50 protein-coding genes are annotated in these 57,333 nt (G+C 71.8%); 24 read left to right on the forward strand and 26 right to left on the reverse strand.

The annotated features are described in order from the left end of the window. A partial coding sequence (locus tag BLP29_RS16375; protein ID WP_243469575.1) for a cbb3-type cytochrome c oxidase subunit I occupies positions 1–252 on the reverse strand: 252 nt, incomplete at its 3' end. A 207-nt stretch (positions 253–459) separates the two neighbouring features. On the opposite strand from BLP29_RS16375, the gene BLP29_RS16380 reads away from it, so the two are divergent. The 7 genes from BLP29_RS16380 to BLP29_RS16410 all read left to right on the forward strand — a co-directional run bounded on the left by BLP29_RS16380 (position 460) and on the right by BLP29_RS16410 (position 8,114). Next, positions 460–1,776, forward strand: a complete 1,317-nt coding sequence (locus BLP29_RS16380; RefSeq protein ID WP_133379207.1) for a cytochrome P450 — start codon at positions 460–462, stop codon at positions 1,774–1,776. An 18-nt stretch (positions 1,777–1,794) separates the two neighbouring features. Further along, on the forward strand, positions 1,795–2,946 hold the full coding sequence (locus BLP29_RS16385) for an acyl-CoA dehydrogenase family protein (protein ID WP_092806520.1): 1,152 nt from the start codon (positions 1,795–1,797) through the stop codon (positions 2,944–2,946). Next, a complete protein-coding gene (locus BLP29_RS16390) occupies positions 2,943–3,965 on the forward strand; it encodes an acyl-CoA dehydrogenase family protein (RefSeq protein WP_092806522.1) in 1,023 nt (340 codons plus the stop codon). Before BLP29_RS16385 ends, BLP29_RS16390 begins: the two co-directional genes overlap by 4 nt. Before the next feature lie 212 nt (positions 3,966–4,177). Beyond that, positions 4,178–4,819, forward strand: a complete 642-nt coding sequence (locus tag BLP29_RS16395) for an Ltp family lipoprotein (RefSeq protein ID WP_092806524.1) — start codon at positions 4,178–4,180, stop codon at positions 4,817–4,819. Positions 4,820–4,929: 110 nt separating this feature from the next. After that, a complete protein-coding gene (locus BLP29_RS16400) occupies positions 4,930–6,174 on the forward strand; it encodes an alpha-amylase family glycosyl hydrolase (RefSeq protein ID WP_092806526.1) in 1,245 nt (414 codons plus the stop codon). Positions 6,175–6,189: 15 nt separating this feature from the next. Further along, entirely contained in the window at positions 6,190–7,677 is a 1,488-nt protein-coding gene (locus BLP29_RS16405; RefSeq protein WP_243470036.1) for a class I adenylate-forming enzyme family protein, read from the forward strand. A gap of 50 nt (positions 7,678–7,727) precedes the next feature. Beyond that, a complete protein-coding gene (locus BLP29_RS16410) occupies positions 7,728–8,114 on the forward strand; it encodes a VOC family protein (protein ID WP_207798556.1) in 387 nt (128 codons plus the stop codon). Between the two features lie 232 nt (positions 8,115–8,346). Here the strand turns inward: BLP29_RS16410 and BLP29_RS16415 are convergent, their stop codons facing one another. From BLP29_RS16415 to BLP29_RS16425, 3 genes are all read right to left on the reverse strand, one after another. Then, a complete protein-coding gene (locus BLP29_RS16415) occupies positions 8,347–8,772 on the reverse strand; it encodes a hypothetical protein (RefSeq protein WP_092806532.1) in 426 nt (141 codons plus the stop codon). A gap of 307 nt (positions 8,773–9,079) precedes the next feature. Beyond that, complete coding sequence (locus tag BLP29_RS16420) at positions 9,080–9,862, reverse strand: thioesterase family protein (protein ID WP_092806534.1); 783 nt, start codon at positions 9,860–9,862, stop codon at positions 9,080–9,082. A 24-nt stretch (positions 9,863–9,886) separates the two neighbouring features. Beyond that, entirely contained in the window at positions 9,887–10,378 is a 492-nt protein-coding gene (locus BLP29_RS16425) for an acyl-CoA thioesterase (protein WP_243470037.1), read from the reverse strand. 71 nt (positions 10,379–10,449) lie between these two features. Here BLP29_RS16425 and BLP29_RS16430 point away from each other — a divergent pair, with 71 nt between their 5' ends. Genes BLP29_RS16430 through BLP29_RS16445 form a run of 4 tightly spaced genes read left to right on the forward strand, consistent with a single transcriptional unit; the run spans position 10,450 to position 13,720 of the window. Next, positions 10,450–11,364: an HNH endonuclease family protein gene (locus tag BLP29_RS16430; protein WP_092806536.1), complete on the forward strand. Its 915-nt coding sequence runs from the start codon at positions 10,450–10,452 to the stop codon at positions 11,362–11,364. Between the two features lie 9 nt (positions 11,365–11,373). Then, positions 11,374–11,907: an NUDIX hydrolase family protein gene (locus BLP29_RS16435; protein WP_092806538.1), complete on the forward strand. Its 534-nt coding sequence runs from the start codon at positions 11,374–11,376 to the stop codon at positions 11,905–11,907. A gap of 51 nt (positions 11,908–11,958) precedes the next feature. Beyond that, entirely contained in the window at positions 11,959–12,882 is a 924-nt protein-coding gene (locus tag BLP29_RS16440; RefSeq protein WP_092806540.1) for a zinc metalloprotease, read from the forward strand. Between the two features lie 37 nt (positions 12,883–12,919). After that, positions 12,920–13,720: an alpha/beta fold hydrolase gene (locus BLP29_RS16445; protein ID WP_092806542.1), complete on the forward strand. Its 801-nt coding sequence runs from the start codon at positions 12,920–12,922 to the stop codon at positions 13,718–13,720. Between the two features lie 3 nt (positions 13,721–13,723). Here BLP29_RS16445 and BLP29_RS16450 read toward each other — a convergent pair whose 3' ends face one another. The 9 genes from BLP29_RS16450 to BLP29_RS21310 form a co-directional block, all read right to left on the reverse strand. Further along, on the reverse strand, positions 13,724–17,185 hold the full coding sequence (locus tag BLP29_RS16450) for an ATP-binding protein (protein WP_243470038.1): 3,462 nt from the start codon (positions 17,183–17,185) through the stop codon (positions 13,724–13,726). Continuing rightward, entirely contained in the window at positions 17,182–17,859 is a 678-nt protein-coding gene (locus tag BLP29_RS16455) for a DUF4194 domain-containing protein (RefSeq protein ID WP_092806544.1), read from the reverse strand. The genes BLP29_RS16450 and BLP29_RS16455 overlap by 4 nt, the downstream gene beginning before the upstream one ends. Continuing rightward, a complete protein-coding gene (locus BLP29_RS16460) occupies positions 17,856–19,340 on the reverse strand; it encodes a DUF3375 family protein (RefSeq protein WP_243470039.1) in 1,485 nt (494 codons plus the stop codon). Before BLP29_RS16460 ends, BLP29_RS16455 begins: the two co-directional genes overlap by 4 nt. A 93-nt stretch (positions 19,341–19,433) precedes the next feature. Beyond that, a complete protein-coding gene (locus BLP29_RS16465; RefSeq protein WP_133379209.1) occupies positions 19,434–21,605 on the reverse strand; it encodes a putative bifunctional diguanylate cyclase/phosphodiesterase in 2,172 nt (723 codons plus the stop codon). Positions 21,606–21,637: 32 nt separating this feature from the next. Then, positions 21,638–23,830: a putative bifunctional diguanylate cyclase/phosphodiesterase gene (locus BLP29_RS16470; protein WP_133379211.1), complete on the reverse strand. Its 2,193-nt coding sequence runs from the start codon at positions 23,828–23,830 to the stop codon at positions 21,638–21,640. A gap of 89 nt (positions 23,831–23,919) precedes the next feature. Then, positions 23,920–24,780 (reverse strand): hypothetical protein, encoded by an 861-nt coding sequence (locus BLP29_RS16475; protein ID WP_092806550.1) that lies wholly within the window; start codon positions 24,778–24,780, stop codon positions 23,920–23,922. Positions 24,781–24,930: 150 nt separating this feature from the next. Continuing rightward, positions 24,931–26,115, reverse strand: coding sequence for an FAD-dependent monooxygenase (locus tag BLP29_RS16480; protein WP_092806552.1), 1,185 nt, complete (start codon positions 26,113–26,115; stop codon positions 24,931–24,933). 49 nt (positions 26,116–26,164) lie between these two features. Then, positions 26,165–26,677, reverse strand: coding sequence for a hypothetical protein (locus BLP29_RS16485; RefSeq protein WP_092806554.1), 513 nt, complete (start codon positions 26,675–26,677; stop codon positions 26,165–26,167). Next, positions 26,674–27,168: a PASTA domain-containing protein gene (locus tag BLP29_RS21310; RefSeq protein ID WP_092806556.1), complete on the reverse strand. Its 495-nt coding sequence runs from the start codon at positions 27,166–27,168 to the stop codon at positions 26,674–26,676. Before BLP29_RS21310 ends, BLP29_RS16485 begins: the two co-directional genes overlap by 4 nt. 295 nt (positions 27,169–27,463) lie before the next feature. Here BLP29_RS21310 and BLP29_RS21830 point away from each other — a divergent pair, with 295 nt between their 5' ends. Then, positions 27,464–27,589, forward strand: coding sequence for a hypothetical protein (locus tag BLP29_RS21830; RefSeq protein WP_279385457.1), 126 nt, complete (start codon positions 27,464–27,466; stop codon positions 27,587–27,589). A 9-nt stretch (positions 27,590–27,598) separates the two neighbouring features. Here BLP29_RS21830 and BLP29_RS16495 read toward each other — a convergent pair whose 3' ends face one another. Next, the gene (locus BLP29_RS16495) at positions 27,599–28,153 is read right to left on the reverse strand and encodes a cupin domain-containing protein (RefSeq protein ID WP_092806558.1); all 555 of its coding nucleotides are present in this window, start codon (positions 28,151–28,153) and stop codon (positions 27,599–27,601) included. A 145-nt stretch (positions 28,154–28,298) separates the two neighbouring features. Between BLP29_RS16495 and BLP29_RS16500 the strand changes: the two genes are divergently transcribed. Together BLP29_RS16500 and BLP29_RS16505 are read left to right on the forward strand one after the other, a co-directional pair. Beyond that, complete coding sequence (locus BLP29_RS16500) at positions 28,299–28,706, forward strand: YciI family protein (RefSeq protein ID WP_092806560.1); 408 nt, start codon at positions 28,299–28,301, stop codon at positions 28,704–28,706. Further along, entirely contained in the window at positions 28,703–29,824 is a 1,122-nt protein-coding gene (locus BLP29_RS16505; protein WP_092806562.1) for an RNA polymerase sigma factor, read from the forward strand. Before BLP29_RS16500 ends, BLP29_RS16505 begins: the two co-directional genes overlap by 4 nt. Positions 29,825–29,902: 78 nt before the next feature. On the opposite strand, the gene BLP29_RS16510 is transcribed toward BLP29_RS16505, so the two are convergent. Next, positions 29,903–30,184 (reverse strand): hypothetical protein, encoded by a 282-nt coding sequence (locus BLP29_RS16510; RefSeq protein ID WP_133379213.1) that lies wholly within the window; start codon positions 30,182–30,184, stop codon positions 29,903–29,905. Positions 30,185–30,255: 71 nt separating this feature from the next. Between BLP29_RS16510 and BLP29_RS16515 the strand changes: the two genes are divergently transcribed. Then, the gene (locus tag BLP29_RS16515) at positions 30,256–30,801 is read left to right on the forward strand and encodes a GIY-YIG nuclease family protein (RefSeq protein WP_092806566.1); all 546 of its coding nucleotides are present in this window, start codon (positions 30,256–30,258) and stop codon (positions 30,799–30,801) included. Here BLP29_RS16515 and BLP29_RS16520 read toward each other — a convergent pair. Beyond that, positions 30,798–32,006 (reverse strand): hypothetical protein, encoded by a 1,209-nt coding sequence (locus BLP29_RS16520; protein ID WP_133379216.1) that lies wholly within the window; start codon positions 32,004–32,006, stop codon positions 30,798–30,800. The two genes, BLP29_RS16515 and BLP29_RS16520, sit on opposite strands and share 4 nt — an antisense overlap. A 144-nt stretch (positions 32,007–32,150) precedes the next feature. Here BLP29_RS16520 and BLP29_RS16525 point away from each other — a divergent pair, with 144 nt between their 5' ends. Beyond that, positions 32,151–32,822, forward strand: a complete 672-nt coding sequence (locus BLP29_RS16525; protein WP_092806570.1) for a hypothetical protein — start codon at positions 32,151–32,153, stop codon at positions 32,820–32,822. A gap of 4 nt (positions 32,823–32,826) precedes the next feature. Here the strand turns inward: BLP29_RS16525 and BLP29_RS16530 are convergent, their stop codons facing one another. Genes BLP29_RS16530 through BLP29_RS16540 form a run of 3 tightly spaced genes read right to left on the reverse strand, consistent with a single transcriptional unit; the run spans position 32,827 to position 34,631 of the window. Then, positions 32,827–33,687 carry a hypothetical protein gene (locus BLP29_RS16530; protein ID WP_092806572.1) on the reverse strand — a complete coding sequence of 287 codons (861 nt, stop codon included), beginning with the start codon at positions 33,685–33,687 and terminating at the stop codon, positions 32,827–32,829. After that, positions 33,684–34,322, reverse strand: a complete 639-nt coding sequence (locus BLP29_RS16535) for a MerR family transcriptional regulator (RefSeq protein WP_092806574.1) — start codon at positions 34,320–34,322, stop codon at positions 33,684–33,686. The genes BLP29_RS16530 and BLP29_RS16535 overlap by 4 nt, the downstream gene beginning before the upstream one ends. A 42-nt stretch (positions 34,323–34,364) precedes the next feature. Continuing rightward, positions 34,365–34,631: a hypothetical protein gene (locus BLP29_RS16540; protein ID WP_092806576.1), complete on the reverse strand. Its 267-nt coding sequence runs from the start codon at positions 34,629–34,631 to the stop codon at positions 34,365–34,367. Between the two features lie 234 nt (positions 34,632–34,865). On the opposite strand from BLP29_RS16540, the gene BLP29_RS16545 reads away from it, so the two are divergent. The 7 genes from BLP29_RS16545 to BLP29_RS16575 all read left to right on the forward strand — a co-directional run bounded on the left by BLP29_RS16545 (position 34,866) and on the right by BLP29_RS16575 (position 43,476). Next, on the forward strand, positions 34,866–35,903 hold the full coding sequence (locus BLP29_RS16545; RefSeq protein ID WP_092806578.1) for an aldo/keto reductase: 1,038 nt from the start codon (positions 34,866–34,868) through the stop codon (positions 35,901–35,903). A 33-nt stretch (positions 35,904–35,936) separates the two neighbouring features. After that, complete coding sequence (locus tag BLP29_RS16550; RefSeq protein WP_092806580.1) at positions 35,937–37,166, forward strand: Tm-1-like ATP-binding domain-containing protein; 1,230 nt, start codon at positions 35,937–35,939, stop codon at positions 37,164–37,166. Continuing rightward, positions 37,166–38,002 (forward strand): phosphoenolpyruvate hydrolase family protein, encoded by an 837-nt coding sequence (locus tag BLP29_RS16555; RefSeq protein ID WP_092806582.1) that lies wholly within the window; start codon positions 37,166–37,168, stop codon positions 38,000–38,002. The genes BLP29_RS16550 and BLP29_RS16555 overlap by 1 nt, the downstream gene beginning before the upstream one ends. Before the next feature lie 335 nt (positions 38,003–38,337). Further along, positions 38,338–38,508, forward strand: a complete 171-nt coding sequence (locus BLP29_RS21315; protein ID WP_207798557.1) for a hypothetical protein — start codon at positions 38,338–38,340, stop codon at positions 38,506–38,508. Between the two features lie 642 nt (positions 38,509–39,150). Next, positions 39,151–41,040 (forward strand): DUF262 domain-containing protein, encoded by a 1,890-nt coding sequence (locus tag BLP29_RS16565; protein ID WP_092806584.1) that lies wholly within the window; start codon positions 39,151–39,153, stop codon positions 41,038–41,040. After that, positions 41,030–42,259, forward strand: a complete 1,230-nt coding sequence (locus BLP29_RS16570) for a hypothetical protein (RefSeq protein WP_133379218.1) — start codon at positions 41,030–41,032, stop codon at positions 42,257–42,259. The genes BLP29_RS16565 and BLP29_RS16570 overlap by 11 nt, the downstream gene beginning before the upstream one ends. Positions 42,260–42,738: 479 nt before the next feature. Continuing rightward, complete coding sequence (locus BLP29_RS16575; protein ID WP_092806588.1) at positions 42,739–43,476, forward strand: NgoMIV family type II restriction endonuclease; 738 nt, start codon at positions 42,739–42,741, stop codon at positions 43,474–43,476. Positions 43,477–43,493: 17 nt separating this feature from the next. On the opposite strand, the gene BLP29_RS16580 is transcribed toward BLP29_RS16575, so the two are convergent. The 6 genes from BLP29_RS16580 to BLP29_RS21835 all read right to left on the reverse strand — a co-directional run bounded on the left by BLP29_RS16580 (position 43,494) and on the right by BLP29_RS21835 (position 54,903). Then, positions 43,494–44,507, reverse strand: coding sequence for a NaeI family type II restriction endonuclease (locus BLP29_RS16580; protein ID WP_092806964.1), 1,014 nt, complete (start codon positions 44,505–44,507; stop codon positions 43,494–43,496). Between the two features lie 11 nt (positions 44,508–44,518). Further along, a complete protein-coding gene (locus BLP29_RS16585; protein WP_092806590.1) occupies positions 44,519–45,541 on the reverse strand; it encodes a PD-(D/E)XK nuclease family protein in 1,023 nt (340 codons plus the stop codon). Continuing rightward, the gene (locus BLP29_RS16590; protein WP_092806592.1) at positions 45,538–51,021 is read right to left on the reverse strand and encodes a DEAD/DEAH box helicase; all 5,484 of its coding nucleotides are present in this window, start codon (positions 51,019–51,021) and stop codon (positions 45,538–45,540) included. Before BLP29_RS16590 ends, BLP29_RS16585 begins: the two co-directional genes overlap by 4 nt. Before the next feature lie 9 nt (positions 51,022–51,030). Beyond that, entirely contained in the window at positions 51,031–51,945 is a 915-nt protein-coding gene (locus tag BLP29_RS16595; RefSeq protein WP_092806594.1) for a hypothetical protein, read from the reverse strand. Beyond that, positions 51,935–54,034: a hypothetical protein gene (locus tag BLP29_RS16600; protein WP_092806596.1), complete on the reverse strand. Its 2,100-nt coding sequence runs from the start codon at positions 54,032–54,034 to the stop codon at positions 51,935–51,937. The genes BLP29_RS16595 and BLP29_RS16600 overlap by 11 nt, the downstream gene beginning before the upstream one ends. Before the next feature lie 125 nt (positions 54,035–54,159). Further along, positions 54,160–54,903 (reverse strand): very short patch repair endonuclease, encoded by a 744-nt coding sequence (locus BLP29_RS21835; RefSeq protein WP_279385458.1) that lies wholly within the window; start codon positions 54,901–54,903, stop codon positions 54,160–54,162. Between BLP29_RS21835 and BLP29_RS16610 the strand changes: the two genes are divergently transcribed. After that, a complete protein-coding gene (locus BLP29_RS16610; protein WP_092806966.1) occupies positions 54,797–56,092 on the forward strand; it encodes a DNA cytosine methyltransferase in 1,296 nt (431 codons plus the stop codon). The genes BLP29_RS21835 and BLP29_RS16610 overlap by 107 nt on opposite strands. A 150-nt stretch (positions 56,093–56,242) precedes the next feature. Here BLP29_RS16610 and BLP29_RS20725 read toward each other — a convergent pair whose 3' ends face one another. After that, the gene (locus tag BLP29_RS20725) at positions 56,243–57,097 is read right to left on the reverse strand and encodes a hypothetical protein (RefSeq protein ID WP_133379220.1); all 855 of its coding nucleotides are present in this window, start codon (positions 57,095–57,097) and stop codon (positions 56,243–56,245) included. Positions 57,098–57,333 lie beyond the last annotated feature (236 nt).

Here is a 57,333-nt window from a genome sequence, read left to right on the forward strand (position 1 = left end):
GTTCGCGAACGCGAAGAACAACGGCGTCGCGAAGAACAGCAGCATCACCGTGCCGTGCATGGTGAACAACTGGTTGTACTGCTCGTTGGACAAGAACTGCAGACCCGGACGAGCCAGCTCACCACGCATGAGCATGGCCATCAGGCCACCGATCATGAACCAGGAGAACGACGTGGCCAGGTACATCAAGCCGATGGTCTTGTGGTCCGTGGTCCGCAGCATCATCGAGAGCCGCGAACCCTTCTCGGCCACGTGAACCGGGGAAGGCCGGCTCACGATCGGAGCGGGGGCGATCGTCACAGGGGAGCATCCTCGCGTGGGCAGAGCGTGGGCGGACGGGCGTACCGCCAGAGTAGGCGGGTGCACCGACAGCAACTCGTCGGTCCTCCGGGTGCCCCGCGCCTCGGGGAGTGACCTGGGCCACGTCGGTGGCTAAGGTCCCCGGCGGAGGTGGTCGACGTGGCCCACGACCCGCTCGCGCACGTGCCCGGTGACCGGGGGTGGCCGCTCGTCGGGCACACCCTGATGTTCCTGCGCGACGCCCGGGGGCTGACCGAGCGCAACCGGCAGCGCTACGGCGACGTCTACCGCAGCCGGGTGCTCGGCCGCGACGGCGTCACCTTCCTCACCCCGCAGGCCACCCGCGAGGTGTTCCTCGACCCGGGCAAGGTGCTGTCCAGCCAGGGCGGGTGGTCCAACACCATCGGCGACCTGTTCCGCAACGGGTTGATGCTGCGCGACTTCGACGACCACCACCGGCACCGCCGGGTGATGCAGCAGGCGTTCAGCCGGGCCGCGCTGACCGGGTACGTCGAGGCCATCCACGACGTGACCGACCGGCACCTGCGCGACCTGCCCGACGGCGACGTCGACGTCTACGTGCTCATGAAGCGGCTGACGCTCGACATCGCCGCCGAGGTGTTCGTCGGGGTGTCGCTGGGGGCTGCCTCCGAGCGCGTCAACCGGGCCTTCCAGGACTCCGTCGCCGCCTCCATCACCCCGCTGCGGGTGGCGTTGCCGGGAACGCCGTGGCGGCGTGGGCTGCAGGGGCGGGCCGAGCTGGTTCGGGTCTTCGGCGATCTGGTGGCCGCCCGGCGACGCGAGGCGGAGCCGCGCACGGACCTGCTCTCGCGGCTCGCGCACGCCACCACCGACGACGGCGAGCTGCTCCCGGCCGACGACGTCGTCGACCACATGATCTTCCTGATGCTCGCCGCGCACGACACCACGACCTCCACGTTGGCGGTGCTGCTCTGGCAGCTGGCGCTGCACCCGGCCGAGCAGGACCGGGTGGCGGCCGAGGTGCGGGCGCTGGACGACGCCCCCGTCACCCCGGCAGACCACGGCGACCTGGTGCACACCACCCGGGCGATGCAGGAGGCGCTGCGGCTGAGCCCGCCGGTGCCGTTCTCGCCGCGGCGGGCGCTGGCCGACGTGGAGATCACCGGGGTGCGCGTGCCGGCCGGCACCGGGGTCAGCGTCTCGAGCCTGGCGCTGCACCGGCACCCCGACTGGTGGACCCGCCCCGACGCGTTCGACCCCGACCGGTTCGCCCCCGGCCGCGAGGAGCACAAGCAGCACAGCCACCTGTTCGTGCCCTTCGGCGGCGGCGCGCACCTGTGCATCGGCAACCACGTCGCCGAGGTGATGGTGAAGGCGATCGTGGCCCGCCTGCTGGCCACCCGACGGGTCACCGCCGACCCGAGGGCCGGCGTCGTCATCTCCCCGATCCCCATCCCCAAGCCCAAGGGGCCGATGCTGCTGACGGTGCGCTGAGCTGGTTCCATCGCGGGCATGCCGTCGACGCTGACGCTCGCCCCCGCACCGCCGTCCGAGGCCGCCGAACGCGTACGCCTGGAGGTCCGGGAGTTCCTGGCCGCCGAGCTGGCGGCGGGCTCGTTCGAGACCCACGTGGACACCTGGCTGTCCGGTGTCGACCCCGCCTTCTCCCGCAAGCTCGGTGAGCGCGGCTGGCTGGGCATGACCTGGCCCAAGCAGTACGGCGGGCACGAGCGCACCGCGATGGAGCGCTACGCCGTCACCGAGGAGCTGCTCGCCGCCGGCGCCCCGGTCGCCGCGCACTGGATCGCCGACCGGCAGTCCGGGCCCAACCTGCTGCGCTACGGCACCGAGGCCCAGCGGCGCGAGATCCTGCCGCGCATCGCCGCGGGCGAGTGCTACTTCGTGATCGGCATGAGCGAGCCCGACTCGGGCTCGGACCTCGCCTCGATCCGCACCAGGGCGGTGCGCAACGGCGACGGCGACTGGGTGGTCGACGGCGCCAAGGTCTGGACGTCGAACGCCCACCACAGCCACTACGCCATCGTGCTCGTGCGCACCGCCCCGGCCGACCCCACCGCCCGGCACGCCGGCATGAGCCAGCTGCTGGTCGACCTGTCGCTGCCGGGCATCACGATCAACCCGATCCGCATCCTCGACGGCGGCCACCACTTCAACGAGGTGGTCTTCGACTCCGTGGTGGTGCCCGGCGACATGCTGCTGGGGGAGGAGGGCGCGGGCTGGCACCAGGTCACCGCCGAGCTGGCCTTCGAGCGCAGCGGCCCCGAGCGGATCCTGTCCACGTTCCCGCTGCTGGCCGCGTTCGCCCGCCGGGCGTCGTCGGAGGCCGAGCTCGCGACCCTGGGCCGGCTCTCCGCCCGGCTGCTGGCGCTGCGCCAGCTGTCGATCCGCATCGCCGCCGCGCTCGACCGGGGCGAGCTGCCCGACATCCCCGCAGCCCTGGTCAAGGACGTGGGGACGACGTTCGAGGCCGACGTCGCGGAGGAGATCCGTCGCGTGGTCGACGTCCCGGCGTCCCTGGACTCGCCCGACCCGCTGGGGAGGGCGTTGGCCGAGGCGCAGCTGCACCAACCGGGCTACACGCTGCGCGGGGGCACGAACGAGATCCTGCGGGGGATCGTGGCGCGTGGGTTGGGTCTGCGATGAGCGGCGGCGCGGACGACACCGACCTGGTCGTCGAGACCGTGCGGGACGTCCTGGCCGGGCACGAGCGGTCGACGCTGACCCCCGAGCGCCGGTGGGACGCCGAGCTGTGGGCGGAGCTGGCCCAGGCCGGGCTGACCGGGGTGGGGCTGCCCGAGGAGGCGGGTGGGTCCGGCGGCGAGCTGGCCGACGCCGTCGCCGTCGTCGGCACCCTGGCCGCGGGGGCCGGAGCCGTGCCGGTGGCCGAGCAGCTGCTGGTCGCCGGGCCCGCCGTCCTCGCCGCCGGGCTGACCCTGCCGCCGGTCGACCAGCCGCTGTCGGTCGGGGTGTCCGGAGCGCTGCGGGTCGAGGACGGTCGGCTGTCCGGCACCGCGACCGACGTCGCGTGGGCCGGGGTGGTGCGGCACCTGGTCGTGCCCGCCGCGGGCCCGGACGGCGAGGTGCTCGCGCTGGTCGACCTCGGCGACCTGGCGGCGTCCGACGCCGCCAACCTGGCCGGGGAGCCGCGCGGGTCCTACGTCCTCGACGGGGTCCCGGCGCAGGTCGGACCGGTCGGCGAGCTGCGGGCGCGGTACGCGCTGGCCCGGGCCGTGCAGCTGAGCGCGGCGGCCGAGACGGTGCTGGCCTGGACCGTGCAGTACGCCGGCGAGCGGGTGCAGTTCGGCCGGCCGCTGGCCAAGTTCCAGGGCATCCAGGTGCAGCTGGCCCAGATGGCCGGTGAGGTCACCGCGGTGTCGGCCCTGGTCGACGCCGCGGTGCAGCGGCTCGAGCGCGGGGAGCCGGTGGAGCTGGCGGCCGCCGCGGCCAAGGTGCGGGCCGGTGCCGCCGTCGACGTCGTCGCGCGGCTGGCCCACCAGGTGCACGGGGCGATCGGCTTCACCCAGGAGCACCGGCTGCACCACCTGACCACCCGCATGTGGTCCTGGCGCGACGAGGCCGGCAACGAGACCACGTGGGCACGGGTGCTCGGCGCCGCAGTGGCCGGTGACGACCCGTGGCCGGCGCTCGTGGGGATCGTGTGACCTGAGGGTCGGACGGGTCCTGGTTCGGCAGATTGCGCCAGCGACGGGCCTTCGGTTCGACGACGTCCGAGACGTGGCGTTCCGGAGATGAACCGTACGGTTTCGGAGCTGGCGATGGTCGTCGGCGCCACCACGGGGAGATTCAAGTGACCCAGCCGCCCTTCCACCCGCCAGCCGGTCAGCCGGACCCGCGAACTCCGTGGGGTCCCCCGATGCAGCCGCCGACCGGTCAGTGGGACCAGACCCAGCAGATCCCGCACCACGTCGCGCAGCCGTCCCCGACCGGTTCCACCGCACCATCCGCGCGCCCCTGGTTCAAGCGCAAGCGGATCGTCATCCCAGCGGCGGTCCTCGCCGTCGGCATCATCGGTTCGGCTGCCGGCGGAGGCGCCTCATCGGACCGGGCGACGTCCGCCGCGGGGTCGTCCACCAGCTCGTCGGCCCCGATCTCGTCCGTGGTCCCGCCGCCGGTCGTCGCCGACGTCGTGGACGAAGCGGCCACCCCCGCTCCGACGACGCCGGCCCCCGTGGTGACGACGCAGGCCCCGGCGCCGACCCCGGAGCTGACGGCGGGTCAGCAGAACGCTCAGCGGAAGGCTCAGGACTACCTGTCCTTCACGGCCTTCTCGAGGTCCAGCCTGATCGACCAGCTGGAGTACGAGGGCTTCTCCGTCGAGGACGCCACCTTCGCCGTCGACACCATCACCGTCGACTGGAACCAGCAGGCCGCGGAGAAGGCGGAGGAGTACCTCTCCTTCACGTCGTTCTCCCGGTCCGGGCTCGTCGACCAGCTGGTCTTCGAGGGGTTCACCGCGGAGCAGGCAGAGTTCGGGGTCAGTCAGACCGGCCTCTGAGCGAGGAGGTCCGTCGTCCTCGACCATGGGGGTCGTCGCCGGTGCGTCCGCACACCGCTGCGGATGCACCGGCGACGACTCCGTGACCGACGAGACGAGGTGGGCCGACCGTGCCGGACTGGGTGCAGGACGCGATCTGGTGGCAGGTGCACCCGCTGGGGTTCGTCGGCGCCGAGGCCGAGGCGGTCCAGACCGTCACGCACCGGTTGCCGCGGATCACCGGCTGGCTGGACCACCTGGTGGCGCTGGGCTGCAACGGTCTGGCGCTGGGGCCGGTGTTCGCCTCCAGCACGCACGGCTACGACACCGTCGACCACCGGCGCATCGACCCCCGCCTGGGTGACGACCAGGACTTCGACGGGCTGGTCGCCGCGGCCCGCGAGCGGGGGGTCCGGGTGCTGCTGGACGGCGTGTTCAACCACGTCGGCCGCCAGCACCCCGCGGTCTCCGACCCCGACCGCCGGCACTGGATCCGCTGGGAGGGCGACCGGCCCGGCACCTTCGAGGGCCACGACCTGCTGGTCGAGCTGGACCACACCCAGGACGACGTCGTGGCGCTGGTCGTCGACGTCATGTGCCACTGGCTCGGGCGCGGGGTGGACGGGTGGCGGCTGGACGCGGCCTACGCCGTCCCGCCGGCGTTCTGGGCGCGGGTGCTGCCCGCCGTCCGGGAGCGGTTCCCCGACGTCTACGTCGTCGGGGAGGTGATCCACGGCGACTACGCCGGGGTCGTCGCCGAGTCGGGCATGGACGCCGTGACCCAGTACGAGCTGTGGCAGGGCGTCTGGCACGGCCTGGCCGAGGGCAACCTGTTCGAGACCGCGCACGCGCTGCAGCGGCACGACGGGTTCCTCGACGCGTTCGTGCCGTGGACCTTCGTCGGCAACCACGACGTGACCCGCATCGTCGACCAGGTGGGGGAGGCGCTGCTGCCGCACGCGCTGGTGCTGCTGCTGACCACGGGCGGGACGCCCGCGGTGTGGTCGGGCGACGAGTTCGGCTGGCACGGCATCAAGGAGCAGCGCGCCGGCGGGGACGACGCGATCCGGCCCGAGTTCCCGGCTGACCCGCTCGCCGTGGAGGGCGGTGCGACCTTCGCGCTGCACCAGGAGCTGATCGGGCTGCGCCGCCGGCACCGGTGGTTGCACCGCGCCCGCACCGAGCAGCTGCACCTCACCAACGAGCAGCTGGTGTACCGGGTCGCTGCCGACCAGGACGCGCTCGTGGTGGCCCTCAACGTCGCCGGGGCGCCCGCCGTGGTCCCGGCACCGGGCGCGGTGCTGGCCGGCTCGGCCCGGTCGGTGGGTGGTGGGCTCGAGCTGCCGGCCCACGGGTGGGTCGTCCTCAGCTCCTAGGTGCAGGATGCAACGGTGGTCTTCGAGAACAGCGGGATCCAGCGGGACGACGACGGCGTCGCCCGGTACACCGACCTGCAGCCGAACGTCGTGCGCGGGTTGGCGGCCACCGTCCAGGCGCACCCCGACCGCACCGCGGTGGTCGAGCTGGGTGGGCCCAGCGCGACGTACCGCGAGCTCTGGGACGCCGCCCGCCGGGTGGCCGGGGGGTTGCGTGACGCCGGGGTCGCGCCCGGCGACCGGGTGGCGGTCAACCTGCCGAACGGGCTGGCGTGGATGCAGGCGTTCTGGGGGGCCCAGCTCGCCGGCGCTGTCGTCGTCCCGCTGAACACCCGGCTCGCGCCCGCCGAGGTGGCGTTCATCGTGGCCGACAGCGGGGCCGGGGTCGTGGTCGACTCGGTCGACCTGCCCGACGGCGACCCGGTCGACCCGGTGGATCCCGCCCCCGCCGACGTGGCCGCGCTGTTCTACACCTCGGGCACCACCGGTCGGCCCAAGGGCGCGATGCTCACCCAGGAGTGCCTGGTCAGCTCGGCGGAGAACGTGCAGCGCTGCCGCGAGCTCGACCCGGGCCAGAGCAACGTCTCGCTCATCTCCGTGCCGCTGTTCCACGTCACCGGCTGCTGCTCGCAGATGGTCACCCAGGTGCTCATGGCCGGCACCACGGTGCTGATGCCGAGGTTCTCACCCGCCGCGTTCCTGGCCGCCGTCGCGGAGCACCGGGTCACGCTGCTCACCAGCGTGCCGACCATCTACGAGCTGGTGCTGCGCCACCCGGACCTCGCCAGCACCGACGTCTCCAGCGTGCGGGCGCTCTCCTACGGCGGTGCGCCGATGGCGCCCGAGCTGGTGCACCGGCTGCGTCGGGCCTTCCCGACCGCCCGGCTCGGCAACGGGTTCGGCATGAGCGAGACCAGCGCGCTGGCGACCTTCCTGCCCGACGCGTGGACCGACGAGCACGCCGACTCCGTGGGGTTCCCGGCGCCGGTGATCGACGTCCGCATCGACCGGCCCGACCCCGACACGGGGGTGGGGGAGCTGCTGGTGCGCGGCCAGAACGTCGCCGTGGGCTACTGGGGCGACCCGGCCCGGACGGCGGAGACCTTCCGCGACGGCTGGCTGCACACCGGCGACCTGGCCACGATCGACGCCGAGGGCCTGGTGCGGATCGTCGACCGGGCCAAGGACATGATCAACCGGGGCGGGGAGAACGTGTACTCCGTCGAGGTCGAGAACGCGCTGGCCGAGCACCCCGGCGTGCTCGAGGTCGCGGTGGTCGGCGTCCCCGACGACGTGATGGGGGAGAAGGTCGGCGCGGTGCTGCTGGTGCGCGAGCCGCTCGACCTGGGCGAGTTCGCCGCCTTCGCGCGGGAGCGGCTGGCCGACTACAAGGTGCCGCAATTCGTGCGCGTGCTCGACGGGCCGCTGCCGCGCAACGCCGGCGGCAAGGTGCTCAAGGGCCCGCTGCGGACGGCGGAGGGCTGGACGCCGGTCCCGCGATGAGTTCCGGGTCGCTGCCCGGTCCTGCCCGGTACGCCGACCGAGGAGGAACCGTGCCGTTGCGCAACCTGCAGACCATCACCCTGTTCGTGGAGGACCTGGGCGCCGCCCGGCAGTTCTACGGCGCCGTGTTCGACGGCCGGGAGCTCTTCTCCGACGACGTGTCCACCGCGCTGTCGATCGGCAACGTGGTCGTCAACCTGCTGCAGGCCGACCAGGCGGGAGAACTCGTCGAGCCCGGGGTCGTCGGTGCACCCGGGCCGGCCCGGTGCCTGCTCACGGTCGAGGTGCAGGACGTGGACGCGGTCTGCGCCGACCTCGCCGACCTGGGTGTGCCGTTGCGCAACGGTCCCCAGGACCGCCCGTGGGGCGTGCGGACGGCGGCCTTCGCCGACCCGGCCGGCCACCTGTGGGAGATCGCCGCGCCGTTGCCCGGCTGAGCCGCCCACCTCCTTCCCCGCCCACGTCGTGCTCTGCTGCCCCCAGCGGGCGCAGACCGTTCTGCGTGCCTCAAGTGAGCAGACAGTTCTGCGTACTCCAGGTGAGCAGAACGGTCTGCGTACTCCGGGTGCGCAGAGCACGAGCTGGGGCGGGAACACCATCGAGTGGTCCGGGACGGTGGGCGCGGGCCGGCGCAGCGCGCCGACGACGCCGGACCGGTCAGCGGCAGCCTCAGTCGACGTCGCCGGGCACGTGCGGTGCGTCGTCGGACTGCGGGGCCACCGCCAGCTGGGCCAGCACCGACGCCACCGCGATCCCGCCGCTCACCGCGGCCGCCTGCCGGTAGCGCGGCCAGATCAGCCACGCCGGCAGCATGCTCGCCGCGTGCAGGGCGTCGACTGCGGCCCCGGCCTGCACGGCCGGGCGGGTGGGCGATGCGAGCAGCAGCGCGCTCTGCACGACGGTGCGGGCTCCGAGCACCCGTACCAGCCAGTTCTTCGGGGCGCCGGGACCGGGAGCCAGGTGCGCCACCACCCACCGCGGCGCCGCCACCATCGCGACCCCGCCGAGGCCGAGCACGGCCGACACCGCCCGGGTGCGGGCACGGCGCTGACTGCGGGCGGGCAGGCCGCTGCGGACCGGGCTGATCGACGTCATGGTCGGCCGGTACCCCCGGCGCCCCGTCGGAACCGGCGATCTGCCGACCGTCAGCGGCCGAGCAGCTCGGCCTTGCCCGAGTTGGACTCGCTCTCCGTGAGGACGCCCTGGTCCCGGAGCTCTGCGAGGCGGGTCGGTCGACCGACGAGGTCGTCGTCGCCGAGTCCAGGAGCACCGACGGGGTCGGCTTGCTGAACTCGATGGCGACCACGGACGCCCACGGGACGTGGCGCGCCAGGTCGCGCATCCCGGGACGGTGCCACGCGGGGCGCGGTCGGCGGCCGGGACGTGCGCTGGTGGATGGCGCTCAGCGACCCCGCACCAGGAGGGGCTGGGCCACCTGACCCAGCACGCCGGCGGCGTCGGAGATGGTCCCGGTGCACAGCCCGAGGCCGTTGTCGGCGATCGACGTGCGGCAGGCCAGGTGCACCCACTCACCCTCGGCCTCCCGCACCAGGTGGGTGGTCATGCCCGGCGGGATGGACAGCCACGACTCGATGGGCAGCTCCACCGAGATGCCGTTGGCGGCGTCCGCGGCGACGAGGACCCGGTCGGTGCCGGTCAGCTCGGTCCCGGCGACCAACGGGATGCGCACGCGGGTCCACACGTCGGCCGGGCCCGGCTGCTCGGGCGAGCCTGCGGTGTACCGCCAGTCGAGCGCGTACTGGTAACCGAAGTCGGGCAGGTGCGGGAACACCACGGTGCTCTGCTCGGGCACCGGCGGCGGCAGCACGGCCGGGGCCACGACCGGCGGGGTCGGGCCCGGGGCCAGCGACCACACCCGGGCCGCCGCCACCGTGCGCCCGTCGACGGTCATCACCGCCTCGGTCAGGTCGATCCGCCGCCCGGGCCGCACGGGCGAGACCTCGACGGTCAGCTCGCGCCGGGGGAGGGCGCCGAAGAAGTCCACCGAGACCCGCACCTGCTGCTGCCCCGAGGACCCCGCGGCGCCCGCGGCCAACCGGGCCAGCAGCGCCGACGGCGGCCCGCCGTGCTGGGCCTCGCCCTCCCACGGGCTCTCCGTGGCGCGGGTCGGGGCGAACCGACCGTCCCCCAACGGCAGGTAGAAGGCCTCGGCGATCTCGTCCACGACGCGGACGCTAACCCCGCGCCGTCAGGGGGTCGTCGTCCGGATCGCCTCGGAACGGGCGGCGAACTCCCGGCGCAGCTCCCGGCGGGCCACCGCGGCGGCGTGCCGACGCTGCTGGTCCCCGGTCACCAGCTCCAACGGCGGGACGGCGACCGGGCGGCGGTCGGCACCCAGGGCCACCATCGTGAAGTAGCAGCTGTTGGTGTGCCGCACCACGCCCGCGCGCAGGTCCTCGGTCGTGACCCGGATGCCGATCTCCATCGACGTGCGGCCGGTGTAGTTCACGCTCGCCTGGAAGGTCACCAGCTCGCCGACGTGGATCGCCTCGCGGAACACCACCTGGTCGACGCTCAGGGTCACCGCGTAGGTGCGGCTGTACCGCGAGGCGCACGTGTAGGCCACCTGGTCCAGCAGCTTGAGCAGCTGCCCGCCGTGCACGTTGCCCGAGAAGTTGCTCATGTCCGGCGTCATCAGCACGGTCATGGACAGCCGGTGCAGTTCCTCGTCGCCGGTCACGGCGGGTGATCCAACCAGAGCAGCGTGTCGGACGGGAACCCCGAGCGCACGGGCCCGCACCCTGGACGGCGATGACCCGCGAACCGTTGCACCTGACCGCCACCCGGCTGCCCGGGGCCCGCACCGGCCCCTCCCGCCGTGGCCGTCGCGCCCTGCTGGCCACGGTGGCGGCGCTCGCCGTGCTGCTCGGCGCCGGGTTCGGGGTGCTGGGCGGTGAGGACCCGGCACCGGTGCCCACCGCCGGGGCCGCCGTCACCGGTCCCGCTCCGGGCCCCACCACGGGTCCGGTCCCCGCTCCGCCGACGGCACCGTCCCCGAGCCCGTCGGTCCCGGGCCCCACGACGCCGTCGGCACCTCCCGCCGACCCGGCCACGCAGCCCCCCGGCCCCGTCGTCGCACCCACGGGTTCGGCGCTCGCGGCGCTGGCGGAGCTGCAGGTGCAGGGACGTGCCCCGAAGACCGGGTACGACCGCGACCAGTACGGCAACGGGTGGGTCGACACCGACCGCAACGGCTGCGACACCCGCAACGACGTGCTCGCCCGCGACCTCACCGCCGAGCAGTTCCGCCCCGGCACGAACGACTGCGTGGTGACCAGCGGCGTGCTGCTGGACCCCTACTCCGGCGCCACCATCCTGTTCCAGCGCGGCCAGGGGACCAGCGAGCTCGTGCAGATCGACCACGTCGTCGCGCTGTCCAACAGCTGGCAGACCGGCGCCCAGGGCTGGGACGCCGAGCGCCGCGAGCAGTTCGCCAACGACCCGCTGAACCTGCTCGCCGTCGACGGGGCGCTCAACAACCAGAAGCGCGACGGCGACACCGCCACCTGGCTGCCGCCCGACCGCGGCTACCGCTGCGCCTACGTGGCCCGGCAGGTCGCGGTCAAGGTGTCCTACGGCCTCTGGACGACGCAGGCCGAGCACGACGCCATGACCACCGTCCTGGCCACCTGCCCCGACCAACCGCTGCCGAGCGCCGTCGGCTAGACAGTGCACATGACCGAGGCGACCACCCTGTCCGACTCCGGCTGGCTCTCCCGCGAGGAGATGGACTCCGCCCGCGAGCGGCTGCCGATCCTCTACGTCGACGCACTGCCGGTGCGGGTCGACGACCACGGCGCGGTCACCAAGGTGGGCCTGCTGCTGCGGGTGGGCAGCGACGGCCAGATCAAGCGGGCGCTGGTCTCGGGGCGCGTGCTGTACCACGAGCGGGTGCGGGCGGCGCTGCTGCGGCACCTGGAGAAGGACCTCGGCCCGCTGGCCCTGCCGCGGGTGCCCCCGGCGCCGCAGCCGTTCACCATCGCCGAGTACTTCCCGACCCCCGGCGTCACCCCGTTCCACGACCCCCGCCAGCACGCCGTGTCGCTGGCCTACGTCGTCCCCGTCGAGGGTGACTGCGAGCCCCAGCAGGACGCCCTCGAGCTGACCTGGTTCAGCCCCGACGAGGCCCGCGACCCCGGGGTGCTCGCCGAGCTCGCCAACGGGCAGAGCGCGCTGGTGGTGCAGGCCCTCGCCCATCTGGGGGTCTGAGCACGGCGGGGCGTCGCCCCCGCTCGCCCGCGCACCGGACACTGGACGGCGATGGACCACGACCAGCAACCGGCCCCCGGGGTGCCCGCGTACCCCTACGCGCCCCCGGCCTGGCCCCCACCCCAGCCCCCGCTCCAGCAGTACCCACCGGTGCCCCCGCGGCGGCGGCACCGGGTGCTGCGCAGCCTGCTCGTGCTGGTCGCCGTCGTCGGCCTGGTCGCCGCCGGGTGGTGGCTGCGCAGCGGTGAGCCACCGGCGCTGCCGCTGGTCACCCAGCCCACCACGGCCCCGGTCGAGGCGCCGCGCACCGTGCCCACGCCGGGGTTCCAGGAGTCCGACGAGCCGCTGGGCACCCCGCCGCCGGCTCCGGACAGCGACTCCTTCGCGTTCATCGCCCGCCAGGACGACGACACCACCCCGGTCGCCTACGACCCGTGCCGGCCGGTCGACGTCGTGCTGTCCACCGACGGCGCACCCGAGGGCGCCGAGGCGATGCTCACCGACGCGCTGACCCGCATGACCGAGGTGACCGGCCTGCAGTTCCGCTACGCCGGCCCCACCGACGAGGCGCCCGGCGGCGGCCGCGCGGCCTACCAGCCCGACCGCTACGGCGACCGCTGGGCGCCGGTGCTGGTCGGCTGGCGCACCCCCGAGCAGGAGCCGGGCCTGGCCGGCGACGTCGCCGGGTTGGGCGGCAGCGCCTCGGCCGGGCCGCAGGGCGGTCCGCTGGTCTACGTGACCGGCAGCGTGACCCTCGACGGCCCGGAGTACGCCACCCTGCTCGTGGACGGCGACGCCGAGCTGGCCCGCGCGATCCTGCTGCACGAGCTCGGCCACGTCGTCGGCCTCGCCCACGTCTGGGACGACACCCAGCTCATGGCCTCCACCACCAGCGGCGGCGTGCTGGACTTCGCCGACGGCGACCTCGCCGGGCTGGCCCGCCTGGGCGCGGGGGAGTGCGTCCCCGAGCTCTGAACCGATGAGTGCGGCGCGCGGTGGCAGTCTCCCCGGCATGACCACGCACACCCTCGACGCCCCGGGCGCCGTGCTGTCCTACGAGGTGCTCGGCAGCGGCCCGGTGCTGGCGCTCATCGGGCACCCCATGCCCGCCGGCGGCTTCCGGGCGCTGGCCGACCAGCTCACCGACCGGTTCACCGTCGTGCTGCACGACCCCCGCGGCACCGGCGCCAGCACCCTGACCGACCCGGGCGAGCTGCCCGACGCCGGCGTGCTCGCCGACGACCTGTCGCGGGTGCTGGCCGCGGTGACCGACGTCCCGGCCGACGTGTTCGGCTCGAGCGGCGGCGGGATCACCGCCCTCGAGCTCGCCGCGACCCACCCCGGTCAGGTGCGCACCGTCGTCGCCCACGAGCCGCCGCTGGTCGAGTACCTCGAGCCCGAGGACGCCGCCGTGCAGCGGGCCAACGCCGACCAGGTGCAGCGGACCCACCGCGAGCACGGGCTGCTGGCCGCCATGGGCCTGTTCGCCCAGCAGAACGGCTTCGCCCCGCCGCCCGGCGCGCCCTCGCCGCCGCCGCCGTCGGAGGACGACCTGCGCTCGATGTCCCGCATGGTGCTCGGCCTGGGCACGCTGATCGTCCACCGGGTCGGCGCGCTGCCGGCCGGGCAGGTCGTGGTCGGGGTCGGGGCCTGGTCGGCAGGCGCGATGACCGGCCGGACGGCGGCCGCCGTCGCCGCCGCGCACGACCTGCCGCTGGTCACGTTCCCCGGCGGGCACGGCGGGTTCCACCCGGGCCAGGGCGGCGACCCGGTCGCCTTCGCCGTCGCCCTGGAGCAGACCCTCAGGCGGTGACCCTCAGGCGGTGACCGACCGGGCCAGGGCGCGCCGGGTGCGGTAGTCCTCGACGGTCAGGCACTGCAGCCGCGACTCGTCGCCCTGCTGGTTGTCCACGTAGGCCAGCGAGGCCACGAACGGCTCGATGACGTGGATCTTCTGCAGCGGGGTGACCACGAGCAGCTGCAGGCCCAGCCGGCCGAAGAGGTCCAGGGCGAACCGGGTCGAGTCGTCGGAGCTGCGCCCGAAGGCCTCGTCGACGACCACGAACCGGAAGTCGCGGGCCAGCGGGGCCGCCGGGTCGATGCCGAACTGGTAGGCCAGCGACGCCGCCAGCACCGTGTAGGCCAGCTTCTCCCGCTGCCCGCCGGACTTGCCGCCGGCGTCGGTGTGCGTCTCGTGCTCGGCGTCGTCGTGCCGCCACCGCTCGGTGGCGGTGAACACGAACCAGTTGCGGACGTCGGTCACCAGCCGGGCCCAGCGGCGGTCCTCGGCGACGTGGCCGGACCGGCCGCGCAGCCGGTGCACCACGCGGGCGACGCGGGCGAAGCGCTCCTCGGGGTCGGTGCCGTCGGCCTCGGCGCAGGCGCGCAGGTCGGCGCGGAAGTCCTCGATCTCCGGGGCGTCGGCGCGCCGGGCGTCCAGGGCCAGGTACCGGCCGGGGTGGTAGTCGATGTCGTGCAGCGAGCCGTTGATCAGCTCGACCCGCTCGGTCACCTGCGCGGCCCGCCGCTCGAGCTCGGCCAGGAACCCGGCGATGTCGCGCACGGTGTCCTGCTCCAGCAGGGCGGTGAAGGTGGCCTCGGCCTGCGGCAGCCGGGCGGTGCGCAGGTGCTCGTGCAGTTCGCGGAAGGCGTCGGTGGCCGTGCGCGAGGCGTCGAGGGACGCCGCGACCGAGGGGTGCGCGGCCCGGAAGGCGGCCATCGCGCGGACCATGCGGGCCTCGACCTCGGCGCGCACCGAGGTCTGGGTGGTGCGCTCGCGCTCGAGCACCGCACGCATGTTCCGCTCGCGCTCGTCGACGTCGTCCAGGTCGGTCAGCGGCACCGAGGCCACCAGCGCCCGGCGGTCCAGCCGCTCGGGGGCGGTCAGCGAGCGGTCGATGCGCAGGGCGCGGGCCACCGCCGAGCCGTCGTCCACGGCGACGCGGGCGGCCACCGGGTCGATCCGGTCGTCCTGGTCGATGCCCGCGGCCAGGCGGCCGCGCACGCCCTCCAGCACCCGGAACGTCTCGCCGAGCGCGTGCGCGGCCGCACCGCGGCGCTGCTGCAGCGTCGCCTGGGCGGTGGCCAGCCCGACGATGTCTCGGCGGAGGTCCTCCATCGCGCCGTCGAGGCCGAACAGCACGCCGGAGGCGGCGACCAGCAGGTCGCGCTCGCGGCCGAGCTCGGCGATCTGCCGGATGGCGCCCTGCCAGTCCAGGGCCCGCCAGCTGTCGTGCGCCGACAGGGTGGCCAGGTCACGGCCGCGGGCCACGGTGCGGGCCCGCTCGGCCCGGACGGCGTCGCGGGCGGCGGTGAGCTCGGTCAGCTGCGGGAGCAGGGCGCTCTCCGCAGCCGTCAGCGCGCGCACCTTGCCGGCGTTGTCCCAGCCGAGCACCTGGTGCAGCGGGTCGCCGACGGGGAACCGGTCGTCGAGCACGTGCCGGCCGGTGCGGTCCTTGACCTGCCCGCAGCGGGTGACCGCGACCGGGGTGCGGCGGAACTCCTCGACGTCGTCGACCCGCAGGTGCGCCGCGCGCTGCGCCAGCTGGGTCTCCAGCCAAGCGGCGAGGGGGGTGGACCGCACCTCCAGGGTGGCGGCCAGCGACTGCGGGGCCGGCATGGGCGAGGCGGCGGGCAGCGTGGCCGGCAGCGGCAGGTAGGCCAGCTGCTCACCGCCCGCGCGCTCCTCGACCCAGGCACTCACGGCGGCGTAGTGCTCGTGCGGCACGAGCACGGTGAGCGCGAAGTCGCGCAGCACCCGCTCGGCGGCACCGGACCACTCGGCGTGCACGGGGGAGACCCGCACGAGCTCGCCGGCGAAGGGCAGCGTCGTCGGATCGACGCCCAGTGCCGCGGCCAGCCGGTCGCGCAGCCGCACCGAGGCCCGCGGGACGACGCCCGTGCGCCCGCGCAGCCCGGTGAGCTCGTGGCCGATCTCGGCCGCCCGCGAGCGCAGCCCGGCCAGGGCGACCTCGACCTCGGCGAGCCGCTCGTCGACCTCGCCCTCGCCCTCCACCGCACGGGCCAGCGCCTCGGCGACCTCGGTCCGCCGGACGACGAAGTCCTCGCCGTCGGCCACCGGGTCCATGCCGGTGGCCTCCAGCAGCGCGGCGAACGTGCCGGCCCGGGTGCGCCGCTCGCGGCGGGCCTCCTCGAGCTCGAGCAGCTGCTCGTCGATGTAGCGCAGCCGCTCGCCGCCGTTGCCGGTGCGCTGCATGGTCAGCGAGAGCTCGCGGGCGCGGGCCAGGTCCAGGCTGGTGATGCCCTGGGTCAGCGCGCGGTCGGCGGCGGCGACCTCGGCCCGCTGGGTGGTCGCACGGGCCGAGAGCAGCTTCTCCCGCAGCTCGTCGGCCCAGCGGGGCAGGGCGGCGAGGTCGGCGTCGACGGTGGCGATCTGCTCGGTGAGCACGGCGTGCCGGTCGGCGTCGGCCAGCACCGGGGCCAGCTCGGCCAGCTGCTGGCGGCCGGTGACGACCGCGTCGTGGGCGTCGGTGAGCTGGTCGACGTGGCCCAGCAGGCGGTCGACCCAGCGCTGCGGATCGGCGGGTTCGAGCAGGTGGCTGCGCACGAAGGCGTTGAGGTCGCCGACGCTCTTCATCGAGACGGTCTGGTGGAACAGGTCCATCGCCTGCTCGTTCGCGATGCCCAGCCGGTTGCGGAAGACCCGGCCGTACTCGGTGAAGGTGCTGAACACCTCGACGTCGGGGCGGGCGGCCAGTCGGCGGCGCAGCGCGGCGGGGTCGCTGCCGAACTCGGCGAGGTCGCCGGCGATCGACAGGTCGCGGTCGGCGACGAGGTGGAAGCGGTCGGGCTGGCCGACCTCACCGGCGCGCAGCCAGAACACCTGGCCGAGGGTGACGGTCTCGCCCAGGCCCTCGTTGCGGAAGACGGCCAGCAGCGCGGTCCACGTGCTGCCCGGGCGCAGCCCGACCTGACGGGTGCCGCCGGTGCTGCCGCTGCGCTCGGCCCGCCAGTGGCCCTGCACGTAGGAGCGCAGGTCGCGCTCGCGGGTGGGCGCGCCGGCGGCCTCGTTGAACGACACCCGGGACGCCGGCAGCAGCAGGGTGCTCAGGGCGTCGACGATGGTGGACTTGCCCGAGCCGATGTCGCCGGTGAGCAGGGTGTTCTGGCCGTCGGCGCGCAGGGTCCACACCCGGCGGTCGAAGGTGCCCCAGTTGAGCAGCTCGAGCCGGTCCAGCCGGAACCCCGCGGCGGGGGTGGGGCCCCCGTCGTCCTCGGTGGTGAGCAGCAGGTGCGGCACGGGCGGGGCGCTGGTCACGGGAGGTCCTCCACGGCGGGCTGGGTCTGCTGGGTGGCGGCGTACTCGGCGAGCTTGGTGTCGAAGTCGGCCAGCCACTGGGCGTCGACGAAGGCCTTGAGCACGCGGCGCACCTCGAACCGGCCGTCGGACCCGCCGGCACCGCCGGGCATGCGGCGCAGGAAGCCGAGCTCGACGACCTTGGCGATGTGCCCGTCGACCTGCTCCAGCAGCCGGTTGCGCCGGCCGGGGTCGGGCAGCAGGTCGGCGACGAGGTCGACGATCTCCAGCCGGCTGAGCACCAGCCGGCCGCCGGTGTCCCCGGTGTCGGCGACCGCGAGGCGGCGGCGCAGCAGCGCCAGCAGCAGGCTGACCGGGTAGGACAGCGACCGGCGGGCCACCAGCCGCGGAATGGCCGGGCCGCCCTCGGCCGGCTCCTCGGGGCGCTGGCGCAGGAAGGCGTAGCCCTCGGCCTCGTCGACCACCGCGACCAGGCCCATCGTGGCGACGTGGTCGCGCAGGTCGGGCTGCAGGGCGACCAGGTGGCGCCACACCTCCGGCGCGGCCTCGCGGTAGACCACGCCGCGCATGAGCGAGGTGACCACCAGGGGGAGGCTGAGCTCGGCGCGCGGCGAGGTGGGCGACGTGGTGGACGACGAGGTGGACGACGTGGCCTCGGGCAGGAGCGCGGTCATCGGGGGGTGTCCTCTGCGGTGTCTGCGGCGGCGGTGTCGTCGACGGCGGCGGCGGTGGGTCGGGCGCGGCGGCCGGCGGGGTGGGTGCTGCCGGCGCGGGGCCCGGCGTCCCGGCGGGCGAAGACCACCCGGGGCAGGGTCGCCGAGCGGGTGCGGCCGTCGGGGTCGGTCCAGCAGACGGTGTCGTCGTCCGCGGGGTGGTGGTCCTCGGGGTGGTCGTCGGCCGGCGGCGGGAAGACGACGTCGAAGGCGTCGTCCCGCAGCGAGAGGTAGGCCATGAGCTCGGCCAGGCCGTGCTCGAGCGGGTGCTGCTCGAGCACGGTGACCAGCTCGACGCGCGGGCGCTGGAGCAGGGCGCGGCGCACGTGGGCGGTCAGCGGCACCGGGTCCACCTGCACCTGGTCGAACAGGGCGGCCGCGGCGAAGTCCTCGTCACCGGCCTCGGGCCGGGCGCTGTCGACGGTGGCCCGCCGCGGCGGGGCGTAGAGGTGGCGCTCCATCGGCAGCACGACCGTGGGGGCCAGGTCGTCGAGCTCGACGGCGAAGCCGTCCAGGTCGGCCAGACCCGCGGCCAGCCGGGCGGCGCGCGCCTCGATGCCGTCCAGCAGCTCGAGCACCCGCCGGTTCTCCCGCACCACGCGGTCGTCCAGGCCGGTGCGCAGGGCGTCGGCGAGCCCGCGCAGCACCTGCCGGGTGTGCTCGACCGCGGTGACCAGGTCGTGCTGCAGGCGCGGCAACCGGGGGTCGGTGCAGGTGCGCACCGCGGGCAGGGCGTGCACCCGGGCGAGGAGGTCGGCCAGCTCCTCCTGCAGGCGGGGGGAGAGCAGCCGGTCGTAGCAGGCGTGGAAGCTGCGGCCCTGGTCGGAGTCGGCGATGCCGCGGCGCCCGGCGGCGACGTCGCGGGCCAGTGCCTGGTCCCCGCCGGCGATGCGGTCGCGCAGCTCGCGGTCGCGCCGGCGGAACACCGCCTCCACCGCGCGCAGGTCGGCGAGCAGCCCGCGGGCGGTGCGCGCCAGGTGCAGGTAGCGGTCGCGCTGCAGCGCGGGCTCGGCCGGCGGCTCGGTGGCCAGGGCGCGCAGCAGGTCCACGACGGAGTCCAGCCGGGCCGAGGTGTCGACGAACGGGCGGGGGGCCAGGCCCGCGACCCAGGCGATGGCCAGCTCGGCGGCGGGCGTGGCGTCCATGAGCGGCTCGTCGGCACCCGGCGGGTACCAGGCGCGCAGCCAGCCGCCGTCCGGGCCGGCCCAGCCGTCGAGGTAGCCGCGCGCGTCGACCGGGGCGCGGGTGGTGCCGTCGAGCTCGGCCAGCAGGTCGCCGAGCCGGTCGGCCAGCTCGCCGGCGGGCAGCCCGTGCGCGCCGCCGGTGACGAACACGCGCGACAGGAAGCTGAGCACCAGCGGGGCGTCGTCGGCCCGCAGCAGCCGCCAGGCGGCGTGCTGCTGGAGGGCGACGACGTCGTCGACGGGCAGGTCGAGCTGCACGGCACCGCCTCGGGTCGACGTCGGGTGGACGGCGAGACAGTAGGTCCACCGAGCGCGACATCCCGCGCAGCGCTCCGGTGTGTGACCAGTGAGCTACGTGGGGTTGCCGACCGCGGTGCCGAGCTGCTCGGCGGGCACCGGGCGGCCGAACAGCCAGCCCTGGCCGGCGTCCACCCCGAGGGCGGCGAGCCGGGCGCACTGCGCGTCGTCCTCGATGCCCTCGGCCAGGACGTCGACGCCGAGCGCGGCGGCCAGCGCGACCAGCCCGCCCAGCAGCGCACCGGCGGCATCGGAGCCGGTGATCGAGCGGTCGAGCTTGAGCACGGTGACCGGGTAGCGCTGCAGGTAGGCCACCGAGGTGTAGCCGGTGCCGAAGTCGTCGAGGCTCACCCCGACGCCGAGCGCGGCCAGCTCGTGCAGGGCGTCGACGCCGGCGTCGGGCGGCAGCTGGTCGTGCTCGGTGATCTCCAGCCGCAGCCGGTGCGGGGGCAGCCCCGTGCCGGCCAGCGTCGCCCGCACCCCGTCGGCCAGCCCCGGGTCGACCATCGAGGTGCGGCCGAGGTTGACGCTGACCGTCCACTGCTCCGGCCAGGTGGTGGCCGAGCGGCACGCGGTGCGCAGCACCCAGGCGTCGAGCAGGGCGCCGTGGCCCTGCTCCTCGGCGACGGGCAGGAAGGTGTCGGGGGCCAGCAGACCGCGGGTGGGGTGCTGCCAGCGCACGAGCGCCTCGCAGCCCAGCACGGTGCGGCTGGGCAGGGCGACCAGCGGCTGGTGGAGCAGCACCAGCTCGCCGACGTCGTCCTCACCGGCGGCGAGCCGGCGGACGTCGTCGGCCAGCGCCAGGCTGCCGAGCACCTCCTCGCGCTGCTCGGCGGCGAAGCGGGTGGCTCCGCCGCGGGTGGTGCCCTTGCTGGCGTAGAGGGCGACGTCGGCGTCGGCGAGGGCCAGGGGGAGGCTGCTGTCCGCGGTGAGCTCGACCCACCCCGCGCTGCAGCGCACGGGGAACGAGCGCCCGTCGAGCTCCACCGGTTCGGCGAACGCCCCGCGCAGCAGGTCGTCGACGTCCGGGCCGCCGGGCGGGAGCAGCAGCACGAACTCGTCGCCGCCCGAGCGGGCCACGGTGGCGCCGCCGCCGACGCCGGCCAGCAGGCGCAGCGCCACCGACACCAGCAGGTGGTCCCCGGCCTCGTGGCCGTAGGTGTCGTTGACGTGCTTGAAGTCGTCGAGGTCCAGCAGCGCGAGCCGGCCGACGACGGCGTCGGGCGCGGTGACCCCGACGGTGCCGGGGCCCACCAGGTCGTCGAAGGCGACCCGCAGGCCCCGCCGGTTGGCCAGCCCGGTGAGGGGGTCGCGGCGGGCCTGCTCCTCGCTGCCGCGGATGGTCTGCGCGCCCCGGACGATGGCCAGCGCGCTGACCACCGCGGCGCTGCTCAGGTGGACGGTGGCGGGCAGCATGCGTCCGCTGCCCAGCAGCGAGAGGGCGACGGGCACGAGCACCAAGGGGGTGAGCCCGACCAGCCGGGCGGACTCCGACCGCAACCGGCCCAGCACGTGCGGGTCGAAGGCGGCGCGCATGCTCGGGTGCAGCGACCCGGCGAGGAAGGCGCACATCGCCGCCGTCCAGAGCACCGCGGTCGGGTGCTGCGGGCCGGGGATGCGGTCGCCGGAGTCGTTGGCCAGGCAGTCGTAGACCGCGGCGCCGACGCCACCGGCGACCAGCAGCACCATGCCCGGGCCGAGCCCGCCGCGGGAGGCGACGAAGCGCAGCAGCAGGCAGACCAGCACGAGGTCGAAGGGCGCGACGGGCACCGGCCACGCGACGCCGGGGGTCAGCGCCGCGGCGGCGGACTGCCCGACGGCGAGGGTGACGACGACCACGACCACGAGCTGGTCCGTGCGCCGTCCCCAGGTGGCCCGCCCGAGGCGGCGCCGCTCGACAGGTCCGCGTCGCCACCACCGGCCGAACAGGACGGCGAACAGCCCCACGGCCACCGCGATGCCGACGGCCTGCAGCGCGAGGGCCGGCCCGGGGGCGGTGTCGGCCAGCCCCATCGCCAGGCCCCAGCAGGCCAGCATCGCCGCGACGGCCAGCCACGGGTGGTGCCAGGGGGGTCGGTGCAGCCGCACGCCCACCAGCGGGGCGAGGGCGGCCAGCGCGGTGGCCACCAGCACGGCCGGGGTGCGGGTGGGCGGCCAGGCGGTCAGCGGCAGCAGCACGAGGGCGCACAGCAGGGGCACGACCACCGTGCCCCTGGCCGATCCCACCTCGGCATCCTGCGGCACGGAGCGCCGGGTGGTCACCTCCGGGGGGAGCTGGCCGCGGGCAGCTGGTCGGCGGGCACCGGCTGCCCGTAGAGCCAGCCCTGGCCGGCGTCGATGCCGAAGGAGACCAGCCGGGCGTGCTGCGCCTCGCACTCCACGCCCTCGGCGAGCACCTCGATGCCCAGGGCGCCGGCCAGGCTGGTGATGCCCGAGATGAGCTCGGCGCTGGTGTCGTGGCCGGTCACCGAGCGGTCCAGCTTGAGCATGCTGACCGGGTAGCGGTGCAGGTAGGCCAGCGAGGTGTAGCCGGTGCCGAAGTCGTCGAGGCTGACCCGCACGCCCAGCTCGGCCAGCTCGTGCAGCTGGGCGACGCCGGCCTCGGCGGGCAGCTGGTCGTGCTCGGTGATCTCCAGGTGCAGCCGTCCCGGTGGCAGGCCGGTCGACCGCAGGGCCCGGCGCACCCGGACCGACAGGCCCGGGTCGATCATCGACGAGCGGCCCAGGTTGACGCTGACGGTGCGCTCGAGGCCCTGCTCGGCCCAGGTCGCGGCGACCGCGCAGGCCCGGTCGAGCACCCAGGTGTCCACGGCTGCGCCCTGGCCCTGCAGCTCGGCGACGGGCAGGAAGGTGTCCGGGCCGAGCAGGCCGCGCGTGGGGTGCTGCCAGCGCACGAGCGCCTCGCAGCCCAGCACCGCGCGGGTGCGCATGTCGACCAGCGGCTGGAACAGCAGGAACAGGGACCCGACGGCGGGGTCGCCGGCGACCAGTCGGCGCAGGTCCTCGCCGAGGCCGAGCTGGCCCAGCACCGCCTCGCGCTGCTGCGGGGCGAACTCGGTGGCGGCACCGCGGTGCGCGCCCTTGCTGGCGTACAGGGCGATGTCGGCGTCGGCGAGGGCCAGCGGCAGCTCGCTGGCGGGGCTCAGCGGCACCCAGCCGGCGCTGCACCGCACGGGGACGCTGCGCCGGGCCAGGCCGGCCAGCTGCACGGGGCTGCCGAACGCCGTGCTCAGCAGCTGCTGCACCGACGGTGCCCCGGGCCGCAGCACCAGCACGAACTCGTCCCCGCCCGAGCGGGCCACGGTGCCGTCGCCCCCGACGGCGGCCGACAACCGCTCGCCGACCGCGCACAGCAGCAGGTCGCCGGTCTCGTGGCCGTGGGTGTCGTTGACGGCCTTGAAGTCGTCGAGGTCCAGCAGCGCCACCCGTCCGACCTCGGCGTCGCCGGGGCGGGCGTCGACCAGGAGCTGGTCGAAGGCGATCTGCAGGCCCCGCCGGTTGGCCAACCCCGTGAGGGGGTCGCGGGCGGCGTGGCCCTCGCTGGAGAGGAGGGCCTGTGCGCCGCGCACGATGGCCAGCGCGGACACGGCCGTGCCGGCGGCGACGTGCACGATGAGCGGGAGCCGCCCGGGGGCCGGCAGCAGGGCCAGGGCCAGCGGCACGGGGGCCAGCGCCACCAGCCCCAGCACCCGGCCGGACTCCGGGCGCAGGCGGCGCAGGGTGGCGCTGCTGAAGGCGGTGGTCATGCTCGGGTGCAGGGCGGCGAGCACCACCAGGGCCATGGCCAGCGCCCAGACCATCGAGACCGGGGCGTGCAGCGGCTGCAGGCGCAGGCCCGAGGACGACGCCACGGCGTCGTAGACCGCGGCCGCGACGCAGGCGGCGATGAACAGCCGGAGGCTCGTGGTCAACCCCGCACGGGAGAACAGCAGGCGCAGCACGAGCGCGACGAGCATGACGTCGATCGGTGCCCAGAAGGCGCTGGGCGGGGCGTCGGGGGCGTGCGCGGTGGTGACCACCTGGGCCGCCGCCAGCCCGAACAGGACGACGAGGACGGCGAGGTCGGCGCGCCGGCCCCAGACGGCGCGCTCGCGGGTGCGCCGGTCGGTGGGCAGCGAGCGCACGTGCCGGGTGAAGAGGTAGAGCGCCAGGCCCAGGCCGAACACGGTGCCGGCGTCCTGCGCGCGCTCGCCGAACCCGGGCCAGCGGGTGCCGAAGGTGATCGAGAGGGTCCAGCCGACGAGCATGCCGGTGACCACGACCCAGGGCAGCAGCCCGACGGCGCGGTGCCGCAGGGCGCCGACGGCGGGGGCGACGGTGGCCAGCACGCTGATGACGACGACCGCGGTGGGCCGGGTGGCGGGGACGAGGGCGGCCGGGAGCGCCAGGCCGGTGCCGATCCCGAGGGCTGTGGCCAGTGCACGGGGCAGCCGGCCGGACGCGGGGATCACGTGGGCCTTCTCGACCACCGGCGGCCCGGTCTTGACGCCGATCGGCGCGGGTCACCCTCCCGGGTGGTCGACCGGCGCGGTGCGGGTGGTCAGGCGGTGAGGTCGGCGCACCCGGTCTCGTCGGGCAGCAGCGGGCGGAAGGTGATCGCCCAGGTGCTCGTGCCGTCGGTCCAGGGGGTGAGCGCGTCGGCGCCCTGCGCGGCCGCGACGACGGCGGCGGCCTGCTCGCCGGTGGCCACCGTGCAGCCCACCCCGACGCCGAGGTCCTCCCCGGGCAGCGCGGGCCCGGGCCAGGCCACCGGCTCGCGCGCGATGGACGGGTCCGGGCTGTACGGGCCGGTGAGCGCCGCGACGGCGGTCGGGGTCCAGGGGCCCAGCGCCTCGGTGGCGGTGAGGTCGGTGAGGCGCTCGACCAGGTCGGCCAGCCGCTCGCGGGCCGCGGTCTGCTCGGCGCTCAGGGCGGGGTCGCCGATCGCCTCGGTCAGCGCGTAGACCGTGCGGTCGGTGGTGCCCTCGGCCGTGCCCAGGGTGACGGTCGTGGTGCGGGCGTCGGCGATCGAGGGGTCGCCGAGGTCGGCGGTGTCGGTGACGCCGGCGTCCTGCGCGGCCTGCACCAGCTCGGTCAGGGTGGCCTCGTCGACCCGGTTGACCTGCACGTCGGGCCACGCCGGCGCGGGGTGGATCGCCACGACCGGTCCGTTGCTCAGCACCCGGCCGTCGCGGTAGACGCTGACCAGGGGGAGCAGGGCGATGTCGGCGCCGGCCGGGGTGAAGCCGCCGTCCTGGGTCACCCGCAGCACGAGCGCGTCGCCGTCCGTCGGCAGCTCGGGCGCGGTGGCCTCCGCGCCCGTGCTGCCCGTGCTGCCCGAGCCCCCGGTCCCGCCCGGCTGCGCGCAGCCGGCCAGCACCAGCAGGGCCCCGGCGACGGCGAGGGCAGCTCGGGTGCGCATGCCCCGAGCGTCCCCCATGCGTTGATCGTCGTCACCCGGCGCCCGCCCGCGGCGTGTCGCGCGTCCCCCGCCCCCCGCCGGCGTTGATCTTGCACGTGGGCAACGGTGACACGCCGGCAGCCCGCGCGTCGCCGTTGCCGAACTGCAAGATCAACGCCAGGACGGCAGCTCGTACTGGTCGGCGGGCGGGGTGCCGAACCGGCCGGCGATGCCGCCGAGCTTCGTCGCCACCGGACTGGCGGCCAGCTTGAGCGCCGTCCCCAGGAGCGTGCGGCCCAGGTCGGTCTGCGGGTTGGCCAAGCCCGGGGTGCCCGGTGGCAGCGATTGGCCCTTCTCGACGAAGGGGCGCATGCGGGCGTCGTAGTCGGCGAAGGCGGCGCGGTGGTCGTCGTGCGCAGCCAGGCACGCAGCCAGCGTGTACGCGCCGGACAGGGCCAGCGTGGTGCCGATGCCGCTGACCGGGGTGGCGCACCAGGCGGCGTCCCCGGTGAGGACGACGCGGCCCACCGACCAGCGGTCGAGGTGCACCTGGTTGAGGTCCTCGAGGTACATCGGGGCGTCGTCGAGGGCGTCGAGGACGCGGTCGGTCTGCCAGCCGGCGCCGGCGAAGGCCCGTCGCAGCAGGGTGGCCTGGGCGGTGCGGTCCAGGGCGTCGATGCCGCGGACGTCGGTCATCAGGTTGAGCATCGCGCGGGTGGTGCCGACGTCGTCCGGGCGCAGGTTGACCCCGCGGCCGCGGCCGGCGACGTACCAGCGCCACCAGTCGGTGTCCTCCTCGGTGCGCGGGATGGTCAGGTAGGCGATGATCATGCCGAGGTAGCGGCGCGGGGCGTCGGGCAGCACGAGCTCGCGGCTGCGGGAGTTGACGCCGTCGGCGAGGACGACGAGGTCGTAGCGCTCCTGCGTCCCCGACAGGAACGTGACGTCGACGCCGTCGGGGTCCTGGTCGAGGGCGGTGACCTGGTCGCCGAAGCGGTGCGCGACGGCGTCCCCGGTGTGCTCGAACAGCAGCTGGGCGAGCCGGCCGCGCAGGATCTCCAGCTCGGCGGTGGGCCCGGAGGTGTCGTCGGTGCTGGCGGGGAAGCGGGCCAGCTCGCGGCCGCCCGCGCCGAGGAAGACGGTGCCCATCTCGCCGGTGCCGTGCGCGAGCGCGGCGTCCTCCAGGCCCATGCGGCGCAGCACCTCGCGGGCGGCGCCGCGGACGTCGATGTTCTGCCCCTCGTCGCGCAGTGCGTCGGCGCGCTCGACGACGGTGACGTCGAAGCCGGCGCGGGCGAGCCACCAGGCGGTGGTGGGTCCGGCGATGCTCGCACCGGAGACGAGCACGGAGGTCATGGGTCCGAGTCTGGGTGCGCGGCCCGGCTCGCGCCGAGCCGACGCCCCGTCAGTCGTCGAGGGTGATCACCATGTTGACCCCGTTGTCGGGGTGGTAGCTCCAGCTGTAGGTGACCCCGTCCTGGTCGTCGTCCTGGACGCCCATCAGGGAGGTCGTCCGGCCGATGGCCGCGATCGTGGACTGCGGAGTGGACAGCTCCCGCAGGACGCAGTCCATCCCAGCCGTGCTGCCGTACTTGCTGCCGGTGTCGACGACGATCGTTCGGCCCTGGTCCGACAGGGTCAGCGTTCCCGTGCTGTCGTCGCCCTCGCACGCCTCGTACGCCGTGGACAGACGGGCGTCGTCCTCTGCCGCGGCGGCTGCGGCGGCGACCGACGAGGCCTCCGCAGCGTCGCCCGTGCCGGCCTGGTGCCCCAGGACGTACCCCAGCCCGCCCGCCGCGAGGATCCCCGCCGCGACGGCGACGTGCGCGCGACTGAAGCGGTAGGCGCGGCGACCGGCCGACTGCTCCTCGACGGGCGCCGGCTCGGGCGCGGGCTCGGCGCTGATCGGCGCGGTCACGGGCAGGTCTCCTCACGCTTGACGACGCCGAAGTCGATTGAGCCCTCGACCGCGCCGGTGACCTGCTGGCCGGCGGGGACGTTCTGGTCGCAGACGATCCAGTTGGAGTCGAGCACCTGGTTGCGTGAGCCGAGCAGGTCGTGGGAGACCGAGTAGAAGACGCCGTAGGTCTGGACCGTGTTCTGCGCGGTCTGCAGGTCGGTGCCGACCAGGTCGGGCATCGTGAAGTCGACGACCGGCGCGGCCACGGTGGTCGGGGTGGCAGCGGGGGCGGGTGCCGGCGCGGGGACCGGGGTGGTCGGCGCGGCCTCGGTGGTCGGGGCGGCGGCTGCGACCGTGCTGGCGGAAGTAGCAGCCCCGGCGGCGGGCTCGTCGCTGCCGCACCCGCCGAGGCCACCCGCGGCCAGGACCGCGGCGATCGCCCATGCGGTGGGGCGCGCGCGGAACGGCGTGGTCGGCTGTCGGTCCTGCTGGTGAGCTCGTTGCGTCATGGTGGTTCCCCCGTTGATCGGTCCTGCGGCACGGTGCTGAGGACGTCATCGGCTCAGACGGCATCGTCCGGTACCGCCGGGTGTCGATTCGGTCTCGCCCGCCACACGCGGCACGGCTGACCCGGCGGCCCATGTCGAGGACGGGCCGTGCGGGTGGCCAGGGCGTGGCGGTTCCTGACCTGCCACGTGCTCGTCGAGTGGGACGAGCTGCACCCGGTCACCGCCGGACAGGTGCCCGAGCTCGACGCCGAGCTGCTGGCCACGCTGCGGCCCTCGTACCGTTCCTCGGGCCCGGGTGCGGCGGGGCGTCGCCCTCGACCGCGGGCTGCTCGGCGACGACCGCTGGGACGACCTGGTCGCCTTCCACGCCCGCGAGGACGCCTGGCTGGCCGGCGCCGGGGAGCGCGACGACCCGACCTGACCGGGCCGGTCAGCGTGCGCGGGTGCCGTCGGCCCGGAACCCGGCCCGGCGGCCGACCATGGCCAGCAGCCGCACGACCGGCGCGGCCACCACCTGCGCGGCCGGCGAGGGCAGTTGGAACTCGTCGCGGTGGGCGTCGAGCAGCACGGCGAACTGCAGCGGGTTCTTCGGCAGCCCGGCCTTGTTGGCCCGGCCCTCGCTGGCGATCCGGCAGAACGCGGCGAAGTACTCGTCGGCCAGCTTGGACGGGGTGAGCCGGACCCGGACGTGGGCCGGCTCGTCTGTGGGGTTGCCCCAGGTGTGCGCGGCCCCGACCGGGACGACGAGCTCCTCGCCGGCCTCCACCACCCGGGCCACCCCGTCGACCCGGGAGTGCAGCCGACCCGACAGCACGGAGAACGCCTCGAGCTGGCCGGGGTGGCGGTGCGCGACGGCCAGCTTCGCGGCTGGGGACAGGTGCAGGTCGAACTCGCAGTACGCGCCGCCGGTGGAGGAGTTCGTGGCCAACCACGTGAACCGCTCGCCGGTGACGGCGTTCTCGAAGGTGTCGCCGACGTCGACCATGCGTGCTCCGTTCCTCCCGCGGGCCCAGCCGCGCTGGTGGCCAACCTAGGCAGTCTTCCGCTCGACGATGTCGAGATGGACGCTGCGGTTCCGTCCCCCGGGTGGATGCGGCGAGGATGGCCGCACGGACGCGAGGAGAAACCCGATGCCCAAGTACCTGATGCTCAAGCACTACCGCGGCGCCCCGGCCCCCACCAACGACGTGCCGCTGGACCGCTGGACGCCGCAGGAGTGGACCGACCACGTGCGATACATGCGCGACTTCGCCGCCCGGCTGCAGGACACCGGCGAGTTCGTCGCCGCCGACGCCGTCGCGCCCGAGGGCACGTGGGTGCGCTTCGACGGCGAGGGTCGGCCGCCGGTCACCGACGGCCCGTTCGCCGAGACCAAGGACCTGATCGCCGGCTGGATGATGATCGACGTCGACAGCCACGACCGGGCGGTCGAGCTGGCCGGTGAGCTGTCCGCCGCACCGGGCGCCGGGGGACGGCCGCTGGGGGAGTGGCTGGAGCTGCGGCCGGTGATGAGCGAGCCGCCGACCGTCACCGAGTGACCGACGACCTGCGGGCCGCGGTGCCGCAGGTGCTGGCGGCGCTCGTCCGCCGGGGTGCGGACTTCGCCGCCGCGGAGGACGCCGTCCAGGATGCGCTGGTCGAGGGCCTGCGCACCTGGACGGCGGACCCGCCCCGCGACGTCCGGGCCTGGTTGGTGACCGTCGCGTGGCGGCGGTACCTGGACGCCGTCCGCTCCGACGTCGCCCGCCGGCGCCGGGAGGAGGTGCCCGAGGAACCCGTCGAGGTGCCGGGCCGGGACGACTCGTTGCAGCTGTACTTCCTGTGCGCGCACCCGTCGCTCACCCCGTCCTCGGCGGTCGCGCTGACGCTGCGGGCGGTCGGCGGGCTGACCACCCGGCAGATCGCCGAGGCCTACCTGGTGCCCGAGGCCACGATGGCGCAGCGGATCAGCCGGGCGAAGAGGACGATCTCCGGGGTCGGTCTCGGCGAGCCCGGTGACGTCGCGACCGTGCTGCGCACGCTGTACCTGGTGTTCAACGAGGGCTACGGCGGGGACGTCGACCTGCTCGCCGAGGCGGTGCGGCTCACCCGCCAGCTGCACCGTGGGTTCGACCACCCCGAGGTCGCCGGGCTGCTGGCGCTGATGCTGCTGCACGCGGCCCGCCGTCCGGCCCGGTTCTCGGCGGACGGCGCGCTCGTGCCGCTGGCGTCGCAGGACCGGTCGCTGTGGGACGCCCGGCTCATCACCGAGGGGGTGTCGCTCCTGCAGGCCGCGCTGGGCCGGGACCAGCTGGGGGAGTACCAGGCGCAGGCGGCGATCGCGGCGCTGCACTGCGACGCCGCGTCGGCCGCCGAGACCGACTGGGTGCAGGTCGTGGAGTGGTACGACGAGCTGGTCGCGCTCACCGGGTCGCCGGTGGCCCGCCTCAACCGGGCGGTGGCAGTGGGCGAGGCCGACGGCCCGCGCGCCGGCCTTGCCGCGCTCGCCGACCTGGACCCCGGGCTGCCGCGGTGGGCCGCGGTAGCGGCGCACCTGCACGAGGCGGACGGCGACCTGGCCCGCGCCGCCGAGCTCTACGCGCAGGCTGCGGCTGCCGCCACCAACGCCGCCGAGCGCGCCCACCTGCTGCGCCAGGCCTCCCGGCTCAGCGCCTGACCGTCGAACTCCGGCGGCCCGCTCGGGGGCCTGTTCCGGGCCGCGGAGGTGCATCGGGGCACGCCGAGGCCACCGTGGTCAGGTCGGGCCGGTGCCGACGTCCCGGTCCGGGCGCCGGTGGCGCTGGTCGAGGCGGTCGGCCCAGGCGAACAGCAGGACGCCGACGACCATGGCGAGCAGGGTCGACCCGAAGACGTAGAAGACGAGCCCACCGGTCAGGGCATCGCGGGCGAACAGCCACAGAAGGGCCAGGGCGACGACCCAGATCAGCGGGCTGGCCATGCCGACGGCGCCGACGGCGCCGAGCACCCGGACGACGGGGGACCGGTGCCGGGGTGGGTCGGACGGCGGCTGGGGCACGTCTGCAGCGTAGGAGGTGGAGCTGCGCCGCCGGCTGCGACGCCGACGTCGCGGCCGGGTTGACTGGGGGCGTGGACGACGTGGTGGCTGCTCTCTGCTCGACGCCCGTGCCGGTGCCGGAGGCGCCCGACGCCGTCCCGAAGGCGCCGGGGCTCTACGCCTGGTGGGGCCGGTTCGGCGCGCTGCCGGGCATCTCGGGCCCCAAGCACCCGGCCGCCCCGGCGCAGCTGCTCTACGTCGGCATCGCGCCCAACGGGACGACGTCCAGCACGACCCTGCGGTCGCGGGTGGTGGGCGACCACATCCGCGGGACGACGGGCTCGTCGACCCTGCGGCGGTCGCTGGCGGCGCTGCTCACCGACCAGCAGGGCTGGCACAGCCGGTGGACGACGCGGCCCGTGCTGGTCAACCGCGACGAGGTGGCGCTCTCGGCGTGGATGGCGGAGCGGCTGCAGGTCACCTGGGCCGAGCACCCGACCCCGTGGACCGTCGAGGCCGACGTCATCGCCGAGCTGGAGCCGCCGCTGAACCAGGCGGAGAACCGCGGCCACCCCATGCACGCTGTGGTGTCCGAGGCGCGGCGGCGCTGGCGCGAGGCGGCCAAGGCCGCTCGCTAGGGCTGCAGGACGTAGACCCGGTCCTGCAGCAGTCCGGCGTCGTTGCACTCGGCGGCGATGAGCACGCCCGCGCCGTCCGGGGTCAGGCGCGGTGGGTCGAGGTAGCCCTCGGCGCACAGCTGGACCGGGGACGACGCGGCGCCCGAGGCGAGGTCGATCGCCCGCACCTGCATCGGGAAGTCACCGGCGTCGGTGAGGTCGCTGGTGCCCGCGAGGTAGAGGAAGGTGCCGGCGCGGTCGGCGACCATCCCGGCGAACTGGAACACGCCGGCGGGGACCTGGCCGACGGTCTCCACCTCGGTGCTGCCGGCGCGCACCGCGAGCACCGGGGCACCGGCGATGTCCTCTCCGACGGGCACCGCGTCGACGGCGTACACGGTGCCGGCGGCGTCCGTGCTGATCCAGCCCGAGCCCGTGCCGAGCTGCACAGGGTCGCCGACCAGCTGGAAGGCGGTGTCGAAGCGCAGCAGCTGCCAGCTGCCGTCGGCGAGGGTGACCGTGACGGCGCCGCTGCCGTCGGGGGCCAGTGCGACCGGCCCGAGGGTGACCGGTGGGGTGGTGCCCGGGACGTCGGCGACCGGGTCGCTGAAGCGGATGCCCAGGTAGCCGGTGGAGACGCCGCTGGTCGTGTCGACCATCGAGAGCTGGAGGATGCCCTGCAGCTCGGGGAACCCCTGGTCGTAGGAGACGGGGATGTCCGGGAGCAGCACCCGCGAGGCGTCCGGGGTGAAGACGATCCCGGTGGACGACAGCGAGGTGATGGGGTCGGCGTCCGACAGCTGCAGGGGGACGGCGGTCTCGGTGCCGTCGGGGGCGACCCGGATGACCGCCGACGTCCCGATGACGCCGGGGGTCTCGGCGTCGCCGAGCATGACCACCGTGTCGTCCGGGGCGATCGCGGCGGCCGAGATCGTGCCGGTGGCCGCGGCGACGGGGACCGCCTCGTCACCGGTGCCGTACCGGACGAGCCGGATGGTGCTGTCGACCCCGGCGCCGGAGGTCACCGCGACCGCCTCGCCAGCGCTGTCGAGCATCGTGGCGACCACGCGGTCGGTGTTCCCGGTGCCGTCGTACCCGGTGTCGACGTCGGCGACGACCTCCAGCGCGGCCCCGGCCGGGAAGCCCTGACCCTCGACGTCGGTGCTGCGGGCGGCCAGCGTCAGCAGCGGGACGGCGAGGAGGGCGACGGCCCGGGGACGCGGCATGCGCACATCCCACCAGCACCCGCTCGGCGTGTCCGGACGCGGGCACTGCACTGTTGCGTGTCAGATCGGTTCCGCTGGTCCGAACACGGGGGTCCCCATGCGCAGCACCGTCGTCCGTCCCCACCGCGCCGTCGCGGCGGCCCGGTGACCGCGAACCGTCCCGGTCGCGGGGTCTGGTACCTGCTGCTCGCCGTCCTGTCGTTCGGGTTCCTGGCGTGCGTGCCGTTCTGGCACGCGGCGCAGCGTCTGCAGCGGGCCGACGTGCGCCGCTGGGCCGTCGCCTTCACCGCGGTCACCGGGTACCTGGTGGTGCTGGCGGTGCTGACCCCGCGGCCGGCCGCCGACGGCACCCCGGTCGACTCGGCCGTCAGCACGCTCGGCGGGTTCTCCGCGCTGATCGCGATGGTGGTGGCGGCGGTGCGCCTCAACGGGCTGCGCCGCGAGGTCTACGCCGCTCCTGCACCCGTACCGGCCCCGCCGGTGCCCGCCGACCCGGCCGTCGCCGCCGTGCTCGCGGGGCGGCAGAAGCGTGCGGACGCCCGTGACCTGCTGGCCCGCGACCGCTCGATGGCCCGCGAGCTGGGGATCGGCCGGCCGGACCTCGGGCGCGGCTACGACGACGGCGGCCTGGTGGACATCAACACGGCACCGGTGCAGGTCATCGCACAGCGCTGCGACCTGACGCCCGAGCAGGCCGCTGCGGTCGTCGCGGCGCGGGAGGCCCGGGCGGGGTTCTTCAACGTGGACGAGATGCTGATCGACGTCCCGCTGCCCGCCGACGTCGGGGACCGCATCCGCGAGCGCGCCTTCGTCTGAGCTCTCAGCCGAAGGTCGAGGTGACCGGGATGCCGGCCAGCGCCTGCAGGGTGAGCAGGACGACGACCACCGCGTAGCCCGCCGCTGCGACCGCGACGACCCCGAACCGGGTGCGCGAGCTCTGCAGGGCCGGCACGCGGCGGCGCAGCGCCTCGAGGGCGAAGGCGAGCAGCGGGAGCACCTGCAGGGCGTGCATGCCGACGAAGTGCGGCACCCGCAGGTCGCCGCCCACGGTCGACCAGCCCAGCAGCGGAAGGCCCGCACCGCCGTCGGGGACGCCGACGGTGTGGGCGCCGGCGATGCCGGAGAAGCTGTCGAGCTGGCCGGGCGTGGGGGAGGTCATGAAGAAGGCCACCGCCATGCCGGCCAACCCGATCACCAACCCGGCCCGGACGGCGAGCCGGCGGGCGGCGTCGTCCGAGGCACGCCACAGCAGGACGCCCAGCACCAGGGTGACCAGCCAGACCGCGGCGATCGCGGTGCCCATCGACGCCCAGACGGCGGTGTGCAGCGGGGTGGACACGTTGAAGTGGCTGGTGGTGCCGGCTGCGGCGGCGCCGACGATGGCGACCATCTCCACCACCATCCCGACCACGACCACCCAGGCGATGCCGCGGCCCAGCTTCTGCCGCCGGGCGGGCAGCAGGGTGAGCAGCCAGGCGATGGTCACCGCGTAGAGCGCGATGGAGAGGGAGAACTTCAGCGGCTTGAGCCAGCCGTTCGTGCCGGTGATGGTCACCGGGTCGACCACGGCGAGGACGGCGGTGACCACCGCGGTGACGCCCATCAGCGCGGCGAGGGCCAGCAGCGGGCGGTTCAGCGTCGGCGTCGTGCGGGTGGTGGGGCGGTCGAGGACGGCGGTCATGACGGGTTCCCGGGGACGTGGCCGAAACGGCGGACGGATTCGTTGGCCTGCGCCATGCGGCGCAGCCCCGCGAGGAGGGCGTCGCCCAGCACGGTGCCGACGACGACGGTCTGGGCGGCGGTCGCGGGGCCGGCGTCCAGGTTCTTGGTGACGGTGTCGAGGTCGGCCTCGGCGACCACCTCGGCGGCACGGGCGTAGGCGGGCAGGGTCGCGGCGAGGTCGTCGCGACCCAGGGCGTGGTACCGGTCGAGGACGGTGGCGGCGGCGGTGATGCCGGGGCCGTCCTCGGTGAACGTCCACCCCTGGCGGCGGGCGACGTCGGCGATCCGCTGCACCGACTCCGCCGACGGGGGGTGGGTGACGGTGGGCAGCGAGGCCTGGGCGATGCCCAGGGTGTTGCCGAACGGGTGGGCGGGGTCGTCGGCCGCGGCGAGGACGTTCTTCGCGGCGGCGACGCTGAGACCGCCGACCTCGACGAGCGACCGGATCAGCCGGAGCCGGGCGAGGTGCTGCTCGCCGTACTCGGTCTGGTTGTAGCCGGTGCGTTCGCCAGGGGGCAGCAGGCCCTCGCTCACGTACCACTTGATGGATGTCGCGCTGACGCCGCTCTCGCGGGCCAGCTCGGCGATGCGCATGTCGACAGCATCACTATCGATAGCTTCGCTGTCAACAGGTGGTCAGAAGAGCCAGGGGAGGAACCACGCCCCGAGGGCCACGAGTGAGCCCAGCGCCGCGAGCCCGGACACGAGGGGTGCGACCCACCGGACGACGCCGCGCAGCCCGACGGCGCCGAACACGGTGGCCGCGACGAAGCAGCTGGCGGCCCCGGCGGTGATGACCAGGCCGAACAATCCGACGAAGGCCTGACCGGCCACCTCGGCCAACGGGTCGTCGGCCTCCACCTGGCGGGCCTGCACGGCGAAGCCGTGACCGAGCACGAGCATCAGCGACCCGACCGCCCAGGCAATGGCGAACCCGATCCACCACCCAGCCGTCGACCGACGGACCGGAGGGCGCGCGGTCGCCGGGGGCATGGGTGGCCACGGGGGCGTGCACTGCGACAGGGCGGGGTCGGCGGGAGGCACGTCCGCCATCGTCTGCGCCGGAGGGGCTGCCGGGACCCGTAGCGCTACCCAGATCGGTTTCCCGAGCCGTGATGGTGGGGACGGGCAACCACCATGGAGATGCGCACGCTCGGCCGCACCGGCGTCAAGGTCAGCCCGCTCTGCCTCGGGGCGATGATGTTCGGCCAGTGGGGCAACCCCGACCACGACGAGTCGGTGCGGATCATCCACGCCGCGCTGGACGCCGGGATCAACTTCGTGGACACCGCGGACGTGTACTCGGCGGGGGAGTCTGAGGAGATCGTCGGCAAGGCCCTCGCCGGGGGCCGGCGGGAGAACGTGGTGCTGGCGACCAAGGCGCACGGCGCGATGGGGGAGGACCCCAACCAGCAGGGCAACAGCCGGCGCTGGTTGGTGACCGAGGTGGAGAACAGCCTGCGGCGGCTGCAGACCGACCACATCGACCTGTACCAGATCCACCGGCCTTCACCCGAGACGGAGATCGAGGAGACCCTCGACGCTCTGACCGACCTGCAGCGGGCGGGCAAGATCCGCTACTTCGGCTCCTCGACGTTCCTGCCCTCGCAGGTGGTGCAGGCGCAGTGGGCTGCTGCCGATCGACGGAGCGGACGGTTCGTGACCGAGCAGCCGCCGTACTCGATGCTGGTGCGCGGGATCGAGCGGGAGCTGCTGCCGGTGACCCAGGAGTACGGCATGGGCACGCTGGTGTGGAGCCCGCTGGCGGGCGGGTGGCTGTCGGGCAAGTGGCGCAAGGGCGCCGACGCGCCGGAGACCCACCGCGCCTCGGCGATGGGTGGCCGGATGGCCTCGCGCTACGACCTCTCGGACCCGATCAACCAGCGCAAGCTGGACGCCGCCGACGCGCTGGCCGGGGTGGCCGAGCAGGCCGGGGTGAGCCTGCCGCAGCTGGCGATCGCGTTCACGATCCGGCACCCGGGGGTGACGTCGTCGATCATCGGACCGCGCACGATGGAGCAGCTGACCAGCCAGCTGCCGGCGGTCGACGTCGAGCTGTCGGACGACGTCCTGGACGCCATCGACGCGATCGTGCCGCCGGGCACCAACATCCGTGCGGATGACGCCGGCTACGCCCCGCCCGCGCTCACCGACGCCTCGCTGCGTCGCCGCTGACCCACCATCCCTTTCGACGACAGGAGGCGGTCGATGGCGACCGTGGTTCTGCTGGGCACGCTCGACACCAAGGGCGAGGAGTACGGCTGGCTGCGCGCGCAGCTGGAGTCCGACGGGTGCGCGGTGGTGACGGTCGACGTCGGCAGCTTCACGGAGGGCCCGCCGGCCGACGTCCCGTCGGCCGAGGTCGCCGGGCGGTCGGGGGTGGACGTCGGGCCGATGCTGGCGGCGCGGGACCGCGGGGCGGTGGTGGACGCGATGGGCCGGGGCGCGGCGGCCGTCGTCCGGGAGCTGTTCGAGCAGGGGCGGCTGCACGCGGTGCTGGCCGTCGGCGGGTCGGGTGGTTCGTCGATCGCGGCGCCGGCGATGCAGGCGCTACCGGTCGGGGTGCCCAAGCTGCTGGTGTCGACGATGGCGTCGGGGGACGTGTCGCCCTACGTGGGGCAGTCCGACGTGACGCTGATGTACTCCGTCGTCGACATCTCGGGGCTGAACTCGATCTCGCGGGCGGTGCTCGGCAACGCGGCGGCCGCCGCGGCCGGCATGGCGGCGGCCTACCAGCGACGGACGGCGGAGCCGGCGGCCGACGAGAGGCCGCTGGTCGGCGCGAGCATGTTCGGGCTGACGACGCCCGCGGTTGACGAGGCCCGGGCCCGGCTGACCGAGCTGGGCTACGAGGTGCTGGTCTTCCACGCCACCGGCGCCGGCGGGCGGGCGATGGAGGGCCTGGCCGACGCGGGGCTGCTCGCCGGGGTGCTCGACCTGACGACGACCGAGCTGGCCGACGACCTGGTGGGCGGGGTGCTCACCGCGGGGCCGCACCGGCTGGAGGCGGCCGGGAGGCGCGGAATCCCGCAGGTGGTGAGCGTTGGGGCGTTGGACATGGTCAACTTCGGCGGCCGGGAGACGTTGCCCGCCGAGTTCGGCGACCGGCAGTTCCTGGTGCACAACCCCACCGTGACGCTGATGCGCACCACGCCTGCAGAGAGCGCGGAGCTGGGACGGCGGGTCGCGGCCAAGGTCGCCGCGGCCACCGGTCCGGCCGAGGTGCTGCTGCCGGCGGGCGGGGTGTCGGGGATCGACGTCCCCGGTGGGCCGTTCGCCGACCCCGCTGCCGACGAGGCGCTGTTCGGCGCCGTCCGGGAGGGGCTGGCCGGCACCGGCGTGCCGGTGACCGACTGGGACGGCGCGATCAACGACCCCGGCTTCGGCCGGCTGGCCGCCGAGCGGCTGCACGCCCTGATCACCACTGGAGGGAACTGATGGACGCCGCGACCGCACGAGCGCGCCTGCAGGAGACCGCCGCCGCGGGCCGACCGATCATCGGCGCGGGCGCCGGCACGGGCCTGTCGGCGAAGGCGGCGGAGGACGGCGGGGTCGACCTGCTGATCATCTACAACTCGGGGCGCTACCGGATGGCCGGCCGAGGGTCGCTGGCCGGGCTGATGCCCTACGGCGACGCGAACGCGATCGTGGTCGACATGGCCCGCGAGGTGCTGCCGGTCGTGCGGGACACCCCGGTGCTGGCCGGGGTGTGCGGCACCGACCCGTTCCGGCTGATGGGTCCGTTCCTCGACGAGCTGGTGCGGATCGGCTTCGCAGGGGTGCAGAACTTCCCGACGGTCGGGCTGATCGACGGGACCTTCCGGGCCAACCTCGAGGAGACCGGGATGGGCTTCGACCTCGAGGTCGAGATGATCCGCGCCGCGCACGAGCGCGGCCTGGTGACGGCGCCCTACGTGTTCGACGCCGAGCAGGCGGTGGCGATGACCGAGGCGGGGGCCGACGTGCTGGTGCCGCACATGGGGCTGACGACGAGCGGGACCATCGGCGCGCAGACGGCGATGACCCTGGACGACGCGGTCGCGCGGGTGCAGGAGCTGCGCGACGCCGCGGTGGCGGTGCGCCCCGATGTGCTGGTGCTGTGCCACGGCGGGCCGATCGCCGAGCCTGCCGATGCGCAGTACGTGCTGGAGCGCACCACCGGAGTGGCCGGGTTCTTCGGGGCGTCGTCGATGGAGCGGCTGCCGACGGAGAAGGCGATCGCCGCTCAGGCGGCCGAATTCAAAGCGCTGCGGCTGAGGTCAGCCGGCGCGTGAACAATCCATCGCATATTGCCCGGCCATCTATACCGTCCCGTCGGATCAATTTCCTCCTGGCCCCGCGGGTCGAAGGGTGATGGGCCGGGTACTGGTCCGGGGCGGCGGGGCCAGGTGGCGAACGCGGCGATCGGCCAGCCGATTGGTCGGGCGACTGCCGACGCCAAGCTGCCGTGCTCTGCACGCCGATGACGATTGTCTCCCGCGCCTGGTCAGTCGCCGCGGCCGTGGCCAAGGATGCGCTGGTCGGTCCGAGCATGACGCGGATTCGGCACTGACGACGACACAGGAAGACCGCGGCGCGCCAACGTATGGCTTAATCGGGGTGGGCTTCGGTGGCATGGGTAGCGCGGCCGCCGCGCCGGAAGCAGCGGGTGCTCGGCCTGGAGCGGTTCGGCCCGGCGCACGACCGGGTCTCCAGCTACGGCGGCTCCCGGATCACCCGGCAGTCCTACTTCGAGGACCCGGCCTACGTGCCGCTGCTGCTGCGGGCCTACGAGCTGTAGGACCAGCTGGCCGACGACTCCGGCGCCGACGTGATCACGCTGACCGGCGGGGTGTTTCTCGGCCGCCCGGACAGCCTTACCGTCGCCGGCAGCCTGCGCGCCGCCAGGGATTGGGGGCTGCCGCACGAGCTGCTGGACGCCGGGGAGATCCGGCGCCGGTTGACGGGTATCAGGCCAAGCACAAGGTGCAGGCGGTGGAGGTTGCTCAGGCCCGCGCGATAGGTGAAGCAGCGAAGGCTGACGCCGAAGCGGGCGCGAACGAGCTGGCCGTCATGGCAGAAACGATTGCCGGCCTCGAAGCGGCGCTACAAGCACAACGTAACGCCCAACGGCGCAGCTTCACCGACGAGTATCTTGATCTTGGGGCAGGCGACGTCTGGCCCGTAGCGCCGCCGACACGCGTCCTGCGCTTACTCGGCCACGTCCGCGACCTTACGACCCGGACGCGACGGATCTCCTGTCCAACGAGTACGGCGCGGTCGCGGTCCAGATGGCTGAACGGTGGCGCGAGTTCTTTCCGCACGGTGGCAACATCCACCTCAGTCGCGTCGGCCAGGCTGTCGCCCCGGTGAACGGAACGTGACCTATCTTGGCTCACTCGGCGACTGGTCGGCCGAAGAACATCTTGACGGGGTGGTGTGAGTGGAAGCCAAGACCTGGGCGCTCGGAGAGATCCTCAAGCCTGAACGCCGATACATCATTCCGACGTTCCAGCGCAGCTACGAGTGGACCGAAGAGAAGCAGTGGCGCCTGCTCTTTGCAGATCTGGTGGCCACAGCGGACAGGCTCCTCCAGAGGCGGCTGTTCGCCAAGATGACCGATTCGCAACCGGACGAGGCGTCGGTCTCGCCGCACTTTCTCGGGGCAATCGTCTGTGATTCCTTGCCGTACCCGGCGGGAGGTGTCGCCCTCAGGTCGGTCATCGACGGTCAGCAGCGACTGACCACCCTTCAGCTCCTGCTTCGCGGGCTCCTCGACGTCGTGCAGGAAGAGGACGTCGACGGTGAACTGAAGGGCAAGGCCAAGTCCCTGTCGAAGATGATCAGCAACGACGAGGACAGCGGGGCCTCCCCTGAGGACGTCTACAAGCTGTGGCCCCGCAGGGACGACCGGGTGTTGTGGCCCATGGTCATCTCCGATCACGTTCCGGCGTACGGCAAGAGCGATCACCTGTACCTACAGGCTCGCTGCTACTTCGCCGAGGCCGCTCGCGAGTCGCTCAGCCAATCCGTCGGGGAGGAGCGAGGCGAACGAGTCCGCTCGCTCGTCGATGCCGCCGACACGCTCTTCAAGCTTGTCGTCATCGACCTGGAGAAGAATGACGACGCCCAGGTGATCTTCGAGGTACTCAACGGTCGGCAGACGGCACTGTCGGCGTCCGACCTCGTCAAGAACCTAATCTTCCTCCGTGCCGAGTTCGCGAAGGCCGAGCACCTCGAGTTGATGTACGACCGGTACTGGGCTGGATTCGACGACCCGTGGTGGAAGAAGAAGGTCGGCACCGGCCACGCTGCCCGCGGTCGGCGCGACGTGCTCCTGTCCGTCTGGCTCACGGCGACCACCGCAACCGACGCATCGGTGGGAAACCTCTACGGCGAGGTGCGCGCCTACCTCGACCGGGAGAAGCCGAAGACCGAGGAGCTGCTTGCAGGCCTCAAGGCGTTCGCCGAGGCGTATCGAGAGGTCTATGCCGAGCGGCAGGTTGAGGATGAGGTGCTGCGTCGGGCGTACGACCATCTGATCCAGCTCGGCAACCTGACCGCTATACCGCTCCTGACCTGGCTCCGAACCCTCCCAGACACCTTCGTCGGCTCAGATGAGCACCGCGACGCAGTGCAGGCCGTCGAGTCGTTCACCGTCCGAAGAATGATGGCCGGGTCCGGCTGGGGCACGCGCAACTACGGTCAGATCTTCGTCAAGGTGATGGCCGACGCCAAGGCCGCCCCGCTTGGTGGCGTGCGCGACGCCATCGTCGCCGCGCTCCACGAAGCAGGCTGGCCAACCGACGACGAGCTGCGGACAGCCATGCTGGGCAACAACTTCTACGGACAGAATCAGAAGCGCCAGCGACTCGTCCTGGGAGCAATGGACAGTCGTCTTCGCGCCGACGACCCGAAGCAGGCGCCGGCCGCCGTGGACTACAGCAAGCTCCAGATCGAGCATGTCCTGCCAGGCAAGTGGGAGAAGCACTGGCCGCTGGACGAGTCGCTGGGTGAGGTCGAACGGATCAAGGCGATGGACGCACGAAACCTCGCCAAGAACACGATCGGCAATCTGACCCTGGTGACTCGGTACTTCAACGGCTCAGTCTCCAACCTTGGCTGGGCCGACAAACAGCCGGAGTTCGCAAAGCAGAGCTCCATCCTTCTCAACCTCGGCATCGCCGCTGTACCGCAGTGGGGAGAAGTCTCGATCGAGGAGCGGGGGATCGCACTTGCCGCGATCGCAGCGAAGGTCTGGCCCTCGGCGGAGGCTCTCGGCCACGTCCCGTCGACTCCCGAGTCAGCGGAGGGAGCGCCGGGTGTCGGTTGAAATGTCGGGGGAAGTCGAACTTTTCAGTGACGGCGAAGGAGTCGTGGTCGCGGGAGATCCGTCGGCTGTCGAAAGATTCCTCGGCCATGCCGGTCTCCTGGAGCAGGCTCAGCAGTTCGACTTGAGCAGGCTCAGCACCGTCGTCAAAGCCGGGGCTGACGCCGTCACAACTGTCTCCGGGATAGTCGAACAGTCCGCGATGTACCTGAAGCTGACGCCCGAGTCGGCGCAGCGGCTCAAGGACGCGGGCGGTCTCATGAAGAGCAAGACCAAGGGCATCAGCCACGCCATGCTCGGCGAGACGGGCAAGAAGTCACTCAAGTGGCTCCAGGTGGAAGATGGTCCGAGGTCCCTGCTGTTTAACCCCGCCGTGCTCTCGGGTGTGGGCGGCCTCATGAGTCAGTTCGCTCAGCATTCCGAGGCACACGAGCTGAGGGCACTGCTTCTTCGCATCGACGAGAAGCTCGACGATGTGCGCCGCGCACAGCGGGACGCCGTACTCGCCAGGATGACGGGCGCGGCAGCTGCCATTGACGAAGCGATGACCATCCGGGGCCAGGGCGGCGATCCGAAGACCCTCTGGGACAAGGTAAGCGGCGTGTCCGACACGATCTTGAACGTGCAGGATGAGGCGCTGCTAGAACTGCGTGCACTCGTTGACAAGGTCGATGGCAAGAGCAGGACGGGGCAGCTGAAGCGGGCCGTTCAGGAGATTGAGCGTGAGGTTGCGGTTCAACTTGCGATCCTGGCTCGTTCCTTCGAGCTGCAGGATGAGTTCAGGGTGGTCGAGCTCGACCACGTACTTGCCACAGCGCCGGAGAAGCTCGAAAGTCACCGCCTTGGCCTTTCTATTGCTCGAGAGAAGCGGCGGGCCGGCGTCGTGGAGTGCACGATGCAGCTGATGTCCCGAGTGGATGCTGCGGGTGTGATCGCCAACGGCAACATCGTCCTCCACGCGCGAGCCGCCAGAGCCGTTATCGACTCCGTCAACGCGACGGCAGTGATTGTTGACGACTTTCACGCCCCTCTCGGGGTCGAGTCGGCTCGTGCGTCGCTGGCTGTCATTCCATGGGGGGAGGCGCTGGGCGACCCACGGCAGCGCCGGGCCGCCGCCAAGGAAGCCGGTCAGAAGGTGCTGGTCGGCGCTGGCGCGGTCATCACCGTCGCCGCTTCCGGCTACGGGTTGGCCACGAAGAACGGTTCCAAGCCCAGTTCATAATCTGGATTGCGGACGGGTCTGCTTGGTGCGGCCGCCGGACCGCACGAGGCCGCCGGGCACCAAGGGGGGACTCACTGATCCAGTCTTCGGTATTAAGGCTCTGTTTTGAGAGCTGGGTTTGGGAGGCGGCCCTTCGGCGGCGTGCCGACGGCGGCCCGGCGGCCAAAATGTTCGAGGACTGTGCTCTGCGGGTGATGATCGCTGGCACCGGGGAACGGTCCACCTGCCGGCCTTAGCGCCGCCGCCCCGCCGCTTCCGGTCATCGGCGCCCCGCGACCCCTCGCGCCGCCCTGCATCTGCAGGCGCGAGGCGGCGACGCGAACAGGGACAGCCCGGCGTTGCGCCCGCCACCTGCATCCCATCTGTCATTCTGGCGACCCCTTGGTGCTGCAGTAGACACGGCGACTAGGTCCTCCCCAGGAAGGGTCGTTTGCCGCTTTCCCGCGTGCCTGCGTCAACTCAGCCGCTAAACTCCAGCCGTGGCAGCTCCGTTTGCGCAGCGACTTTATGGTTGGCGTCCTAATGGATATCCCAATGTCTCCGATAAGAACAATCCGACTAGTGTCGAGCTAGCTGCTGGCGTGAACCATTCCCTCGAGGTGACCCGCGTCAGTCATGAGAAGGGGCAGACGCTCGGGAGCAACCTCGAGGCGGCGGTTTGGGTGGATCTTCGCGCCGAACTCCAGGAAGCTGACAAGTCACGCAAGTGGCGGGTCAGTCGAAATGTAGTCATTAGCGACTTTGATCAGTTCGCCCACTTGGCGGAAGCTCAGAATGCTGTCGATCGCTATCCAGTGTTGCGAACAGCCCTGGGTATGGATTACCTCATCAAACTTGATGTTGCAGTGTCTGTTGCGAGCCCTCGGCCGCACGCCGCGCGAGATATGCTTCATGCCGCTATCTCCTGCAAGTGGTCCATCCGGTCCGACCGGGTGCAGAACACGCGCCACGAGTTCCTGAAGATGGTCCACAACCGACGCGCACGGACCCCTCACTTGATATGCGTGACCGCAGAGCCCTTGCCCAGCCGTCTTGCGGCTATTGCTCGCGGCACAGGAGAGGTAGATGCGACGTACCACATCGCTTTCTGGGAGCTCCACAAGGAAGCGATGGCCCTGCCTTCCGGGAATCCCGAGCGTGGTATCTGGCAGGAGTTGACCCTTCAGGGGCGTTTGCTTCCGTACGAGAACCTCGTAGATACCTTGCTCTACTCCTAGCCTGGTTGCTTTATCCGCTAGGAACTGGGAGATGGCGAGGCGTGCGGCTTTCGCGGCACCTCGGGGGCTTCTTCTGCGACGTCGCCAGGGAGGGCGACGGCGTAGTATCGACCCGAAATTTCCGCTGCAGGCCTTGACGCAGTCGGACCGTCGATTTGGACTACCCTAGCCGCGACAAACTCTCCCTTCCGCGGCCTGGGAAGGCCGAGGGCGTCTGCCACCAACGGATCGTTGTCTTGATGCCCCAGCACGAGGATGCCCTCGGGCCGGAGCTTGTCGCGGGCGCCTCCGTTCCCACGTGCCCGCTTGAGGGGATCGTCGGCTCCGTGTGCGACGGTCTCCAACACCGAACGACGGATGATCCGTCCCTGCACCTCACGGAACAGCTGGTTGACGCGTGCCTGTACCGGGTTCGCGCGCCGAGTTCGCCCGGTCGCCGTCATGATCCGGTCGCGGACCTCAGGGCTGAGATGCAGCAGGAGGTTCTCTGCCAGGCGACCGTGGTCCGGCCACAGCCACTGGATCTGGCTCATGCCGAGGTCGTTGAGTCGCCTCTTGGCATCCCGGTTGGTCGTCTCGCGCAGCGCGTCTGCGGACGCCCGTACGAGGCCGGCCCGCCACGAGCTCTCTCGGTCCGAGCACCGGACGACAAGACACAGTTGGTCGAGCATCTCCGGCCCCAGTTCCCAGCCGCCGATCCGCTGGGAGAACTTGCAGTCGACGTCGATGTCGGCGATCGAGTAGTCGGTGACGTCGCCGTCGTTGAAGTCGAACGCCCGCTGGAGATTGATCTCCACCAAGGTCCCCATGTACGTCTTCTCGGTCTTGTAGAGGTTCCGGTAGTCAAACCGTCCTCGTCGTCGACCATCCAGGAGCTGGTCCAGCGTGTCTCGAAGGACGGAAGCGAAGCGATCGCCGTGTGGGTCTAGCTCTTCAAGCCTTCGGCGGACAAGGTGTAGGTCGGGGTCGCCCGCCCCGTGCTCCACCACCGGCTCGTACTCGATCCCCAGCTGTGCTGGGGGCCAGATCATGTCCTGCATCGTCAATCTCCAACGGAAGCTATTGCGGATGAATCGGTGGCCTGCCACTGCGGTGGGTCGCTGGACTGGCCGGTGGCCTTACGCCGCCGAATCCGCATGACTCGTACTCGGTGGCCGACCAGTTCCTGTAAGCCCTCACCGCGCATGTTCGACACCCATGCCGAGCCAGTCCCGTTCTGCACCAGGAGGGCAGTACGTCCGTTCTCCGCTGTTTGGGCGCGCAGCAGCTGACCTTCGAGACCGTCTGCGTCCTCCCATGCCCGGAGAGCGATCCAGTGCGGGTCGCATCCGGGTCGTCGGGTGCAGTGTCTGCAGGCCTCTGGCGATGGCAACGCGGGACGGTCGTTTGCCATCCAGGCGGAGCGGCTTTCGTCCAGCAGGCCGAGCAACATCGAGTCGTCTGACTGGGACACAGGCATTTGTTTAGCGCCCTGACGCAGACTGAAGACCCCCATCCAGGTCGGCGCCCTCCCGTGAACTGCCGTGACGAGGTGGCTGTAGATCATCAGCTGGCTCCGGATGACCGCCGGGAGCAGCGACTGCGCAGCATCCATCCCCGACTTCAAGTCGATGAGCCAGACACCACGCTCTGAGGTGACGAGAAGATCCAGCGTTCCCCACAGCCGGCGCTCATTGTCGTGCAGGGTGACCTCCGCCTTTGCCGTCGCGTCGGCGCCCGCCTGCCGCATGAGCTCGCCGAGCGAACTCGCCCTCTGCTCAAGGCGCGCCTCCGTAACGCGCCCGTCCATGACTGCGGCAACAGCGACCTTGCGATCCTTGGCCACAGCGTGAAAGTGGTCGATCAGCACACCATCGCGGTCGCCGTACCTCCAGTCATCGGCCATGACCCAACGCTGCAGAGCCGCGTGCGCCAGGACGCCAGCGGACGTGCGCGTCGACGGTGCGGGGCTTCGGGGCGGAGCCCCTGTCATCAGCCCGACCACCGACGCGGGGCACGTCAGAAGACGCGCTGCCGACGTTGGGGAGAGCCACGGGACGCCGAATTGCCGGACGCCTTCCTTCATCGGCCACCGGTGGCCGCGCGGATGGACTTGATTACGCCCCCCGGGTCGCGGTCCAGCGTGAAGGTGTCGGCGAAGACGATCGCGTCCGCGGGCGGCTCCGTGGCCTCTGCGGCAGCGAGCGCGCTGGCGAGACGGGGTGCGATCAAGGTGGTCTCGCTTGCCTCGAGAGGGTGCCTGGCGACAACGATGGCCCGTCCGTAGAGCGGACTGTCCAGGACGGCTGCCGCGTACGGCAGCTCGTCGATCAGCTCAGCGCCGTACGCCTCAGCCCAGCTGGTGATGGCCCGTCGCTCCCGGTCGGGATCAATGGGTAGTTGGCCGGTCTGGAGGACGGAGACCAGGTCTCGTGCCAGTCGCCAGTCCAGCAATGCGTGGTAGGCCATGTTGGAGTAGTCCCGCAAGCAGCGGTAGCAGGAAGCCAAGCACTCGGTCGCATGAGCTGGTTCCTCGAGACTGGCGAGGTACTCGCGCACCTGACCGTCCATGAGCTTGTCGAAGACATCTGGCGAGCCGAGATGTGTGCTAAAGCCGGCGCCGTTCTCGAGGGTGTCCGCGAGGAAGGCCATCATGGTGGGGGAGTCGTCCACCAGGCCGTTGTAGATGCCGGCACTGAGTTCGAGCGTCTGGACGTCCAGGTAGGTCGCTGCGGCGGTCCTGAGGAGGAACGCGAGCGAGTACCAGGCGGCCTTCCTGGCGTTGGCGCTCTCCGGGGCACCGCTCAGCTGCATCGCGCTGGTGTCGAGGTCCAGGCGCAATCCGAGATCGCTCATCACGGGACGGCGGGAGCCGACGAACAGGAAGTCCGTGGGCTGAACTGCGCCCAGGGCTACCGAGATCGCGTCTCCCGTCGCGAACGACGAAGGCAGGAGTCCCTTCTCGACGGCTTCCACCGACACGTACCCGCCCCAGGGAGACGGGCCAGACGAGCGGAAGCGGTGGAGGTTGCCGCCGTTGTCGTTGATGACGTAGCGCGTGCCTGGCCCGCTGAAGGCGGTCACGCCCGCCTCCTCCGTGCGCGTCAGCTTGGACAGGTCCGTCATGGCCCGGGCCGCCATGGCGCGTGCGGACCATGAGAAGTTGCCGTCGAAGTCCTTCGGGCGGCCGGCCCTGAAGCCCAGCGGTTCCCGGAGCTGGAGTCCCTGGTAGATGCCGGGAGGGGCGCTGCAGCGGGGGCACGGGTCCTCGTCCCCGACGGCGCTGCCGTTGGACTCGGCCAGGTGCGCGCATGACCGGCAGACAGCGAGGTGCCGCGTGGATCCCAGGGGCTCGGCCTCCGCAACGGGCTTGTTCCCCACTGGCTTGAACGCGGCCACTCCGACGACGGGGTAGACCTGTCCGTCGCGGACGATCTCACTGAGCGGAGCGAACTGTGAGACGGCCATCCCCAGGTCGCGGTCGATGACGCCGGGCGGCGGCCAAGGCCGGGAGTTCTGTGGCGGGTTGAGGTGGAGATAGCGCACGTGGGTGGGGAAGCCGAACATCGGCAGCGCGCCAGCCTCGGCCAGCCGCTGGCTGAGCTCGACGTGGGCGCCATCGGGATTGCAGGCATGGTCGATGGTCGCCACCAGGTCGTCGCCGACCCACTCCGCCCAGTTCTGCGTGGAGACGTCGGCCGGAGCGAACGTGCACAGAGCCTGGGCTGCCGCCTCGACCTGGTCGCGCCTCTCGTCGATCCACCTCTGCACGAGGTGTCTGACCGCTGGCCACTCCGCGGTCAAACCGAACTGACCGTGCGGGTTGTTGGTGAGGTCGGACAAGATCTTTGTCCTGATGAGCTGTGGGCCCAGTTCGGCGAATGCCATCCGCAGCACTTCGCTCCGGAGCGCCCGCCGCAGGATCTCGGTGCGATCGAGCGCGAGGTACGGCTTGGGCGTCGGCTCGTTGGTGATCGAGTGGGGCCTGGCGAAGTAGTACTCGTCGTGACTACGCCCGCGGCAAACCGTCAGTGCGACAGCCACCGGTGAAGTCCGGCGGCCCGCGCGGCCGACCCGTTGCTGATAGTTGAACCGCGTGGGCGGCATGTTGCCCAGCACGACGAGCTCGAGGGCGCCGATGTCGACACCCGCCTCGAGCGTCGTGGTCACCGAGAGCAAGTCGATGCCATCGGCCAGGCGGCTCTCCCGTCCGCCCTCATCGAGGAAAACTCCCTGAAACCGTGCCTGGCGAGATTGGGCGTCCACCTTGTCCGTCTGGCCGGTCAACTCGGCGCTGTTCAGCCGGAAGCGCCCCTGACGCTCCGTGGCCTTCCAGGAGTAGTAGTCCTGTCCGCGACGGGTCGGCGAGCCCTGAACCGGCAGAAGCTGACGGCACCGGGTACAGATGCCGGAACCTCGATGCAGGTGCTGGCGACGGCAGTTCCCGCAGATCCAGGCCTCTTGCCCGGCTTGCCGCATCGTGACTCGAGCGGGGTCGATGAGGTAGTCGCGGACAGCGTCGGACCAGAACGCGCGGACGCCGCTGGCAACCTCGGCGGAGTCAAGTCCGTGCGTGCGCGCGACCGCATCCCAGTAGGCCGTGAGTCGTGCGTGGGCCTTGTCTCGGGGATCCCGAAGCCCGAAGAAGCGCCGTAGATCGCCGAGGACCCGGAGGCTCGACCGGGCGATCGCTGGCATGGATGCCGGTTCCGGGTCCGTCCGAGCCTGGTCAGAGTCAAGGGTGAGCCAGCCCAGGCCCAGGGACTCGAAGTCCCTCCCGGCGCCGGAGAACAGGCCCTCGATGACCTCTGACTTCAGGTTGTCGTCGATACGGCCCAGAAGCTCTAGCTCAGTCAGCCCGAGTCCCGGGCGAGGGTGAGGGGGAGTGGTCGTCCAGTCGAACAGCGCAGACCACGGGGTGGGGTAATGCCTGCCGTTGTGTGCCGAGTTCAAGGAAGGGCTGGGACCCCCCGGGTTCACGCCCAGGCTGAGCAGGGTCTCGCCGACTTGATTGGCGACGTCGCTGAGGGGAGTGGCAGCTGCAAGTTCCGATTCCAGCTGCGCCAGTTCCCCGGTGTGCGCCTCGTCGTCTTCATCCCGCCACAACTCGGCGGCGCGGTCGTACTTCGCGTCGAAGCGCTGCTTGAGCCGCTTGGTTGCCTGGCGCGTCTCCTCGGTGCGGTCGCGGTCTACGAAGAATCGCTTAGCGGCTGCGACGTCGTCCGCGGCATCGGTGGCTGCGGCGACACGCTCATGCACGAGGAGGCGGAGGAGGTCCTGGTAGTGCCGTAGCCCCATGCCCGCCGAGAGCTTCGCGGCGTCCTGCCGGCTGTCGGTGAACACGATTGCCTTGCGCTGCTCGTCGACCAGCCCTTCGACGAGTTCGGTGACGAGGACCTGGTTGATCTTCTCGAAGCCGGTGCGCATGCCCCGGATGGGGCTCCGCTGGCGCAAGGGATCGGTGTGCGGGACTGTCCCGGCCTTTGTGTGGCGGATCTCCCAGTCGTCCGCGCAGTTGGGACAGCGGGTCGGAAAAGGGGAGAGTGACGTGAGGTCGCGCTGAGGCCTGCCGGTCTTCCGGTCGATCTTCGACGTCACGTGGAAGGTCCAGCCGGTTGGCTGTTTGCCCTGCACGGCGTTGCGCACCTCGCCGCTCGGGGGGATCAGGATGCTGGGCCGGTATGCGTAGTCGACCTTCTTCTGGTCCGCGTCCCAGGTGAGGTCATCCAACTCTGGCTTCGTCGTGCGCGGCCAGTAGACGAGGAAGTTGTCAGCTGTCCGCTCGAGCGAGACCTGGTCGGGCATCTTCGCCAGGTCAGGCACGTCGGCGAGCATGAGGCTCTTGAAGGGGCTCAACTGGGTCTCGCCAGCGGGCACGAACCCCCCGAGCAGGACGTCGCCGCAGTTCTGGCAGTAGAGCAGCTCGAGTACCCGTGCCCCGCACGTACACCGCGTTGTCGGCTCGGCGAAGAGCCGGCCCACAGTAGGAACCTCCGTCGTGCGTGACGGCGCGTCCGGGCAGCGCGGATCGGTGCACGCCCACATCCCGGGGACGTTGCGGAAGAACAGGTGCGCGCGCAGACGAGGCCAGCCCGGTCGATCCTCGCTCAACGGGACGGCCGCGAGGAGATTCGTTAGGGCGGCCTTGGCGACGGAGCTGTCGGCCTGCCCGAACAGAAGGGCCTCGAGCTGACGCTCGTCTTTGGCCTCGGGGGCGGGAAGGGCGCCACCGTCCGCGCCAAGGTGAAAGGCGCTTCGCAGCGCCGTGGGAGCGCCGGACACTTCTGCCACTCGCAGTGCTTCTCCGGCATCGGATGCTCCCGCCAGGTCCTCAGCGGCGTGGGAGATGTCGGCACGAAGGGGGTTGGGCTGGACCGTGTCGCCCTGCAGGAATTCGAAGGTGCCCTCGTCCAAACCGAAGAAGTCCTGGATGTATTTGCGATCCCGAGCAGGGTCCAGGCTGGCCGAGGCGGCAAGGACCCGCAGTTGTCCGGGGGATTCGATGAGACCAAGTCGGTTCCGGAGGTTCCGGATAAGGAAGGCGACCTCAGTTCCCGCGGTTCCACGGTAGGTGTGCAACTCGTCGATGACGAGCGTGAACCGGTGCGAGTTGTCCGACTGGAGCCACTGACGTGTTTGCTCGAAGAAGGCGCTCTCGCGGTCCCGGAGGAGCATGACGTTCAACATGCTGTAGTTGGTGATGAGGACGTCCGGCGGCGCATCCAGCATGTCCCACCTGCTGCGCATCTCTGCACCGCCCAGTCGCGGCATGAAGTACTGCGTCTCGCCGCTGAGCGCTTGCGCCTTCGCGGATCGGCCGTCCAGGTCGCGGAGCAGGCGGCGGAGATCCCTAACCGCTCGGTTATCGTCGGGGCTGCCCGTCACAGGTGTCGCCCCGGTGTAGCGACCGAAGAAGAAGCGGTGTCCGTTGCGATTGGCGTCCAGCCAGGCCCTGGAGTGGTCGCTGTCGAGGGCCTTCCTCAATCTGATGAGCTGATCGTCCACGAGGGCGTTCATCGGGTAGAGGATCATTGCCCGCACCGCTTGTGGGCGCCCCACCTCGCCCCTGCGCTGTGGGACGAAAGCGCCGTTCTCGTCCTGCCACCAGCTACTTGCCGGCCCGCGGGTCCCCGTCCATGAGCGCGACTCCTCGAGAAGTGAATCGAGGATGGGCAGCAGGAACGACTCCGTCTTACCCGATCCGGTGCCCGCGGTGATGACCATGTTGCGGTCTGCGCGCCGCCCGACGGCGAGGGCCTCTTCCTGGTGTCGATACAGCTGACGTCCCGCGGGGATCAGGCCCGCGGCCGCGAAGTCAGCCAGCTCTGGGGCAGCGCCCGCGACGGCCGCCGATGCGGCCAGGTCGTGGCCAGCCAGGGTGTACTCCGGGCGGAGCTCGATCAAGGGACGTCGGTAGACGCCGTTGTCCCGGTCGAGGAGGTCCCGCCGTTCGCGCTGCAGCTCTTCATCAGCGAGCCCGAACGGGGTGTTGTAGTACCTGAAGAAGGCGTCTCGCAGCCGCTCAAAGCTGCCTACGACATCCAGCCCGGTGCTCGGCTCTTCCACGTCCTGCTCCTAGATCGTTTCGAGGTGCTGCCCGAGCGAGGACGCGACGGCGTCGGCGATCGAGCGAGGCACGTTGTCATAAATGCCCGTGAAGGCGCTGTCGGAGAAGCGTGGAGAGAATCCGCTGCAGAGGACCAGGCAACGCTGGTGGAGCGTCGGCAATGGGGCTCCCCAGTCGGCGTACAGGGAGCCGACATCCCGCCCGTTGGCATCAGGACGCCACCTGAGCGTGGATGCGTTGATCTCCCGGAGAGTAGTGAAGACGGCGGAGGCCATGTCCGCATGCCGCCACCCGTCGCTCCCCAGGAACAGGTGGTGCTTACGGCCGAAGTGCTCATAGCGATAGGCGCCCTCCTGAGGACCCGTGCGGTCGGCTGGACCCCAGCGGAGCGACCGCGGATTGAAGCGCTCGAGAGTTTGATGCTGGTAACTGGGCGGGGTAGCCGGCTCACCAAGCTGAGGCGGCATCAGTCTCTGGCTGAGTTGCTCGGCCGCGCACGGCACGTACTCGGCGCTCAGCGCCTTGCTGACGGCATCGAGGTCGTCTGGCCCGCCGTACTGCAGGAGGACGACGGACGGACGGGTGAGGCCTTGCGTCTGCGAGATCTGATCAAGCTGGAGAACCTCGACGTCGAGGTCGGAAATCGCCTGCAGCGTGACGGCTGTTTTGCAACCCACCAGCAACGCGAGGCCATCACTCTTCGGGAGACGAGTCACCACCATTGGTGTGGTGGACCAGCGGCCGCGCTCCCAATCGACCTCGATGTGGCCGAGCGCCGACGTGTCGCGGAGCCAACGTCCAGCTCCGGAGGTGGGAGCCATGATGTCTGCTGACCGGGCGATCCAATCGTGAGTTCGCCGGAACTGGTCGATGGATCCCGAGCCCTTCACAGCAAGCCATTCAGCCAGGAGGTCACCGAGCACGGCTCTTGCCCTCCCATGCGCTGATGTACCGATCCAGAATCGGGTCAGTCCCTCGCCATGTCGCTGCGATGTCGGCCCATAGACCATCACTGGTCGTGTCGAGCTCGGTGATGTGGGGCTCGATCCATCCGAGACGGTGCGGCTTCCGCGCCTGCTGGGTCCGGCGGTCCACCTCGAGGACCCACATCGCTTCTGTTGGCGGGAGCAGTTCCCAGAACTGAGACGGTGGAAGGTCGTGTCGTGCGTACACGGCGGACGGCGGCGGAGGGGTGACACCCCATGCACGCCCGTCGCGACCAATCAGCCAGAAGTCCCTGCGGCCTCGCCGCAAGAGCAGCGGCTCAAGGACGTCCCCTGGTACAAGCGCGCCGGCCAGGCCATCGGAGCTCCGCTCGTCACGAATCAATCTGTAAGTTGCCGCGACCGGATGGCCGAACGTCACGTCCCAGGTCAACGGATCCCGACGAGCCGGAGGGATCTCATCTGCGCGGCAGATGCGGAACGTGAGCTTGATGCCGTCGACCTCGAGCGTGTGGTCCCCCGGTTCCAAGTCGAGTTTTCGAAGCGGAATGGGGAAGCCGGTTGCCGCGAAGGGGTGTTTCTGCTCGACGCCGTCGAGCGCCGCGCGTACCTGCCGCGGCTTGTCGGAGGCGGGAAGGAGCAGGTCGGGCGCTCCGCCTTCGAGATAGTGGCCGCGGCCCATCGCCTGCGCGACTGGCAGCCCGTTCTTCAGTTGCGGACGAGGGCCGGGGTCCGGGCGAAGGAGGGACACCAACTCCGGTTGGATGCCGTTCACTGCTGACTCGAAGGCGTGCGCGTCGGTGAGGACGACGTCCGTAAAGATGATCCGCCCGCGGATCAGTGCCTTGTCTGGGTTCTGACGGAGCTGGCGAAATGAAGAGTCAGCTGCCGCGGTCAACACTGACTCGACCGTCTCGCGATGCTGCGGGAGCACTGCGAGGACGTGCTTCTCGTACGGGAGCATCGAGTCGACGCTGATCCATCCGGCGTCCGGATGGCCTCGGAAGGCGACCAGCGGAGAGAAGCGAAAAGAGCCTTCGTATCGTTCACTGGAGACGCTCACAGTGGTGTCCATCAGTGAGCTGACGTTGGGCAGCTGCCCTTCGATGTCGTACAGGCCACCCCAGTCCGGAGCACGCAGGGTGAGCGTGCTCGGTCCGCAGGCGAGGGTGAGCTCAGGAATGCCCTCGATCACCGGAATGGCCCATCCGGCTGTCATCTCGTCGAGATCGAGCGTCACCCGCAGGTCTAGTTGCTGTCGTCCGCGCGCTGTGAGGACCACGCCGTCCCAGGAATGAGCCAGCCGATCGACATGCTCGCAGATCAGCAGCCGGAGATCTTCGTGCCTGAGCGCCCGGGTGAAGGCGTCGGAGAGGCCGCGAGGGCGACTCGCCCAAAGACAGAGGTGGCGAACGAGCTGCGGCCGCGGTGGCACGCCGAGATGGTGGATGTTGAGGGCTGCGAAAAAGTGCGTCAGGCGCATTCTGTCCGACAAGCGGACGAGCGATTGCGACAGCGGGTACCCGATCCGTGTCAGGGTCGGGTGAGGCCGGATGGTGCTCTCTCCGAACTCATCCGCCCTGGCCGCGATCCAGGCCGCCAGGTCCTTCCACCATCCCGCGACGGTGTCGAAGTTCTGTGCGAGCCGATCCTTCGCGCGGACGAGTTCATCACCCGTCAGCTCCGGCCTCAGCAGCTGGGCGAGGCGCAGGAAGTAGGCGTTGGAATTGGCGACCGCGTCCCGGTGCATGGCGGCGGCTGCGAGTACGGAGACTGCGAGGACAGGGAGGTTCGGCGGCGGAGCGCTGCTGTGCAACCGCCACTGCGACCACGGAGTCGCAAGGCTCTCGAACAGGCCGGTTGGGGACTGCCATCGCAGGCGGGCGTTCACGCACTGCGCCAGCTGCTGGGCAGGTCGGTCCAGCCTCGGCCAGAGGCGACTCGCCTCAGCCTCATCGAGGAAGAACGCCCAGGGCGTCGAGGGCGTCGAGGGCGAGGGCTGCAAATAGGCAGCAGTCAGCTCGGCCTGCCATTGGTCCCAGCCCCAGGTTTGCCCCTCGTCGGGCATTGCTCGCCCCCATGTTCTTCGTGACGCTCGGCACACTAAGCGCCAGAGGGGGGCGACCTGGCCAATGACCGGGGATTTGAGCCATATGGGTGAGACGAGGCTGGTGGGGCGACCTAGACGTCTGGCTACGGCAGACGGGACGCGGCTGGAGCGGCTTGGGCAGTCGGGCGGTCGGCAACGACGCCGGAACTGTCAGACCTGTCTCGTACCGTCGGGGCGTGTTCAACCGCCGTGAGGACTGCCTGGATGGCTTCCTCGAGCCCTGCGTGCTCCCACACCCTGACGACGCTCCAGCCGGCCTCCTGAAGCGCGGCGTTGGCTCGCTGATCGCGCTCGATGTTCCGGCGGAGCTTGGGAGTCCAGTACCACTCGTTGCGGGTGGGCTGCCGTCCGTGCACCGGACACACGTGCCAGAAGCACCCGTCGACGAACACCGCGACCTTGCGCCGGGTGAACACGATGTCTGGCCTGACCCTGGCGGCGGGCAAGTCGAGACGGTGGTCTTTCCTGAAGCGGAGGCCGCGAGCGTGCAGTGCGGAGCGGAGCCTGATCTCGGGCTTCGAGTCCACGCGGCGGTTGGCCTGCATGTTGCGGGACCGGCCCGGACTGAGCGCCTGGGGTCGGGGCTGGTCCCTTGTCGCATCGCCGTTGGGTTGTGGCACAGGTCGAGTGTGCGCGCCGTGGGAGGACCGAAGCAGTTGGTGAGTCAAGATGTCCTGGGCGAGCGCGGCGTCCGACGAGGCAAGTGATGAGGGGAAGAGCGTGAGCGACTTCAACGTCGTTGAGATCTGCGCAGGCGCTGGCGGACAGTCTCTGGGACTGCATCTGGCCGGCTTCCGGCACCGGTTGGCGGTGGAGCTTGATCCCACGGCGGCAGAGACCCTCCGCACCAACATGGGTCGACTGCATCCCGACGAGGACATGACGTCGCTGGTCGCCGTCGGCGATGTGGCCAGCGAGGCTGTGTGGCAGCCGGAGGCCCACCGCGGAGAGGTCACTCTGCTCGCCGGTGGAGTTCCGTGCCCTCCCTTCAGCGTTGCTGGCAAGCAGCTGGGCTCCAGTGACGAGCGAGACCTCTTCGCCTGGGCTGTCAACTTGGCTGGTCGGATCCAACCGGAAGCCGTCCTGCTGGAGAACGTCCGCGGACTGAACGACGCCCGTTTCGGTGGGTATCGCCAGGCGGTGGTCGATCAGCTCGCGGCGTACGGCTATGTGGCTGACTGGAAACTGCTGGAGGCCCGCGACTACGGCGTTCCGCAGCTTCGCCCTCGGATGGTGCTGGTGGCCCTGCGCAAGGAGTACGTCGACTACTTCGAATGGCCGGAGCCCAAGCCCACCAGCGCGACGGTCTCTTCAACCATCGCCGGCCTGATGGGGGCGAACGGCTTTCCCTACCTCGATGAGTGGGTCGAGCGAGCCGACAAGATTGCGCCGACCATCGTTGGCGGCAGCAAGAAGCACGGTGGAGCCGACCTCGGCCCGACGCGGGCAAAGCGCGCCTGGGAAGCGATGTGGGTCGACGCTCACGGACTGGCTAACGAAGCTCCCGGCCCGGATTGGGCCAGAGACACCAATCCGCGGGGGCCGAAGCTCACCGTGGGCATGGTGAAGCGGTTGCAAGGTTGGTTGGACGAGCCGTCCTATGAGTGGAACTTCACTGGACGGAAGACCAGTCGCTACCGGCAGATTGGGAATGCCTTTCCGCCGCCCGTAGCAAGAGCGGTCGGCGACAGCATCGCCAGGGCGCTGCGAAAGGACAAGGCGTCAGGTGCACCGCGGGGCGACTTGCGGATGCACGATGAGGTCTACCACGTCATGCGGGACCGCGCGGAGTACATGACCGCTTATCGCATTAGCAATCTGCTGGGCGGCCGCATCTCCGTCGAGGACGTGGAGAAGCGCATCACGCTGATTCAGCACGATTTCCACGTCGAGCATCGGGGTCCTTCGAGTCGGCGCTCATACCTGCTCGGTGAGTGGAAGGCTTTCCAGGGGCAGGCCGATCACATCCGCCATGAGGCGTTCGCAGAACGAAAGCGTCGCGGCCGGATCAGTTGAGTCTTGAGGGTCGGACTCGGACTGCGTCGCGGTGGCGGAAAGGTGTTGGACCGCCCGGTCGCCGGCCAGTCCAAGCCGGACCCTACATTTGCGGTCGAGGCCACTGGCTGGAGCGTATGGGGGGTGTGAGGGACGGCATTCGCTAAGCCCTCAGCTGGCCGCGCCAGTAGTCAGAAAGGGTGTCAGGTGGTCAAGGAGATGCGCCCTTGCCGCCTGGCTTACGAGCGGCAATCCAGTAGTGTACCTGGTTGTTATGACTTTGCCCTGCAACTCCTCGCCTGCCGCGAGTCGTTCAAGTGCATGGATTACGGCCCGCAGGCGTCGCTCGCGCATGTCGAAGAAAGACTTAGTCGGAACAAACCAGTTGAGTTGATCGGGATCGATCGGCTGGATAGAGATCGAGGGCTCTGGCAGTGAAGACCAGCTCTTCTCGACCCGGCACTGCAACCTCGCATTGACCGGCGCACTTCTGTAGATCGCCCAAGACATCGCCTGGAAGGTTCGCTGGACGTGGCTACCTTCGCGATCGGTTAGTTTGGCGATTTGGCGAGGCAGCCAAGCCAGGTTAGGAGTGAAAGAGTTGAGCTCCGGCAACCGACTTGCGAGCACCTCGGTATGTGGCAATCTCCGCCAAACGTGAGCGGCGACGAAATCGGTACCTAGTCGGGCGCTGCGCAGCCCGGAAGAGCGGGGGCCATGGATGGACAAGGCGCGAGGCAAGCTCTTTATCAGCGAATTGTCGTCGCGCAGGTATCCGTCGGCATCTGGGCTGGCCCATGAGTCCGGGAGTCCGCTCCTCCGGTTTCCCCGGCAGGACGGATCCCGGACGACCCACGGAAGCAAGATGGGCCACTCGGCATAGATCTCCATCGGAAGCCAGACGGCCATTCGCGCAAGTAGCTGTTGAGCGAGTCCAAAGTCCTTACGCCCCTCGCCTTCGAGCGAATCTCGAAAGAACCGGTAGAGAAGATCGTCGCCGTGAATGATGCGAGGTTTTCCTGCCACGCTTCCATCATTACACCAGCGGCATGTTTGCCTGCCGCCGACGCGCTCGCCCGGCGCAGCCAGTTCCGCAAAATTACCTGAGGGAGCCGTTCCCCAGATGGGCGGGTGGCACGCCAACCTGTCACTGACCGGCAGCCGTCAGTGCCCCGCCTGGGCTGATACAGCATGTCGTGACGTTCATTTAGCTGACCCGACACCATTCTGTACGAGAGTGAGCGGCTCGCCGATGCCGTGCT

This window comes from Klenkia marina (assembly GCF_900101025.1).
Taxonomy (GTDB): domain Bacteria; phylum Actinomycetota; class Actinomycetes; order Mycobacteriales; family Geodermatophilaceae; genus Klenkia; species Klenkia marina.

What these genes read in the sequence shown, in the direction of transcription:
- BLP29_RS16500 (WP_092806560.1), top strand. Translation starts at nt 28,299, where the DNA reads ATGCCCAAGTACCTGATGCTCAAGCACTACCGCGGCGCCCCGGCCCCC.
- BLP29_RS16550 (WP_092806580.1), top strand. Translation starts at nt 35,937, where the DNA reads ATGGCGACCGTGGTTCTGCTGGGCACGCTCGACACCAAGGGCGAGGAG.
- BLP29_RS16455 (WP_092806544.1), bottom strand. Translation starts at nt 17,859, where the DNA reads ATGACCGCGCTCCTGCCCGAGGCCACGTCGTCCACCTCGTCGTCCACC.
- BLP29_RS16495 (WP_092806558.1), bottom strand. Translation starts at nt 28,153, where the DNA reads ATGGTCGACGTCGGCGACACCTTCGAGAACGCCGTCACCGGCGAGCGG.
- BLP29_RS16480 (WP_092806552.1), bottom strand. Translation starts at nt 26,115, where the DNA reads ATGACCTCCGTGCTCGTCTCCGGTGCGAGCATCGCCGGACCCACCACC.
- BLP29_RS16585 (WP_092806590.1), bottom strand. Translation starts at nt 45,541, where the DNA reads ATGAAGGAAGGCGTCCGGCAATTCGGCGTCCCGTGGCTCTCCCCAACG.
- BLP29_RS16535 (WP_092806574.1), bottom strand. Translation starts at nt 34,322, where the DNA reads ATGCGCATCGCCGAGCTGGCCCGCGAGAGCGGCGTCAGCGCGACATCC.
- BLP29_RS16600 (WP_092806596.1), bottom strand. Translation starts at nt 54,034, where the DNA reads ATGCCCGACGAGGGGCAAACCTGGGGCTGGGACCAATGGCAGGCCGAG.
- BLP29_RS21310 (WP_092806556.1), bottom strand. Translation starts at nt 27,168, where the DNA reads ATGACGCAACGAGCTCACCAGCAGGACCGACAGCCGACCACGCCGTTC.
- BLP29_RS16540 (WP_092806576.1), bottom strand. Translation starts at nt 34,631, where the DNA reads ATGCTCGTGCTCGGTCACGGCTTCGCCGTGCAGGCCCGCCAGGTGGAG.
- BLP29_RS16530 (WP_092806572.1), bottom strand. Translation starts at nt 33,687, where the DNA reads ATGACCGCCGTCCTCGACCGCCCCACCACCCGCACGACGCCGACGCTG.
- BLP29_RS16445 (WP_092806542.1), top strand. Translation starts at nt 12,920, where the DNA reads ATGACCACGCACACCCTCGACGCCCCGGGCGCCGTGCTGTCCTACGAG.
- BLP29_RS16390 (WP_092806522.1), top strand. Translation starts at nt 2,943, where the DNA reads ATGAGCGGCGGCGCGGACGACACCGACCTGGTCGTCGAGACCGTGCGG.
- BLP29_RS16440 (WP_092806540.1), top strand. Translation starts at nt 11,959, where the DNA reads ATGGACCACGACCAGCAACCGGCCCCCGGGGTGCCCGCGTACCCCTAC.
- BLP29_RS16385 (WP_092806520.1), top strand. Translation starts at nt 1,795, where the DNA reads ATGCCGTCGACGCTGACGCTCGCCCCCGCACCGCCGTCCGAGGCCGCC.
- BLP29_RS16475 (WP_092806550.1), bottom strand. Translation starts at nt 24,780, where the DNA reads ATGCGCACCCGAGCTGCCCTCGCCGTCGCCGGGGCCCTGCTGGTGCTG.
- BLP29_RS16580 (WP_092806964.1), bottom strand. Translation starts at nt 44,507, where the DNA reads ATGATCTGGCCCCCAGCACAGCTGGGGATCGAGTACGAGCCGGTGGTG.
- BLP29_RS16520 (WP_133379216.1), bottom strand. Translation starts at nt 32,006, where the DNA reads ATGCCGCGTCCCCGGGCCGTCGCCCTCCTCGCCGTCCCGCTGCTGACG.
- BLP29_RS16555 (WP_092806582.1), top strand. Translation starts at nt 37,166, where the DNA reads ATGGACGCCGCGACCGCACGAGCGCGCCTGCAGGAGACCGCCGCCGCG.
- BLP29_RS16435 (WP_092806538.1), top strand. Translation starts at nt 11,374, where the DNA reads ATGACCGAGGCGACCACCCTGTCCGACTCCGGCTGGCTCTCCCGCGAG.
- BLP29_RS16545 (WP_092806578.1), top strand. Translation starts at nt 34,866, where the DNA reads ATGGAGATGCGCACGCTCGGCCGCACCGGCGTCAAGGTCAGCCCGCTC.
- BLP29_RS16415 (WP_092806532.1), bottom strand. Translation starts at nt 8,772, where the DNA reads ATGACGTCGATCAGCCCGGTCCGCAGCGGCCTGCCCGCCCGCAGTCAG.
- BLP29_RS16430 (WP_092806536.1), top strand. Translation starts at nt 10,450, where the DNA reads ATGACCCGCGAACCGTTGCACCTGACCGCCACCCGGCTGCCCGGGGCC.
- BLP29_RS16395 (WP_092806524.1), top strand. Translation starts at nt 4,178, where the DNA reads ATGCAGCCGCCGACCGGTCAGTGGGACCAGACCCAGCAGATCCCGCAC.